Raw genomic sequence first — 56,129 nt, 5'->3', positions numbered from 1 at the left:
CCAGCCCGGCGTTCTGGGTCGGGATCTCCTCGCGCCGCACTACAAGATCGCGCTCGATCCTGGATGTAGTGGCATCCTCCCGACGCCGAGACCACTACATCCTGGATCGAGCACGATCTTGCGGCAGGCAGCGCGGGCAGCGGCGCGGGGCAGCGCGGGTAGCGCGGGCAGCGGCGCGGCGCGGCGCGGCGCGAAGAAACATCGCGCGCACAACTTGCGCCGGAGTCCCACACACGGGACTCTGTCCGTGGGTTGCCGCCCGCTCACCGAACGTGCCCTTCCGGAGGCGACATGCACACGCTCCGTACCGCGTCCCGCCGGCTGTTCGCCGGCGCTGGCGCGTTCCTGCTCGGCACCGCCCTCGCCGCCACCGCGGCGGCCCCGGCCAGCGCGGACACCGTCGGCTACGTCCGCCTCGCCCACCTCTCCCCCGACACCCCGGCCGTCGACGTCTACCTGGCCGCCCCCGGCGCCGCGAAGCCGAGGGTGTTCCCGGGCGTCGGCTACGGCGTGGTCTCCGACTATCTCCAGCTGCCCCCGGGGCGGTACGCGGTGGCGATGCGCGAGGCCGGCACGCCCGCCAGCGAGCCGCCGGTGCTCACCACCGAGGTGGCGGTGACCAGTGGCGGCGCGTACACGGTGGCCGGTGTCGGGCGGCACGCCGACCTGGGGCTGCGGGTGCTCACCGACGATCTGAGCGCTCCCACCCAGGGCCGGGCCAAGGTGCGCGTCGTGCAGGCCTCGGTGCGCACACCCGTTCTCGACGTCGCCGCCGCCGACGGGCCGACGATCGCCGACGGCGTGCAGTTCGCCACCACCACCGACTACCAGCAGGTCGAGCCGGGCACCTGGAAGCTGCGACTCACCGGCGCGGGCGGCCCGAGCACCGACGCCGAGGTGCGGCTCACCGGGGGCGCGGTCTACTCGCTGCTGGTGCTCGACGACAAGCAGGGCGGCCTCACCGCCGAGCTGCGCCGTGACGCCGAGGGCGGCACCGTCGCACCGGCCGGCGGCGTGGACACCGGCGCGGGCGGCACGTCCGACGCCGGGTTCGGCGCGTACCCCCTGGTGGCCGGCGGGTTGGCCGCCGCGGCGGGCGCGGCGAGCCTGCTCCTGTGGCGCCGGCGGCGGCGCACCACCTGGTGAGCGTCGGGCCCGCCGCCGCCATCCGGCGGCATCGCGACCGCCGGGCGCCGCTGGCCGCGCTGGTCGCGGCCGGCGCGGCGGTCTGCCTGGCCGCCGGCACCGGGGTCGGGCTGGCCACCACCGGCCCGCCGCCGGCCGCGAGCTGGCACCCTGGCTGCGCCGACGGCTGCCCGTCCGTGGCCGCGCCGCCGCGGTCGGCAGGTCCACCCACGCGGGTACGCGTGCCGCGCATCCGCGTCGACTCGGAGCTCACGGTGCTCGGCCTGGACCGCGCCGGCGTACTCGTTCCGCCGGCCGAGTTCGACACGGCCGGCTGGTACGGCGGCGGCCCCGCACCCGGCGACACCGGCCCGGCCGTGCTCGCCGGGCACCTGGACTCGCGCAGCGGCCCGGCGGTCTTCGCCCGGCTCGACGAGCTGCGTCCGGGTGACCTGGTCCAGGTGTGGCGCGGCGGGCGGTGGCTGTCGTTCCGGGTGACCGGATCGCTGCGTACCCGCAAGGACCGGTTCCCGACGGCCGTGGTCTACGGCCCGACGCCCGGGGCGGAGCTGCGTCTGGTCACCTGCGGGGGCGACTTCGACCGGCGGCGCGGGCACTACCGGGACAACGTGGTGGTGTTCGCGGTCGCCGACGGCTGATCGGGGCGTCAGACCGGGCGGCGGCCGGCGAAGCCGCACTCGGCGCGGTGGTACCAGCGCACGTCGGAGTCGCCCTCCAGCCAGCACCAGAGCACCGCACGGCCGGCCCGCTCGCCGGGGAAGTCGAGCAGCACCGGCGCGATGCCCTTGACCTGGATCTCGTGCTGGTGCAGCTCCTCGACGACGGCGTGCAGCCGGGCCTCCAGCCCCTTCACCTCGGCCAGTCCGCCGAGCGCGCTGACGCCGTGGTCGGCCAGGTCGACGCGCAGCTCGGCGAGGTCGGCGCGGAGCCGGATCAGCTCGTCGACACGCGGCTGCAGGGTGGCCACCAGGTGCCGGGCCTGAGCGAGTGTGAACACGCCGCCAGTATGCGCCACGTGCCGTGCCGCGCATGCCCCGCGAGTGGCGCGGCGGAGGTCACGGGAAGGCCGGGCGACTCGGCGCTGCCGGCGGCGAGGAAGTCCGGGGTGGTGCCGGTCGGCGGGTGCGGGCCGCTCGGTGGAGTCAGTCGGCCTGGGCGGCCAGTTCGCGGGCGCGGTCCCGGGCGGCCTCCAGCGCGGCGAGCAGCGCCGCGCGTACGCCGTGCTTCTCCAGCTCGCGGATCGCGGAGATCGTGGTGCCGGCCGGTGAGGTGACCGCCTCGCGCAGCTTGACCGGGTGCTCGCCGGAGTCGCGCAGCATCACGGCGGAGCCGATAGCGGTCTGCACGATCAGCTCGTGCGCCACCTGCCGGGGCAGCCCGAGCAGGATCCCGGCGTCGATCATGGCCTCGACCAGGAGGTAGAAGTAGGCCGGGCCGGAGCCGGAGAGCGCCGTGACCGCGTCCTGCTGTGACTCGGGCACCCGGATCGTCTGACCGAGGGGCTTGAACATCTCCTCGGCCAGGGCGAGGTGTTCCCCGGTGGCGTACGCGCCCGCCGAGATGGCGGTCATCGCCTGGTCGACAAGCGCCGGGGTGTTGGTCATGACCCGGACGACCGGGGTGCCCTCGGGCAGCCGGCGGTTGAAGAAGCTGGTGGGCAGCCCGGCGCAGAGCGAGATGACGAGCTTGTCGGCGGGCACCTTGGGCCCGATCTCGTCGAGCAGCGCGGCGGCGTCCTGTGGCTTGACCGAGACCGCGAGCACGGCCGCCTCGTCGACGGCGGCCAGGTTGTCGACCACCCGTACGCCGTAGCGGGCGGTCAGCTCCTCGGCGCGGGCCGGGCGGCGGGCGGTGGCGAGCAGCCGTTCCACCGGCCATCCGGAGCGCAGCAGCCCGGAGAGCATCAGCTCGCCGATCTTGCCGGCGCCGATCACCGCGACCGTGTGCACCTCGGCTGACATCTCGGCCGTACCCCTCTCGCGTCGGAGCACGGCGCGGCGGACCAACCGGCCCGCCGCGTCGTGCCGTTGACCAACTGCGGACCGGTGGTCCGCCGCGCCGTCCTACCGTCGATCAGCTGCCGAAGAAGACCTCGGCCTCGGCGTACCGCTCCAGCGGCACGGTCTTGAGCTCGCGGGTGGCCTCGGCGAGGGGCACCCGGACGATGTCGGTGCTCTGCATCGCGACCATCTTGCCCCAGTCGCCGTCGTTGACCGCGTCGATGGCCTGCAGGCCCAGGCGGGTGGCGAGCACCCGGTCGAAGGCGGTCGGGGTGCCACCGCGCTGGATGTGGCCCAGCACCACGGTGCGGGCCTCCTTGCCGGTCTTGGCCTCCAGCTGCTCGGCGAGCCACTGGCCGATGCCGCCGAGGCGGACGTGGCCGAACGAGTCCAGCTCCTGGTTGGCGAGCACCATCTGGCCGTCCAGCGGCTGGGCGCCCTCGGCGACCACGACGATCGGGGCGTACTGGTGCTGGAAGCGCTTCTCGACGTAGCCGGCCACCTGGTCGACGTCGAACTGACGCTCGGGCAGCAGGATCACGTTGGCGCCGCCGGCCAGGCCGGCGTGCAGGGCGATCCAGCCGGCGTGCCGGCCCATCACCTCGACGACCAGGGTGCGGTGGTGGCTCTCCGCGGTGGTGTGCAGCCGGTCGATGGCCTCCATCGCGATGTTGACCGCGGTGTCGAAGCCGAAGGTGTAGTCGGTGGCGCCGAGGTCGTTGTCGATCGTCTTCGGCACGCCGACCACGTGCACGCCCAGCTCGTAGAGCTTGGTGGCCACGCCGAGGGTGTCCTCGCCGCCGATCGCGATCAGCGCGTCCACGCCCTGCTCGGCGAGGTTGTCCTTGATCCGCTCGACGCCGTTCTCGATCTTGAACGGGTTGGTCCGGGACGAGCCGAGGATGGTGCCGCCACGGGGCAGGATGCCGCGGACGTCCGCGATGCCCAGGGGACGGGACAGACCCTCCAGCGGGCCCTTCCAACCGTCCCGGAAGCCCACGAACTCGTGACCGTAGGTGGCGACGCCCTTGCGGACCACCGCCCGGATGACCGCGTTGAGACCTGGGCAGTCGCCGCCGCCGGTGAGCACGCCGATACGCATGATCCGCTCATCCTCCTGGAGCATCAGGTAAAGCCCGATATGCCCCAGGTATGTGTCAGGTCAGACCATCGGCGCCATTGCCGGCCCGGGGCGGGCCGTCACTGCGAACTGTAGTCGGCCTACCTGCGCGACGACAGCGCGCCCCGGGGGCGGCGGGTCAGTACGTCACCTCGCGGTTCTCGCCGGCCTCCGGCGGCTGGCCGGTGACGGCGGCCTTCGCGAACCCGAGCAGATTGACCACGGTGCTGCTCGGCGAGTCCCAGTACTCGGCGGAGCTGGCGTGCACCTTGATCAGGGTCAGGCCGGGCGTGTCCAGCCCGTCCGGGAACCAGACCTTGAGCACCGGGTTCCACAGCCGCTGGGCGCGCTCGGCGTCGAAACCCTCGTTGGCGGTGCCCGAGACCGACACCCAGGCGTTGTGCTTCTGGTCCGAGAAGGCGACGTTGACCTCCGGGTTGACCCGGATCTGACGCACCTTGGCGGAGTCGGCGTAGGCGAAGAACCACAGGTCGCCGTCGAACTCGGCCTCCTGCAGCCCCATCGGCCTGCTCACCTGGCGCCCGTCCAGTGCGATAGTGGTGAGCATGCAGATCCGTGCGGCGCGGACCAGCTCGGTGACCCGCGTCCGGGCCTCGGCGATGCTGGTCGGATCGTTGCTCATGGCAGTCTCCCTCGGCTCGACTGGTCGAACCGTTGCCCGGGACAGAACCGGTCAAACCTACAAAGGTACGACGACCGCTCAGCGTGCCGTCATCGCCCGCCAGCGGGCCAGGTTGTGCCGGGCGTCGACCAGGGCGTCGTGCCGGGCCGCGTCCGCGTCCGGCAGGGTCGGCCGGCCCCGGTCGTCCCAGAGCTGGCGCAGGTCCTTGGTGAACCGGGGGATCTCCCGGGGCAGCGCCGGCATCGCCCCCCAGAGCTGGGCGAGGACCACATGGTCGTACGCCGCGTACCAGGCCCACAGCTCCAGCTGCTCCCCCGGCCGGTCCCGGACCGGCTCCATGAGGAAGTCGTACAGGTCGTCACGGATGCGCTCCCGGGAACGCCAGGCCCGGTCCGCCGGAGACGGCAGCCGGTCCAGCACGTTGCGTCGGACCCAGGGCACGGCACGGGAGTCGTCGAACTCGGTGGAGACCGCGTAGAACTCGCGGCCGTACTCGTCGACGACACCTATCGACACGAGGTCGACGATCCGGCCGTCCTCGATGAACTCGCAGTCGTAGAAGTAGCGGTAGACCATTCCGGCCATCCTCGCCCACCGCCGGCCGGCAGCGGCCGGCGGGGGCCGGTGCAGGGAGTACGCCGCAGCTCGCGACGGTCACGGAAGTGCTTCGAGGGGTGTACAGCAAGCGACTGGACCGTCATGATCTGATGTGTACCGCTACCGGATGCCGAATCGGTGTCAGTTCACCTTGTCAGGGCCATCAGGTTCACCCGGTGAGCGATTGTGTGGTCCATGACCGGGGAGGGGTTGGGCCGTGGAGATGCGCCTGCCGGAGCCGGGTGACGCGCTCACGGGTGTCGAGATGTTCGCCGGGCTGGAGCCCGAGGTGCGCCAGCGCGTCATCGCGGCCGCTGTTCCGCGCACCTACCGCAAGGGTCAGTTGCTCTTCGTGGAGAACGACCCGGGCGAGTCGCTGATCGTGCTGCGCCGCGGCGCGGTGGCCGTCTTCCGCACGGCGCCGACCGGCGAGCGGGCGGTGCTGTCGGTGATCCGTCCTCCGGACGTGCTCGGCGAGGTCTCCCTGCTCGACGCCTCCACCCGGTCCGCGTCGGCCGAGGCCATCGAGGACTGCGCGGCGCTCGCCCTGTCCCGGGGCGCGTTCATGGAACTCGTGCACTCCAACCCGCGCATCCTGGACGCGGTGATGCGCTCGCTGGGCGGCCTGATCCGTCGGCTCACCGAGCAGAACGCCGACCACGTCTTCCTCGACCTGCCCGGCCGGGTCGCCAAGACACTGGTCCGGCTGGCCGGCGAGAGCCAGGCCCCGATGATCACGATCGAGCTCAACCAGAGCCAGCTCGCCGAGATGGCCGGCGGTTCCCGCCAGAGCGTCAACCAGGCGATCGGCTCCTTCGCCAGCCGGGGCTGGCTGCGGACCGAGGGCCGCCGGATCGTCGTCACCGACGTGGCCGCGCTGCGCCGCCGCGCCGGCATGAACGACCGCTGAGCGCGCCGCGAACGACCGCTGAGCCGCACCGCAGCGTCGGCGTAACCGACCGCTGAGCCGCACCGACGGGCAGCGCACCACGACACGACACGGCCGGGTCACCCGTGGGCGGCCCGGCCGTGTCGTCGCGTCACCGACGCGCGGTTCAGACGCCGGGGCTGCCCGGGCCGGCCCACTTGTTCGGGCCCTTGCTGTCGCCGCCCGGGCCGTTCGACTGCTCGCTGACGATGCCCTCGGCCTGGAGCGTGGCGAGCGTGGCGGCGTCGACGTCGACCGACTCGCCCGCGGAGTGGCTGACCCCGTTGCCGTCGGTCCAGTCGCTCTCCAGCTTGACGTACACCATTGACCTGTCCCCCTCTGGTCGCTGATCGAAGATGTGGCGGACTGAATGTAGTCCGCCGGACCCACGGTGGACTGTCCACAAACCAACAGGCCGGTACCTGACAGCCGCGTGGGCGGTGATACTCCCTGTGACGGGACGACGGGGGGCGTCGGCCCGGATCGCCATGGAGGGTGTGTCATCGCCGCGCAGTGTGGGCGCTGTGGACGCACGGCCGCCGACGGCGACCGCTTCTGCGGTGGCTGCGGTGCCGAGCTCGGTGCCGTGTGCCCGCACTGCCTGCGCCCCCTCGCCTCGGACGTCACGTTCTGCACCTCGTGCGGTTCGCCCCGGCCGGGCGCGGACCGGCCGGCCGCCGTCGCCCCGCAGGAGGACCGCCGCCGGGTGAGCGTGCTCTTCGTCGACCTCATCGACTTCACCCCGTACGTCGAGCGGGCCGACCCGGAGCAGGTCCGCGGCATGCAGACCGGCTTCTTCTCCGCGGCCCGCCGGGTCGTCGGCCAGTACGGCGGGGTGGTGGAGAAGTACATCGGCGACGCGGTGATGGCGCTGTTCGGCGCCCCGATCGCCACCGAGACCGACGCGCTGCGCTGCGTCCGGGCCGGGCTGGAGCTGCAACGGGTGCTCACCCGGTTCGCGCCGACGGGTAGCACCGAGATGCGGTTCCGGGTGGGGGTGGCCACCGGGGAGGCCCTCGTCGACGTGGCCGCCGCCCGGGACGGCGGGCAGGCGATCGTGGCCGGCGACGTGGTGAACACCGCCTCCCGGATGCAGTCGGTCGCGCCACCGGGCGGGGTGCTGGTGTGCGGCACCACGCACGCGCTGACCAGGGACACGATCCGCTACGAGGAGCAGCCCCCGGTCACCCTGCGCGGCCGGTCGTCGCCGACCGAGGTGTGGCTCGCATTGTCCCCACTGCGCCGCCTGCCGACCGATCGAGAGCCGGACACCACGCCGCTGGTCGACCGCGAGCACGAGCTGGGCATGCTGGTCAACGCCCTGCACCGGTCGCTGCGCGACCGGCTGCCGCAGGTGGTGACGATCTTCGGCCGGGCCGGCATCGGTAAGAGCCGGCTGCTGCGCGAGCTGTACCGGCACACGGGCCGGCTGGTCGACGAGCCGCTGACATGGCGGACGGGGCGCTGCCCGCCGTTCGGCGAGAACGTCACGTTCGCCGCGCTGGCCGACATCGTCAAGACCGAGGCCGGCATCCTGGACACCGACCCGGCCGCCAGCGCGGCGCAGCGGCTGGCCGCCGCCGTGGGCGAGCTGATCGGCCCGGGCGAGCGCGACCGGGTGGTGGACGCCCTGCGCCCGCTGGTCGGGCTGCCCGGCACGCCGCTGCCGGCGGAGGAGGCCGAGTCCGCGTGGCGGCGGTTCCTGCTGGCGTTGGCCGCCCGCCGCCCCACCGTGCTGGTCTTCGAGGACCTGCACTGGGCCGACGACGCGATGCTGCGCTTCGTGGAACTGCTCGGGGCGGCGGCCCGCGAGGCGCCGCTGCTGCTGCTCTGCACCGCCCGCCCGGAACTGGTCGACCGGGACCCGAGCTGGGCCGGGACCATCACCGGCTCGGTGACCATCACCCTGCCTCCGCTGCGCGACACCGGCATCGCCGCCCTGTACGCGCACCTGTTCGGCCAGGCGGCGTTCTCCGCCGACATGCTGACCCCGCTCATCGAGGTGGCCGGCGGCAACCCGCTCTACGCCCACGAGTACGTCCGGATGCTCATCGAACAGGGCGCGCTGCGGCAGTCCGGGCGGGGCTGGTCGCTGGACAAGCAGCTCGAACTGACCATGCCGGAGAGCGTGCACGCGGTGATCGCCAACCGGGTGGACCTGCTGGACGCCAAGGACCGCGCGGTGCTGCTGGCGGCCTCGGTGGTGGGGGTGCAGTTCTGGCCGGGTGCGGTGGCCGCCGCGCTGGGGCAGCCGGTCGAGTCGGTGGAGCGCGCGCTGCGCCGGCTGGAGCAGCGCGACTTCGTGCACGAGCAGGCCGCGTCGACGATGGCGGGGCAGGCGGAGTTCCGGTTCCGGCACGTGCTGGTGCGCGACGTCTGCTACCAGCGGCTGCCGCGCACCGAGCGGGTGGCGCGGCACGAGCGGGCCGCGGACTGGCTCGACGCGCTGTCGCACAGCCGCGACACCGACCTGGCGGAGGTGCTCGCCCACCACCGCTGGGCGGCCCACGAGATCGCCCGCTCGCTCGGCATGCAGGTCCGCCGGTACGCGGGGCCGGCGCGGCAGGCGCTGCACCGGGCGGCCCGGCGGGCGTACGCCCTGCACGGGCTGGACGCGGCGGCGAGCCACGCGGGCCGGGCGTTGGGCCTGGCCGACGACAGCGACCCGGTGGGCCGGCTCCAGCTGGAGCTGCTCAGTACGGAGATCTCGTTCTACCGCGACGGCAACGCGTTCCTGTCCGGCGGCGGACCGGAGCAGGTGCACGCGCTGGCGGACCGGCTGTCGGCGCACGGCGACGACGCGTGTGCCGCACGGGCGTGGACGCTGCTCGGTCAGGCGGCCTGGTTGCGCGCGGACCGGGGTGACGCGCTGGCCTGCCTGGACCGCGCGGTCCAGCTGTTCGAGCCGTTGCCGGACAGCCCGCAGAAGGCCGACGCGTACGCCGAGCTGGGCCGCCTGCACATGCTCAACTACGAGCGCGACCCGGCCGTGTCGGCGGCGGACACCGCGGCGGAGATCGCGGAGCGGCTGGGCCTGACCGAGGCGCGCACCAACGCGCGGATCACCGCGGCCACCGCCCGCTACCAGGCCGGTGACCGGGTCGGCCTGGACGAGCTGCACGCGATCGTCGAGTTCGCCCGCGCCGGTCAGCTGCTCGCGCTGCCCCGGGCCACCCAGAACCTGGCCTGGGCGATCCGCGAGGAGGGTGACTGGCTGCGCTCGAACGCCCTGCTCTCGGCCGCGCCGGCGCGTACGGCCAGCGGCCAGACGCTGACCACGAGCTATTCGGCCGAGGCGATGCGGGCGTGGTTCGAGGGTGACTTCGGCCGGTTGCTCGCCGCCGCGGAGGCGTTCGTGGACACGCCGACGGGCAGCTGGGACATGCAGGTGCGGGGTTTGCGCTGCTGTCTGCTGGTGCTCCGCGACGACGAGGACCCGGCCGACCTGGCCGACGCGCTGTCCACCGCGCGGCGCAGCGGCTTTCACCGCCTGCGGTGGACGATGCTGAGCATGGCGGCGCTGTGCCGGGCGTTGCAGGGCCGCGACGCCGAGGCGGCGGAGCTGATCGACGAGCTGGACCGGTCCTGGTCGGCGGTGCCGGCGCTGGCCAGCGGGGAGTGGATCGCCGCCGCCGCGTACGCCGCCGCTCTGGCCGGCCGGGACACCTCCGTGCGGGTCCGGGCGATGCTGGACCGGGTCGGACATCGCACGCCGTGGTCGGAGGCGGCGCTGCGGACGGTGACGGCGGCGGTGGCGGCGGCCGACGGCGACCACCGGCGGGCGGCCGAGCTGCACCTGGCCGCCGCCGAGACGTACGGGCGGATTCCGGACGTCAGCGACCGGGTGCTGGCGCTGGCGCTCGCGGCGGCGGAGCTGACCCGCGCCGGCGACCCGGCGGGCGCCCGGGTGCCGCGCGCCGAGGTCCGCACCTTCGCGCTGCGCAACGACGCCCCGGGCCTGCTGGCGCTGGCCGGCCGGCCGATCAGCCCGACGGGGCCGGCGGTGGCCTGCTGAGACGACTCAGGCGGGCACCGGCTTGAGCTTCTGCGCGTAGATGTCGACGTACTCGCGGCCGGAGAGCTCCATCAGCTCGTACATGATCTCGTCGGTGACCGCGCGCTCGACGAACCGGTCGCCGGCCAGCCCCGCGTAGCGGGAGAAGTCCAGCGGGGCGCCGAAGCGGATCCGCACCCGGTCGATCCGGGGAATGAGCGTGCCGGGCGGCTGGATCTGGTCGGCGTTGAGCATCGCCACGGGCACCACCACCGCGCCGCTCTCCAGCGCGAGCCGCGCGACCCCGGTCTTTCCCCGGTAGAGCCGCCCGTCCGGGGAGCGGGTGCCCTCGGGGTAGATGCCGGCCACTCCCCCGGCGCGCAGCACCCGCAGCTGGGTGTCCAGGGCGGCGCGGGCGGCCTGGCCGCCGGAGCGGTCCACCGGGATGGTGCCGGTGCCGACGAAGAACATCTTCGTCAGCCAGCCCTTGATCCCCTTGCCGGTGAAGTACTCGGCCTTGGCCACGAAGGTGACCTTCCGCGAAATGATCAACGGGGTGAAGATCGAGTCGGAGAAGGAGAGGTGGTTGCTGGCCAGGATCACCGGCCCGGTCGCCGGCACGTGGTGCAGGCCCTCCACCTGCGGGCGGAAGATCAGCTTGAGCAGCGGACCGAGGAGAACGTACTTCAACAGCCAGTAGAGCACCGGCGTCCTTTCCCGTGGTGTGCCCGCGACAGCACCATGCCGGGAGCGCCGCCGTCGCCGACGAGCCTACGAAGCCCGCGCTCGCACCACAACGGACGTCGACGTCTCTCATTTTTTCGATCGTCGGCACGGTGTGGGCGGGTCGAAACACCCGGTCGCCGACGATCACCGAGATCGCACGTGTCGCGCAAGAACGGACAAAGAGCCACCGCCGCGACCTGCGGCAGTGCCCCTGACTTTCCAAGACGCGACACAACGCACTCCCGGAACCGGCCTCCGACGTGTCACGATTCAGAGCACGGCGTGCGGACGGACGCCGAGGGGGCAGGGGCGGCCGCGCCGAGGGCGCGTTGAGGAGGATTGCCGGGTGTCAGCGGGTGGTGCCCGCCGGGGACGGCGGGACAACGGGCTCGACGCGAGCGAGTACGCCGTCGTCGGCGACGTCGATCCGCGCGTCGGCGAGCACCTGCTCGACGTCCTGGCGGCCGGTGGGATCGCCGCTTACCTGCAACCCTCCGCCGACCTCAACCCCGTCACCCGCACCACGACGGTTCCGGCCCGCCCGGTCGACCGGCTCTACGTCGACCGCTCGCACCTGACCACGGCCCGCGACTACCTCACCCAGCTCGCCGACGAGAGCACCCCGGAGCAGCCGCCGGCCCGCGACGAACCGGACATCGACGCCGAGTGGGCCCGGATCGTGGCCGGCTTCCACACCACCTCGACCGCCGACGAGCGCCCCTGGCCGGCAGCGGAGGACGTGGACGAGCGCGACGACCGGGAAACCCGGGACGAGTCGACGGCCGGTCCGCTCGCCCGCTCCGGCGTCGACGAGGCCGGGCCGACAGCCACCGACGTCCGCCGGCTGCCGTCGGCCACCGACTTCTCCGGGATCTCGGTCGGCCGGGGCACCCGCGGTGACGAGCCCTCGCTGCTGGACGGTCTGGACACCTTCGGCGCCGATCTGCCCGACGACGACGAGGACGAGGGTTACCACCCGCCGCCACCCCCGCCACTGCCCCGGATCTCCAAGTACGCGGTGGTCGGCGCGCTCGCGGTGGTCGTCGGGTTCGTGCTCTTCCTCTTCCCGTCGCTGCTCCCGGTGGACCGCTCGGCGGTCACCCTGTTCGGGTTCACCGGCATCCTGGCCGGCTTCGTCACGCTGATCTGGCGGCTGCGCCCCGGCGACGAGGACGACGACGACCCGGACAACGGCGCCGTCGTCTGACCTGCGCGCCGTCTACCGCATGGCGGGACGACGACGCCCCCCGCCCGGGGCGTAACAATGGTGTAACTTACTGTCAGTAGGAATACCGCTGTACGTCACTTCCCCCGCTGACTGACCGGTTTTCCCTTCCTCGTGGCGGTCAGTCCTCTGCTGATCGGAATGCCCGAGATGCGACAGAGTTCCCTCGTGGTGGTGGCCAACCGCCTCCCCATCGACGACAGCCAGGCGCCCGACGGCGCCTGCGAGTGGCGCCGCAGTCCCGGTGGGCTGGTCAGCGCGCTGCACCCCCTGCTCCGGCACACCCCGGCGACCTGGGTCGGCTGGGCCGGGGGCACCGGGGCCGCGCCCGCCCTGCCGGACGTGGACGGCGTCCACATGCACACCGTCGCCCTCAGCCACGAAGATCTGCGCGACCACTACGAGGGCTTCTCCAACGCCACCCTCTGGCCGCTCTACCACGACGCCGTCGAGCAACCCGAGCACCACCGCCGCTGGTGGGAGGCGTACCAGCGGGTCAACCAGCGCTTCGCCGAGGCGACCGCCGAGGTGGCCGAGCCGGGCGGCGTGGTCTGGGTGCAGGATTACCACCTCCAGCTGGTTCCCGGGCAGCTGCGCGCGCTGCGCCCCGACCTGCGCATCGGCTTCTTCCTGCACGTGCCGTTCCCGCCGCCGGAGCTGTTCATGCAGTTGCCCCGTCGGGCCGAACTGCTGCGCGGCATGCTCGGCGCCGACCTGGTCGGCTTCCAGCGCGCCCAGGCGGCGCACAACTTCGCCCAACTGGTCACCCGGGTGCTGGAGCTGCCCGCCACCGACCGCCGGATCGGCATCGACGACCGGGTCGTGCGCATCGGCGCCTTCCCCGTCTCCATCGACACGGCCGAGATGGCCGCCCTCGCCGCCCGCCCCGACGTCGCCGCGCGGGCCCGCCGCCTCCGCCAGGACCTCGGCGATCCCCGCCAGGTCATCCTCAGCGTCGACCGGATGGACTACACCAAGGGCATCGAGCAGCGCCTCAAGGCGTACAGCGAGCTGCTCGCCAGCGGCGACGTCAAGGTCCGCGACACGGTGCTGGTGCAGGTCGCCATGCCGAGCCGGGAACGCGTCGGGCAGTACCAGATCCTGCGCGAACGCATCGAGCGCGAGGTGGGCCGGATCAACGGCGAGTTCGGCCGCGTCGGTGAGCCCGCCATCCACTACCTCACCCAGCCCTTCGACCGGGCCGAGCTGGCCGCGCTCTACCGGGTCGCCGACGTGATGGCGGTGACCCCGCTGCGCGACGGGATGAACCTGGTCGCCAAGGAGTACGTCGCCGCCCGGGTGGACGACACGGGCGCGCTGCTGCTCAGCGAGTTCGCCGGCACGGCCGCCGAACTGTCGCAGGCGTACCTGGTGAACCCGCACGACCTGGAAGGGCTCAAGCAGGCGCTGCGCACGGCGCTGCGGGCCAGTCCCGCCGACGTCACCGAACGGATGCGGGCCATGCGCGCCCACCTGCACCAGCACGACATCCGGGCCTGGGCGCGCTCCTACCTGAGCGCGCTGGACGAGCGCGGCGCCCTGGTCGGCCGCCTCACCAGCGGCGACGGCGCCCCCCTCGTGCCGCGCCCGGCGACCCGGGCCACCTCCGCCGCGCAGCACACCGGCGGCTGACCGGCGCGACCACTCAGCGGGCGGCGGGCTCCTTCTCCAGCCAGTCCAGGATCGCGTCGATCGGCTCGGCCCAGCGCGCGTCGAGCATCAGGTCGTGCCCCATGCCGGGAAAGAGCAACGGCGCCGAACCGTACCGGCGGGCGATCCGCGTCAACGTCGACGCCGGCACCACCCGGTCGTCCGGGCTGCCCAGCACCAGGACCGGCGGCGAACCCACCGCCGGCTCGGCCTCCGGCTCGCCCAGCAGCGCCCACTGCGCCCGCCGGCCCGCCCGACCCAGCCGCGCCACGTACCGCCGGGCCTCCTCGTCGGCCAACTCGCGGCTGAACAACTGCGTGCGGCTGAGCCGCAACGGCCCGCCGAACACCGCCGGCAACGTCCCGGCCGGGTTGCGGCGCACCGCCGCGGAGAGCACCCCCCAGCCGCCGAAGACCGGCGCCACCAGCACCGCACCGCGCGCCGGGTAACGCGCCAACGCGTGCGCCACCACGAGCGCCCCGGCGCCGTGCCCCACCAGCACCGCCTGGCGCGGCAGGCTCGCGGCCACCTGGACCACATCGTGGGCGTACGCGCGCAGCGTCGCCTCCGGCGCCGGCTCGCTGGCGCCGTGCCCCCGCAGGCTCAGCGCGTACGCCGGAAAGCCCCGCGACGCGGCGTGACCCAGCCAGTGCTCGGCGAACGCCCACGCGCCGTGCCCGAAGCCGGGAACGAAGAGCAGCGGAGGCCGCCCCTGCTCCACCTCGGGAACGGCGCTGAGCACCTCGCGTCGCGCCGGCCGGACCGGCCGGGACCACTCTCGACCCCGCATGATCCGCAGCTCGGTCACTGATCCTGCCTTCCGTTCGCGACTGCGGGGCTCGCAAGCTCACTCCTCGCGCTCACTTGGCCTCCAGGTCGTGCAGGGCGCGCTGGACGGCGCGCAGGTAGTCGGCGTGCCCGACCTCGAACCAGTGCCGGCTGCTGTCCTTGACCTGCCCCGAGTAACGCTCCCCGGCCCGGTCGCGCACCCGCTGCGCGAACGCCGCGGCCCGCTCGGGCCGGTCCCGGCGGGCCTGCAACAGCCGGGCGAAGAGCACCGTCTGCCAGTGCGCCAGGGTGAACATCCCGGAGTCCGGTTGCACGAGGCCGGCGACCGCCAGCGTCGGGTGCCCCGGCGTGAAGGCGTTGAGCCAGAGCGTGGGCCGGCCCGTGCCGGCGCTGTCGCCGAACACCGACGCGTCGAGGAACTCGAACCGGGGCAGGTAGCCGGTGGCGAAGATGACCAGGTCCGGGTCGATCTCGCGGCCGTCGGCCAGCTCCACGGCGTACGAGCGGAAACGGGCCAGGTCCGGCACCGGGGCGATCCCGCCGTGGCCCACGTAGTAGACGAGCTGGCTGTTGGCGATCGGGTGCGTCTCGTACACCCGGTGGTCGGGCTTGGGCAGGCCGAAGCGCGTCAGGTCGCCGACGGTCAGGCGCAGCGTCCAGTGGTAGAGCCACTGGCGGACCCGCAGCGGCACGCGCAGCGCCAGCAGGGCGTCGTTGACCTGGTCGGCGGGCCGCCCGAGGACGTACTTCGGGGCGTACCAGTAGCCGCGCCGGGTGGAGTGCCAGCACCGCGACGCCTGCTGGGCGGCCTCGACGGCGATGTCGCAGCCGGTGTTGCCGGCGCCGACCACCAGCACCCGCTTGCCGCGCAGCTGCGCCGGGTCCTTGTAGGACGACGCGTGCATGATCTCGCCGCGGAACTCTTCGAGGCCCTCGTAGCGGGGCAGTTTCGGCGACCAGTTGTGCCCGTTGGCGATGACCACGGCGGCGTACCGGGAGGTGCGCTCCGGGCCGTACCCGCCGGTGGAGCGGGTGGTCACGTCCCAGCGGTCCCCCTCGGCGGGCTCCACCCGGACCACCTCGGTGCCGAACCAGACGTGCGAGCGCAGGTCGAAGTGGTCGGCGTACCGCTCGAAGTACGCCAGGAGCTGGCTGTGGTGCGGGTAGTCCGGCCACGAGTCCGGCATCGGGAAGTCGGGGAACTGGGTGAACGGCTTCGACGACAGCAGGTGGGTGCTCGCGTACACCGGGCTGCGGTCGTGTCGCCAGTTCCAGGCGCCGCCGACGCCGGTCTCCCGTTCGTAGCAGTCCACCCCGAACCCGTGCTCGCGCAGGTTCTTGATGGCCGTCAGGCCGCTGGCCCCGGCCCCGATGACGCAGACCGTGTCGCCCCGGTCGGAGAGCGGACGGCCGTCGGGGCTCTGCGCGGACTGGGTCGCATCCGGGTCGGGCCGGCCGTGGTCGGTGGAGGTGGACACCGGGACATCTCCTTTTGTGCGGCACGGGTGCCGGTCGCCGCGAAATCCTCTCCACATCGGAGCCGGATGTCCAGCCCCGGAGCGGACCGATCGACGGATACCGGACGGGGGGGTCAGCCGGCGGTGGGTAGCAGCAGGTCGACGAGGACCGGGAAGTGGTCGCTGGCCCGGCGGGTCTGCGGGGTGTCCACCACGTCGTAGTCGACAACGCTGATCCGGGGATCGACGAAGAGCGCGTCGATGCGGCGGCGCGGGTCGGCGCACGAGTAGGTGAGCCGCTCCGCGCGGTCGGCGGCGATCGCCGCGTCGGTCAGGCCACGCGCCACGGTGGCCCACGCCGGCCCGTCCGGGCCCTCGTTCAGGTCGGCTCCGGCCACCACCGGGCTGCTCGCCGCGTCCAGCCCTCGCCGGAACTCGGCGGCCTGCGCGGGCCGCTCGGTCGGGTCGGTGGACAGGTGCGACCCGGCGAGGGTGAACCGGGCGTCGCCGACCCGGCAGTCGGCGTACGCGGCGCCGCGCAGGTGTCGGCCCGGGGTCAGCGGGAAGCGCTGGCAACGGGTGTCGCGCACCTGCACCCGCAGGCTGGTCAGCAGCAGGTTGCCCAGGGCGGGCAGGCCCCCGGCGGCCACCACCAGGCCGAACGACTCGGCCAGGGTGGCGGACTTCTGCCGCCACCGGAACCGGCGCGGCCCCTCCTGCACGATCACGACGTCCGGCCTCGCGGCCCGGACCACCGCCGCGAGCGCGGCCGTGTCGTCGCGCTGGCTGTGGATGTTGTACGACACCACGCGCAGCGGTACGCCGGCAGCCTCACCCATCGCCGGCCCCCTCAGATCCGGCGGGCCAGGTCGGCCGCGCCGATCACCCCGGCGCTGTTGCCCAGCTGGGCGGGGAGCACCTCGGCCACCGGCAGGCGGCCCCGCTGGGCGAGCGCGTCGAGGTACGAGCGGCGCGTCGGGCCGAGCAGCAGGTCACCGGCGTCGATCACGCCGCCGCCGACGACAAGGGTCTGCGGGTCGAGGATCTGTGCCATGTCGGCGAGGCTGGTGCCCAGCCACCGGCCGATCTGCGCGAACGCCTCGGCGGAGACCGGGTCGCCGCCCTGCGCGGCGGCGGTCACCATGTGGCCGGTGATCGCCTCGGCCTCGCCGCCGGCCAGGTCCAGCAGGGCCGCGGCCCGCTGGGGTTCCTGTCGCGCGCCCGCGCGGGCGAAGCGGACCAGGGCGCTGCCGCTGGCGTACTGCTCGATGCAGCCCAGCCGCCCGCAGCCGCACTGGTGCCCGTCCGGCACGGCCAGCATGTGGCCCAGCTCCGCGGCGACGCCGTGCGCGCCGCGCATCAGCTCGCCGCCGAGCACGATGCCGCCGCCGACGCCGGTGCCGATCGTGAACATGATCATGGAGTCGTCGGCGTCCCGGGCCGCGCCGTAGCGGAACTCGGCCCAGGCGGCCACGTTGGCGTCGTTCTCCACGATCACCGGCAGGCCGACGGCGGTGCTGACGTACTCGCGCAGCGGCTCGTCCCGCCAGGCGAGGTTCGGGGCGAAGAGCACTGTCGAGCGGGTGGCGTCGATCCAGCCGGCCGCGCCGATACCGACGGCCTCGATCGTCCGCCCGGCAGCCAGCTCGCCGACCAGCTCGATGATGACGTCGCGGGTCTTGCCGACGTCATCGGCGGGAGTGTCCCGTCGGCTCTGCACGAGAACCGTGCCGGTGTCGTCCACGACACCGCCGGCCACCTTCGTGCCACCGACGTCGACTCCGATGGTCAGCGTCACCGCTGCCGCTCCCCTCTGCTGTGCTGTCCGGTCCGCGCGCCGATGACGCGCCGGTCCGGATCGCGATGTCCCGCGCTCAGGCGCCGCCGCCCGGCGCGTCCGCGCCGGTGTCGTCGGACGCCCGCGACGCGGGCACCGCGGGTCGGCTGGTCGGCGCCGGTGCGGCCACCGACCCGGCGTCGTCGACGGGTGCTGCGGCGGCCGGGGCGAGTGGGTCCGCCGTCCGGGTGGCGACCGACCAGACATCCCGCTCCGGCGCCGGCTGAGAATCATGCCCGCTGCGGGTGGCATCGCGCCACACGTGCTCGTCGTCGGTGTCGGCGGACCGGTCGGCCGGGGCGGAGGGCGGGGCCTCGTCGCCGCTGCTCGCGGCGGGCGTCTGCCGCGACGGGGCGGACGGCTGCGGTGCGGTCGTCGGGGACGGCTCCGGCGGTGCGAACGCCCGGAGCAGGCTGGCCACGCCGGCCGCGAGGTCTCCGGCGCCGGTGGCAAGGCGTTCGGCGAATTCCGGACTCGGATCACGTAACGCGGCGATGCCGCGACAGACCGGGCAGACGCAGCATTCGGCCGAACCGGTGGCGAAACCCCCACCGCCCTGGGTGCCGCCGCCCGGAGCGGCACTGTGACCGAGGACACCGGCCAGCATCCCGCCCAGCGGGCCGAACGCGCCGCCCGCCGACCCGGCGGAGGCCAGTCGCGCCCCCGCGAGCACCGTGGCGACCAGACGCTCCGCCTCTTCCCGGGCCGAACCCGGATCCGTTCCGCCCACCCTCGGCTCCTCTACCCTGCCGCCGGACGCGTCACTGCGCCGCACCGAGTGCTTCTACCCGGCGCTTGAGCTGCTTCAACGCGGTGTCCATGATCATTTTCTCGGCCTTGCGCCGAAACATGCCGAGCATCCCCACCGACAGCTCGACCTCGAGCGTGTACGTCACGGTGGTGCTCCCGTCCGGGTTCGCCACCAGGTCGTACGAGCCGCGCTGGCTCTTCTGCATCTTCGAGGGGGCCAGCAGGTGCCATTCGATGTGGGACAGGTCCTCGGCGTACTCGTAGGCGAGCACGTACTCGTCGGCCATCACGCCGGCGTCGATCGCGAAGCGCACCTGGCTGGCGTAGCCGTCCTCGTACTCCTCGATCACCTCGGCGTGGCGCACCGCCTCGGTCCACTCCGGGTAGCTCGGGAAGTCGCAGATGACCGCCGCCACCAGGTCCGGTGACGCGCCGATGATGATCGACTGGGTGGAGGAGTCCGCCATGGGGGGAGGCTACCCGGCGGGTACCGCCCGTACGCCGCGCCGCCCCCGCCGGGTAGGTTTCGACAGAGCCGAAGACCGTGGATGGGCAGCGGCCCGGCCAGTGCGAGCACGAAGGAGTGCAGGTGCGCGAGTTCTCCGTTCCGCCGATCGTCACCGTTGGCGACGCGGCCAACCTCACCGATCCGGTCTGGGACAACGCCGAGGCCGCGCCGGACACCGTCCAGTTCGCCCGCGCCACGCGCTCGGCCGACGGCAGCGGCACGACCTGGGCCGAGGTGACCTGCCTGGCGTTCCGCGACGAGGTGGCGGCGGTGGCCCGGGGCCTGATCGCCGCCGGTGTCGCCCCGGGCGCCCGGGTCGCGCTGATGAGCCGCACCCGTTACGAGTGGACGCTGCTCGATTACGCCATCTGGACGGTCGGCGCGGTCACCGTGCCGATCTACGAGACCTCCAGCGCCGAGCAGGCCGCCTGGATCCTGGCCGACTCCGGCGCGGTCGCCGCAGTGGTGGAGACCGACGCGCACGCCGACCTGGTCGCCAGCGTCCGCGACCGCCTGCCCGAGCTGGTCCACCTCTGGCAGATCGACCGCGGCGGGGTCGACGAGCTGGTCACCGCCGGTGCCGCAGTCGAGCTGGCCGAGGTCGAGCGGCGCCGCAAGGCCGTCCGCGCCAACGACCTGGCCACGATCATCTACACCAGCGGCACCACCGGCCGCCCCAAGGGTTGCGTGCTCACCCACCGCAACATGTACGCCGACATCGCCAACGCGGTGCCGGTGCTGCCGAACCTGTTCAACGCCGGCGCGGCCACCCTGCTCTTCCTGCCGCTGGCGCACGCGTTCGCCCGGCTCATCCAGATCGGCGTGGTGCAGGCCCGGGCCACCCTGGCGCACTGCGCCGACACCAAGAACCTGGTCGGCGAGTTGCAGGAGTTCCGCCCCACCTTCGTGCTGTCGGTGCCACGGGTGTTCGAGAAGGTCTACAACGCGGCCAAGCAGAAGGCCGAGGCCGACGGCAAGGGCGGCGTCTTCGCCCGCGCCGAGCAGGTCGCCATCGCGTACAGCGAGGCTCTGGAGACCCCGCGCGGACCGGGCCTGGCGCTGCGCGCCCAGCACGCGGTCTTCGACCGGCTCGTCTACCGCAAGCTGCGCGCCGCGCTCGGCGGGCGGTGCCGCGACGCCATCTCCGGCGGCGCACCGCTGGGGGCCCGGCTCGGTCACTTCTTCCGCGGCGTCGGCGTGACGATCCTGGAGGGGTACGGGCTGACCGAGACCTCGCCCGCCGCCGCAGCGAACCTGCCCACCGGCACCCGGATCGGCACCGTCGGCCGACCGCTGCCCGGCGTGACCATCCGGATCGAGGACGACGGCGAGATCCTGATCTCCGGCGACCTGATCTTCCAGGGCTACTGGCACAACGAGGCGGCGACCGCCGAAGCGCTCAGCGCCGACGGCTGGTTCCGCACCGGCGACCTGGGCCAACTCGACGCCGACGGCTACCTGAGCATCACCGGCCGCAAGAAGGAGCTGATCGTGACCGCGGGCGGCAAGAACGTCGCCCCCGCCGTGCTGGAGGACCAGGTCCGCGCCCACCCGTTGATCAGCCAGTGCGTCGTGGTCGGCGATGCGAAGCCGTTCATCGCCGCGCTGGTCACCCTCGACGAGGAGGCGTTGCCGACGTTCCTCGCGAGCGCCGGCCTGCCCCCGGACACTCCGGTCGAGAAGCTGCGCGAGCACGAGGGCCTGCGCGCCGAGGTCCAGTCCGCGATCGACACCGCGAACCAGTCCGTGTCGAAGGCCGAGGCGATCAAGGTCTTCCGGATCCTGCCCCGCGACTTCACCGAGGCGACGGGTGAGCTGACCCCGTCGCTCAAGGTCAAACGACAGGTCGTCCACAAGACGTACGCGGCGGAGATCGCCGACATCTACCGAGGCTGACTACCATCCGTCACGTGCCCGCATCCGCATCCGCCACACCGCATCCGCATCCCCTCGCCGCGGCCGCCCGCCTGGTGATGCTGGCGCTGGTCGCGATCCTGACCCTGTTCGCCACCCGCGACGTCACCCAGCTGTGGTGGATCGCGCTGCTGGCGGTCGCCGGGGCGCCCTCCCTGCTCGCCCCGCAGCACCGGCTGATCGGGCCGCTGAGCCGGGTGGCCGAGGTGGTGGTGCTGGGGCTGGCCGCGAGCCAGGTCGCCGCTGTCGCGTCGATCGGGGGGACCGTCGACGGGCTCGGCGCCTCCGCGGTGCTGCCCTACCTGGCGGTGCCGGTGACCGTCACCGCCCTGCGCCGCCGCTTCCGCGAGGGCGCGGCGCTGCTCGCGGTGACCGCCGGCACGCTGCTGGTCAGCGGCGCGTTGACCCAGGTCGACGGCGGGCGTCAGCTCGGCCAGGTGGGCTATCTCGCGGTCTGCGCGCAGTGGCTGATCCTCGCCGCGCTGGGGCTCTACGCCGCCGGCACCCTGCACCGGGTGATGGCCGTGCGCGCCGACGGCAAGCCCCAGCCGTACGCCGAGGCGACCCGCCTGCTGACCCAGCTGCGGACTGTGGCCCGGCAACTGCCGGGGGCGACCCTGGACCCGGGCGGCATCTCCGAGCACCTGCTGGAGGAGCTGCGCACGGTGGCCCGGGCGGACCGGGGCGCGGTGCTGTCGGCCAGCGGTGGGGGCCGGCTCGTGGTGCTCGCGCAGGCCGGGGTGGACCGGGTGGACTGGGAGACGACCCTGGACGCGGACTCGGCGATCGCCGACGCCTGGGCCAGTCAGCAGGCCACGACGGCCGCCCGCTCACAGTCGCGCTCCCACCGGGGCGGGGACGTGTCGGCGCTGATCGTCCCGCTGGTCGCCGGGGTGCGCACGGTGGGGCTGGTGGTGCTGGAGGCGGACGTCGCGCAGGCGTACCCGCCGCCGGTGGTGTCCCGGGTGACCGCACTGACCCGGCCGGCCGCGCTGCGGCTGGAGGCGGCGCTGCTGTTCGACGAGGTCCGCTCGCTGGCCACCAACGAGGAGCGCCAACGGCTGGCCCGCGAGATCCACGACGGGGTGGCGCAGGAGCTGGTGATGGTCGGCTACGGCATCGACAACGCCCTGGCCACCGTCTTCGACGACGCGGACGAGACCGCCGAGGCGCTGCGTACGCTGCGCGGCGAGGTGACCCGGGTGATCACCGAGCTGCGGCTGAGCCTCTTCGAGCTGCGCAGCGAGGTGGACCGCCAGGGCGGCCTGGCCGCGGCGATCGCCGAGTACGCCCGGACCGTTGGCGCCTCGGGTGGGCTGCGGGTGCACCTGTCGCTGGACGAGTCCACCGCGCGCCTGCCGGCGGCCACCGAGGCCGAGTTGCTGCGCATCGCCCAGGAGGCGGTGACCAACGCCCGCAAGCACGCCGGGGCCTCGAATCTCTGGGTCACGTGTGAGGTGGACCCCCCGTACGCTCAAATTGAAGTGTCGGATGACGGTCAGGGGATGGCTGACCAGCGCCCCGACGGACGGTACGGTCTTGCGATCATGGCCGAGAGGGCGGAACGTATCCGGGGCCGGTTGGAGATCAGGCCGCGGCAACCCAGCGGCACGACCGTGGCGGTGGTTCTCGGTTCCTCGTCCCGGCGCGACAACGTGCGCGACAGCGCAGCACCAGAAGGGGAGTAACCCGAGGATGACCACAAGTCCGACACCGGCCACCCGCACCAAGGTTCTCCTTGTCGACGATCACGACCTGATTCGCAAGGGCCTGCGGCACGCCTTCGAGCGCGACCGCCAGTTCGAGGTCGTCGGCGAGGCCGCGACCGCGGCTGAGGGGGTACGCCAGGCCGGCGCCCTGCAGCCGGACGTGGTGATCATGGATCTGCGGCTGCCCGACGGCAGCGGCCTGGAGGCCACCCGCGCGCTGCGCAAGTCCAGCTCGTCGATGGGCATCGTGGTGCTGACCATGTACGCGGGCGACGACCAGCTCTTCGGTGCCCTGGAGGCCGGCGCGAGCGCCTTCGTGCCGAAGACCGCCCCGGCCGACGAGGTGGTGGCCGCCGCGCGGCACGCCGCGTCCTCGCCCAGCGCGTTCACCGCCGCCGACCTGGCCGAGGCGATGAAGCGTCGGCTCGCCCCGTCCGGCCCGCAGCTGTCGCCCCGCGAGGGGCAGGTGCTGCGGCTGCTCGCTGACGGGATGAGCGTGGCGGGCATCGCGAAGCAGCTGTTCGTGAGCGAGTCCACCGCCAAGACGCACATCTCGAAGCTCTACGAGAAGCTCGGCGCCGCCAACCGGGCACAGGCGCTGATGACCGCGCTGCGGCTCGGCCTGCTGGAAGCACCGGACGCCCCGAAGTTCTGACCGGCGCCCGCTCGTCGAGCGGGACACCGCGATCGCAGGTCCGTGCCGGCTCTCTGCCGGCGCGGACCTTCGCGTATCGACCGACGTCGGCGGGAATCTGGCGGCACGCTATGGTCTGGCGGGTACGTCGGGGGCAGAATACCCGCGCGGGCGACGACGCCCGCGTCGCGGACTCAAGGGGTTGAGCGCATGCAGCGGCCGGACTGGGCACCCGACACCATCGACATCGAGCGCCCGAGCGTCGCGCGGATGTACGACTACTACCTCGGCGGATCGCACAACTTCGCCGCCGACCGGGCCGCCGCGCAGGCGATGGTGGCCGCCGTCCCGGAGGCGCCGCTGATGGCGCAGGCCAACCGGGCGTTCCTGCGCCGAGCGGTCCACCATCTCGCCGAGGCCGGCGTCCGGCAGTTCCTCGACATCGGCTCGGGCATTCCCACCGTCGGCAACGTGCACGAGATCGCCCAGCGCATCGACCCGGAGTCGCGGGTGGTCTACGTGGACGTCGATCCGGTCGCGGTGGCGCACAGCCGGGAGATCCTGGCCGGCAACGACCGCGCGGTGGTCGTCCAGGAGGACCTGCGACACCCGGACCGGATCCTGGCGCACCCCGACGTCCGCAAGCTGCTCGACCTGAGCCAGCCGGTGGCCGTGATGGTCGTGGCCGTCCTGCACTTCGTCTCCGACGACGACCGGCCGGCGGAGCTGCTGGCGACGCTACGCGACGCGTTGGTGCCCGGCAGCTACCTGGTGCTGTCGCAGGCCAGCGACGACGGGCGCAGCGAGGACGAGCGCGCCGAGGCCGAGCGGGTCTACCGGCGTACCGACAGTCCGCTCTGGATTCGTAACCGGGCCGAGCTGACCGCGCTCTTCGACGGGTTCGAGCTGGTTGACCCGGGCGTCGTCTGGGTGCCGCAGTGGCGACCGGACACCCCGGAGAGCGCGGAGGACGCCGAGCGCGCGGTCTTCATGGGCGGCGTCGGACGACTCGGTGACTGAGTCGCCCGGGGAGGTTACCCGTCCGGGCACCTTCGCCCGCGCGTGGGCCAAGGCGGTCTCCGGGACGAGCTACCTGCCGATGACCCAGGCCCAGCTCGAAGCCCTCCTGCACCGGCTCACCGGGCAGCTGGCCGGCGCGCTGCTCGCCGAGCCGTTCGACCTGCGCGCCGGGCACCGGGTCGGCGCCGAGTTGGTCGCCGCGCACATCGCGTCCGCGGAGGGGCTGGGGCGTACGGTCGAGGTCATCCAGCTCCGGCTCGTGCGGGACCTGGGACTGGTGGCCGAGGACGTCGAGGACCGGATGGCGCGACTGCTGGCCGCCGTGGCGACCGGTTACGCCCGGGCGCTGCGCGACCGGACGCTCGACGAGCAGGAGTCGATCCGTCGGGCCGCCATGATGGCCCGGACGCAGGCCGAACGGGCGCTGCGGGCCAGCGAGGCCCGGTTCCGCCACCAGGCCACCCACGACCCGCTCACCGGCCTGCCCAACCGGACGCTGTTCACCGAACGACTCACCGCCGCGCTCAACGAGCCGGGCCGGGGCGCCCAGCGCATGGGGGTGTGCTTCCTCGACCTGGACCGCTTCAAGGTCGTCAACGACAGCCTGGGGCACCAGGTGGGCGACCGGCTGCTGACCACTGTGGCCGAGCGGCTGCGCGAGGCCCTCGGTGAGCACCTGGTGGCCCGCCTCGGCGGCGACGAGTTCGTCATCCTGGTGGAGGGGGCCAGCGGCACCGACGCCGTGGTGGAGGTGGCCGAGAGCGCCCTGGCCGCGGTCCGCACACCGGCGGTTGTCGACGGGCACGAACTCCAGGTCACGGCGAGCATCGGCATCGTCGAGCGGCAGGTGGCCGGGGCCACGCCCAGCGACCTGATGCGGGCCGCCGACAGCACGCTGCACTGGGCGAAGTCGGCCGGCGGGGCGCGCTGGGCGCTCTACGACGCCGAGCGCAACCGCCGCGAGCTGGCCCGCTACGCCCTCTCGGCGGCCATCCCGGCCGCGCTGGAGCGGGGCGAGTTCTACCTCGACTACCAACCCCTGACCTCGCTGCGCGACGGCCGGTTGCTCGGCGTGGAGGCGCTGGTCCGCTGGCGCCATCCGGAGCTGGGTGTCCTGCGGCCGGACAGCTTCATCGCGCTCGCCGAGGAGACCGGCCTGATCGTGCAGCTGGGCGGGTGGGTGCTGGCCGAGGCGTGCCGCGAGGCGGAGGCGTGGTCGTCCGACGGCGTCGAGGCGCCGTTCGTGAGCGTCAACCTGGCCGTACGGCAGGTGCACCGGCCCGGCCTGGTGCAGGAGGTCCGCACGCTGCTGCGCCAGACCGGTCTGCCGCCCGAGCGACTTCAGCTGGAGATCACCGAGAGCACGATGATGAGCAGCGCCAAGGAGCCGGTGCGCGCGTTGCGGGTGCTGGCCGATCTCGGCGTCCGCATCGCCATCGACGACTTCGGCACCGGCTACAGCAACCTGGCGTACCTGCGGGACCTGCCGGTCACCGAACTGAAGGTGGCCGGGGAGTTCGTGGCCGGTCTGCGCTCGCCGGCGGTGGGGCGTACCGACGAGCGGATCCTCGCCTCGCTGGTGTCGCTGGCGCACGCGCTGGACCTGACGGTGACCGCCGAGGGGGTGGAGACCGCCGGGCAGGCCGAGCGGCTGCGGGCGATCGGCTGCGACGCCGCCCAGGGCTGGCATTTCGGCCGGCCGGCCCCCGCCGACCGCATCCTGGCCCGCATCCGCTGAAACCCCCACACTGGCAGTAGACAGCGTCTACGCCCGCCTGGTAGACACTGTCTATGAACGAGGGGGAGGCGGGCCTGCGCGCCCGACTGGTGGCCACCGGGGTGGACCTCGTGCTGCGCGAGGGCCAGTCGGCGGTGTCACTGCGGGAAATCGCCCGTCGGGCGGGCGTCTCGCACGGCGCCCCGCGCCGCTACTTCCCCACCCACGTCGACCTGCTCTCCGCCATCGCCCGGGAGGGCTTCGCCGACCTCACCGCCCGCGTCGAGGAGACGCTGCGCGCGGCCGGCCCGGATCCGCGTACCCGCCTGGTCGCGCTGGCCCGGACGTACCTGGACTTCGCCGCGGCACACCACGGCATGTTCGAGCTGATGTTCCGCCACGACCTGCTGGCCAGCGGTCGTCTGCGGCTGCGCGAGACGAGCCTGCCGCTGTTCACCCTCCTGGTCGACCTGGTCGCCCAGGCACGCCAGCCGGCCGCCGCGCCCGCCCCGGTGCTGGCCGGCGCGCTCTGGGCCAACCTGCACGGCATCGCCCAGCTCTGGGCCTGGGGCAGCCTGCCGCTGGCCACCGGCGTCACCGACGACGACACCCTGCTGCGGGCCGCGCTCGACGCGCACCTCGGCCCCGCGCCGCACTGAACCGGGAGAAGACGTGCCCCTGCTGTACGACATCGGCAAACTGACCGTCGGCACCACCCTGCGGCTGGGCTGGCGGCCCCGCGTCCAAGGGCTGGAGCATGTGCCCCGCCAGGGAGGCGCCATCCTCGCCGGCAACCACCTGTCCGTCGCCGACGAGGTGTTCCTCGGCTGCCTGACGCCGCGCCATGTCACCTTCTGGGCCAAGGCCGAGTACTTCACCGGCCGAGGCCCGAGCGGTTGGCTCAGTCGGCAGATCGTCGCCGGCATGGGCGCCATCCGGGTCGAGCGCGCCGGCGGCCGGGCCGCCCTCACGGCCCTCGACGCGGCAGTGCCGGTGCTGCGCGCCGGTGGTCTCGTCGCCATCTACCCCGAGGGCACCAGGTCCCCGGACGGGCGGCTCTACCGGGGTCGGGTCGGCATGACCCGGCTCGCCCGCGACGCCGAGGTGCCGATCATCCCGGTCGGCGTGCTCGGCACCGCCGAGGTCCTGCCGGTCGACGCGCGGCTGCCCCGCCGACACCCGGTCACCCTGCGGTTCGGTCCGCCGATCCCGGTCGCCGGGCGCATCACCGGACCCCGCGACATCCGCACGATCACCGACGAGGTGATGGCCGCGATCCAACGGCTCACCGACCAGGAGTACGTGCCCCGCTACGCCCCGCCCCGGCCGACCCGCACCTGAACACCAGCGGCGGTCAGCCGGCGAGCAGAGCCGCCATCCGCTGTGCCTGCGCCTCCCAGCGCCACTCCCGCTCCACCCACGCCCGGCCGGCCGCGCCCAGTTGGCGGGCCAGATCCCGGTCTTCGAGCAGCCGGGCCACCCGGTCGGCGAGCTGGGCGACGTCGCGGCCGCGGACCACGTAGCCCGTCTCGGACTCACGGACCGCGTCCGGGGCGCCGCCGGAGTCCCCCGCCACCACCGGCAGACCCGTCGCGGACGCCTCCAGGTAGACGATGCCCAGCCCCTCGACGTCCAGGCCGCGGTTGCGGGTGCGGCAGGGCATCGCGTAGACGTCGCCGGCCGCGTAGTGCGCCGGCAGCTCGGCCGACGGCACCGAACCGGTGAACACCACGTCCCGCTCGACGCCCGTCTGCCGGGCCAGCTTCTCCAGGGTCGCCCGGTACGGACCGCCGCCGACGATCAGCAGCGCCGCGTCGGGCACCCGGCGGCGGATCTCCGGCAGCGCCCGGATCAGCATGTCCTGACCCTTGCGCGGCACCAGCCGGGACACGCACACCACCACCGGCCGGTCGGTCAGCCCCAACCGGGCCCGGACCGGCTCGCCGTCCACCGTCGGGTGGTAGGTGTCCACGTCCACCCCGGGCGCCAACCGGCGCAGGTCGGTCACCCCGTCCAGCACGCGGGCCAGCCGGACCCGGGTGTACTCGCCGAGGTAGGTGGTCACGTCGACACCCCGACCGATGCGCCGCAGCGCCGGCCGGGCAGCCGGGAGCGCCGCCCAACCGACCTCGTGGCCGTGGGTCTGCGCCACCACCCGGCGTACGCCCGCGCGGCGGCGCAGGCCGGCGGCGAGCAACCCCAGCGGGGCCGCCGCGCCGAACCACACCGTGTCGCAGTCGTACGTGCGGGCGAGGCGGGCCGCCCGGCGGGCGATCAGCGGGGTGGGCAGGAGCACCCGGGTGCGTTCGCGGATCACCTCGAACGGCTGGTCGGCGTCGAACTTCGCGGCGCCGCGCCAGCTCGACGCGTACACGACAACCGACCCGGCCGGCTGACGCACGGCGAGGTTGTGCACGAAGGACTGGATGCCACCCGGACGGGGCGGGAAGTCGTTGGTGATCAGCAGCGTGCGGCTCACAGGCCGGCCTCCCGGGCGTACGCGCGGGCGGCGGCCATCCGCTCCACGGTGGACGGATGCGAGGCCGAGTAGAGGTATTCCCAACGCGGCGGATCGGGGTCGCCGAGGTTGACCGAGCCGAGGCGGCGCTGCATCGACTCGAAGGCCACCGGGTCGCCGGTGAGCGCGAGCGCGTGCGCGTCGGCGCGCGCCTCCACCCGCCGGGACATCAGCGCCTGCACCGGTGTGGCGACCAGGCCGGCCACCGTGACCAGGGCGATCAGCAGCGGAAACGCGCGTGGATCGGCCACCGAGTCGACACCTGCCAACCGCAGCAGCAGCCCCCACGAGCCGAGCAGGTACAGCGCGACCACTGCGGCGGCCGCGCCCAGCGCCCCGGTCAGCGTGCCCACCGTCACGTCGGAGTCCTTCGCGTGCCCCAACTCGTGCGCCACCACGGCGGTCACCTCGGCCGGCGTGCCCTCGCTCAGCAGCGTGTCGTAGACGACCACCCGGCGGGTCGGCCCGAGGCCGGAGACGTACGCGTTGACCGCCCTGGTGCGCCGCGAGGCGTCGGCGACCAGCACGTCGCGCACCGGCACCCCGTCGCGGGCGGCCATGCTCATCAGCTCGGTGCGCAGCGGACCCTGCTCCATGGGGGTGAACTTGTTGAACACCGGCTCCACCAGCACGGGCAGCACGAACGAGAGCAGCACCACCAGCAGGGCCGCGCCCGCCGCGCCGAACGCCCACCACCAGCGCGGCGCGAACCTGATGACCGCGTAGAAGCCGAACAGCGCCACCGCGCCGATCACGGCGCTGACCGCGTACGACTTGAGCAGGTCGACGGTCCAGCCGCTCCACCCGTTGGTGCTCAGCCCGTAGCGGGTCAGCACGCTCTGCCGCCAGGCGGAGAACGGGAGGGTGAGCAGGTCGGCGACCAGCACCACGGCGAGACCGCCGAGCACCGCCTGCGCGATCCAGTGCCCGCCGAACGGCCGGCCCACCAGCTCGACCAGGCGGCTGCCCAGCGGGGTGAGACCGAGCGCGACGGCGATCAGCAGCCCGACGGCCAGCGCGGCGTAGCTGCCGGGGCGCAGCGCGGAATGGAATTCGCGCGCCTTGGCCACCTGCTCCGCCGGGAGGTCACGCAGCGCGGCGAGCTGGTCGGCGCGGGGCGCCGGTGGCCGGTGCCAGGGTATGAACAGCGCGGCGGTCACCAGCAGGGCCACCGTCAACCCGGCCAGCGTCAGCAGCGCCCAGCCGCGCGGGGTCACCGGGGCATCCCCTGCCGTGCGGCGCCGGCGCGCGTGGCACCGACGGGCCCGCCGCGCTCGCGTCGTACCCCGCTCATCCCGCCGCTCCTCCCGCCGTGACCGCCCATCCTATGGCCCGCGAAAAGCCCGCTTCGCCCGCGGTGTCGCGCTCCGTCGGGGGCCGGCGCGGGTGGTCGTGCGGGAACTCAGTCGTGCGGGAAGTCAGGCCACCCGGCGGACCCGGCGCCCGGGGGCACCCGGCCGTGGGGCGGCGTCGGGCCGCGCGGGCGCGGCCAGCACCTCGACGTCGAAGCCGGCCCGGGCGAGCACCTCGATCGCCTCGACCTCGGCGGCGACCAGCCCGGCCGCCGGGGACGTCTCGTCGAACAGGGCGGTCAGCGGGCAGCCGGAACAGCCGTCGGCCCGTTTCGCGCACCCGTCGCAGTCGATGAGCATCACGCCTCCTGATCGCTCGCGATGCGCGGTCGACGCCCTGTCGTCGTCGCCCGAGCACCGTCGGTCACATCGACGCTATCCACCGGGTACGACAGAACCGCCCGCACCGCCCCGTTGAGGGCTAGATCGACTCCAGATCAGCGAAATCGGGGTATCCCGACCGGCCGGACACCCCGACATCGCCGACCCCGTGTCGATCCGGCGCGCACGCTTGTCGATCGCGTCGGTTCCAATCGCCGGTCAACTGCCGGTCAAGCGCCTGTCCCCCGCCAGAGGCCGCTGCGATCGTTGCGGTACGGCCGATCCACCGCCCGACGAGGTCCACCGGCGCACCTGCCGGGCCGAGTGGAACCGGCCGTCCCCACGTTGACCCACCGGAGGACTTCATGCGTGGACCATCCTCGATCACACGATCCCGACTCTCGGCCGGCGCGCTCCTCGCGGCCATCGCGACGGCCGCGGGCGGGCTCGTCGCCACGCCCGCGCAGGCCACCTCGGCGCTCGGCTGCAACTATCCCCGCGTCTGCTTCTGGGTGACCGGGAACCCGTACGACGGCGCCCCGCCGACCGCGTCGTTCCAGGACAACTACTACCAGACCCTCGGGTCCCGCAGCCGGGGCGCGGACTGGGTCTACAACAGCCGCAACGACGACGGCGCGAAGATCTTCTACTCCAACGGCGACTGGGTCTGCGTCTCCCCGGGCGAGCTGGCCTACCTCGAGCCGTACGGCTACGCGGTAGCCCTCGACATCATGGACTCCCCGTACTGCTCCTACTGACCCGATCGCCGGAGGTTGACGACATGTCTCCACGACGTCTCCTGGCCGCCTGCGCCGTCACGGTTACCGCGGCGGTCGGCCTGGTCGCCACACCCGCGTTCGCCGGCGGCTACTTCCAGACGCAGACGGACCTGAACCTGCGCTACTGCCAGTGGCTCAACAACTCACAGTGCTCGGTGATCCTCACGATCCCGAAAGGCCAGTCGGTCTACCTGAACTGCTGGGCGCCCGGCTCGTCGGTCAACGGCGACACCGTCTGGTACAACGCGTTCTACGGCAACGCGAGCGGCATGCTCGCCGGTGACTACGTGAACACGGGGCACGACCCGAACCCCGCCGTCTCCCGCTGCGTCTGACCCGCGATCCGGCCGCTGGCGCCGACGCACCAGCGGCCGGATCCGGACGTCACGGGTAGTACACCCGAGGGCTGGTGAAGATGCCGTGCAACGTTCCGCTGCAGGTGTAGACCTCGACCACCGCCACGGCGGAGCCCTTGAAGTTGTTCATCACGTTGACGTTGCGGCTGATCGGCCCGAACCGGCCGGTCCGGCTCAGGTCGTAGTAGATCCAGGAGCTGTTGCCGTTGTTCGTGGTCCGCAGCTGCAGGTACGCCGTGCACCGGGACTGGTCAGGTATGGCGTTCATGTAGAAGTCGCCCACCACGGTCTGGTTGGAGCCCTGGTACGAGATGCACGAGCTGATCGGGTAGGCGCCGGTGCAGCCGCCACCCGAGGCCGCCTGGGCCGGTCCCGGAGCGACGAGGAGCGCCGCCAGTGTGACAACCGTGCCGAGGATGGTGCCCAGCAGTCTTTTTCTCATGTCGTACGCCTGCCTTTGTCCGGTGCCCGGCGGTGCCGGGCGGATGCGGACACCGTCGCCGACCGAACCTGCAGGAACCTCGCCGTATTCTTGCCCGCCCCGACTCCTCGGCCCGCTCGCGCGGTCAGGACCGGGCGAGGCGCCGCAGCAGCGAGTCGGCGCCCAGCGGGTACGCGCCGTGCCGGCGTACGCCGTCGGCGACCTCGCGGTCGGACGAGATGACGACGACCGGGCGGCCCGCCGGCTCGGCGCGGACCAGGCGGCGGATCAGCTCGTCGGCGGTCTCGCCCTTGCGGGAGAAGAGCACCCGCACGCCGCGGGGCGCGGGCGGCAGCCCGTGCATCCGTTCGGCGCCGTCGAACACGACGGTGACCTCGTCGCCGGTCTGCGCGGCGATCCCGCCCAGACCGGTGATGAGGCGCTTGCGCTGCTGCTCCAGCGACATCTCGCCGAAGCCACGCTTGGTGACGTTGTAGCCGTCCACCACGAGGTGCGCCCGGGGCAGGGCGAGCAACTGGTCCAGCCGGGCCGGGTCGTCGGTGTCGCGGGCACGGGCGGCCGGGCCGGCCGGGGCGGCGCCCGGGTGCTCGGCGAACGCGTCGGCGACGAAGTCGGCGGGGAGCTTGTCCACCGGGTCGAGCGCCAGCTCCCGGCGCAGCCCGACGGCGGCCTGACCGATGGTCTCCAGCAGCAGCCAGAGGCGGGCGTCGTCGACCGAACGCGCCTCCTTGGCGCTGGCCCGGGCCACCCCGGCGGCGGCCTCCGCCTCGGCGAGCCGGGCGCGGGCGCGGCGCAGTTCGGCGTCCACGTCGGCGCTGGCGCGCGCGGCCCGGCCGCGTTCGGTGGCCAGGAGTTCGCTGGCCTTGCGCTCACGGGTCTGCGTCTCGCGCAGGGTACGGGCCAGCTGCCGGGACTCCTCGCGGAGCTGGCCCAGCTCCTCGCGGACCCGCGCCAGCTCGTCGCGGAGCTTGTCGGCCTCGACCCGGGCCACCGCCCGGTCGTGCTCCGCGCGGGTGGCCCGCTGCTCGGCCTCGCGGACCAGCTCGGCGACGACGGCGCTGTCCGCCTCGGCGCGGACCGCCGCGCCGCTGGAGTCGATCAGCTCGCGCCAGCCACGGGGCCGGGCCAGGTACGCCAGCGCGGCCACCTCGACCGGATCGGCGGCGGCCGGCGCGGTGCCCTCGACCACTGCCGCGCCGAGGTCACCGGCGTCGGCCAGCACCCGCGCGGTGACCCGCTGCCGGAACAGGGGGTCGGCGGTGAGCTGGGCGGCGATGGCCGGGGCGCCGAGTCGGGCCCGGCGGTTGGGGGCGAACTTGGCCACCCGGCGCAGCGGCACCGGCACCTCGTCGGCGGGCAGGGTGGGCAGCACTGCGGCGGTCAGCGCCACGATCCGCTGCCGGACCGGCTCGGGCAGTGTCGGCTCGGGCTCGACGGCCGGGTCGCCACCCGAATCGGCAGGAGTGTCACCGCTGTCCGGGTCGCCCACGGCACCGTCGCCCGCGACCGGATCCTCCTGCGGGAGGTGGTCATCGTACGGCTCGGTGAGGGGCATGTGGCAAGTCTCCCACCGCGACCGGGCCCACCGCCCGTTGGTGAGCCGATCTCTCATCCTAGCCCCATGGTGACTGCTGGGACCGCTGCGACGGGAGTGTCGGACCGGGGCGCTAGCGTGCCGCCGATGGCACAGGCGGAGTACGTCCAGGAGTCACTTGCCGGTCTCGACCCGGCGGTGGGCGGGGTGGACCCGGCCCTGCCGCTGTACGCGACGACCTTCGTGGTGGTCGACCTGGAGACCACCGGCGGCGCACCCGACGGCGGCGGCATCACCGAGATCGGCGCGGTCAAGGTGCGCGGTGGCGAGCACCTGGGTGAGCTGGCCACCCTGGTCAACCCGGGGCAGCCGATCCCGCCGTTCATCACCGTGCTGACCGGGATCACCCAGGCCATGCTGGTGCCGGCGCCGCCGATCGAGCAGGTGCTGCCCAGCTTCCTGGAGTTCATCGCCGACGCGGTGCTGGTCGCCCACAACGCCCCGTACGACGTGGGGTTCCTCAAGGCCGCCTGCGCGAAGCACGGGCACCGCTGGCCCAATCCGCGTGTGCTGGACACGGCGGCGCTGGCCCGCCGGGTGCTGACCCGCGACGAGGTGCCCAACCGCAAGCTGGGCACCCTGGCCGCCTACTTCCGCACCGCCACCCAGCCCACCCACCGGGCGCTCGACGACGCGAAGGCCACCGTCGACGTGCTGCACGGGCTGATCGGCCGGCTCGGCGGTCACCGGGTGGACACCGTCGGCGACGCCATCGAGTTCGCCCGCGCGGTCACCCCGACGCAGCGTCGCAAGCGACACCTGGCCGAGGGGCTGCCCAGGGTGCCCGGCGTCTACATCTTCCGGGCCGCCGACGACCGGCCGCTCTACGTCGGCACCTCGGGCGACATCGCCACCCGGGTGCGCAGCTACTTCACGGCCGGCGAGAAGCGTGCCCGGATCTCCGAGATGCTGGCCGCTGCCGAGCGGGTCGAGGCGGTGGAGTGTGCCCACTCGCTGGAGGCGGAGGTCCGCGAGCTGCGGTTGATCGCCGCGCACGCTCCCCCGTACAACAGGCGGTCGAAATACCCGGAGCGGATGGTGTGGCTCAAGCTGACCGACGGTCCGTACCCCCGGTTGTCGATCGTGCGCGACATCTCCCCCACGGACACCGCCTACCTCGGGCCCTTCACCTCCCGGCGGGCCGCCGAGCTGGCCGCCGCCGGTTTCCACGACGCGGTGCCGCTGCGCCAGTGCACGCACCGGCTCTCGCTGCGCACCGTCACGCCGGCCTGCGCGCTGGCCGAGCTGGGTCGCTGCCCGGCACCCTGCGAGCACAAGATCACCCCCAAGGAGTACGACGACAGAGCAGCCGGTCCGTTCCGCACCGCGACAGCCAGCGACCCGCAGCCCGTGGTGGACGCGCTGCTGGCGCGGATCGACGTGCTCGCGGCCGACCAGCGTTACGAGGAGGCCGCCGTGGTGCGGTCCCGGCTGGCCGCGGTGCTGCGCGCCACCGTGCGGATGCAGCGGCTGGCGGCGCTGACCGGGATCGTGGAGCTGGCCGCCGCCCGACCGGCCGCCCGTGGCGGCTGGGAGCTGGCCCTGGTCCGGCACGGTCGCCTGGCCGGGGCCGGGGTGTCCCCGCCCGGCGTCCACCCGCGACCCACGCTGAACGTCATCCGGGCCACCGCCGAGACGGTGTCGGGCGGGCACGGCCCGGTGCCGTCGGCCACGGCCGAGGAGTCCGAGCGCATCCTGTCCTGGTTGGAGCGGCCGGAGACCCGGCTGGTCGAGATGTCGTCCGGTTGGTCCTCGCCGGCGGGCGGGGCGGGCCGCTTCCGTGACCTGCTGGCGAAGGCCGAGAGCGGCGCGTCGCACCAACTCTCGACCGAACGCTCATGACCAACTGACCGATCGGACTACGTCGACTCCCTTAGGCTGTTAGAGAAGTGCAGTCCTGCCCGTTTCGTGGGCCTGCTCCCGATCGCCCGGTCCGGCGGTCGCGGAGCCGGGGTGAGGAGGTGTCCCTCGTGGACGTCGACGCCGGACACGGCGCCGCCCTGGGGGGCGCCCTGCCGACCCGGTCGGGTGAGCTGCCCCTGACCCGCCGACTGCGGTCGTTGCTGACCTGGCCGACCACCGACTCCGACCCGGTCACCCACCTGGTCCGCACCCATCGGGGCATCCACGCGGGCACCGATCCCGCCGTGCTGCGCCGCGCGTACACGATCGCGGAGAACATGCACCGCGGTCAGTTCCGTAAGAGCGGGGAACCGTACATCACCCACCCGCTCGCGGTGGCGCAGATCTGCGCCGAGCTGGGCATGGACACCACGACCCTGGTGGCGGCGCTGCTGCACGACACGGTCGAGGACACCCGCTACACGCTCCAGGCGCTGTCGGAGGACTTCGGCGGCGAGGTGGCCCACCTGGTCGACGGGGTGACGAAGTTCGACAAGGCGTTCTACGGCAAGGCCGCCGAGGCCGAGACGATCCGCAAGATGATCGTCGCGGCCGCCAAGGACGTCCGGGTGCTGATCATCAAGCTGGCCGACCGGCTGCACAACATGCGCACGCTCGGTGTGCGCTCCGCGGCGTCCCGGGAGCGGATCGCCCGCAAGACCCAGGAGGTGCTGGTCCCGCTCTGCGACCGGCTGGGCATCCAGACCCTCAAGCGCGAGCTGGACGACGTGGTGCTGCTGCACCTGGAGCCCGAGGAGCACGCCCGGCTGGCCCGGCACGTGCACGACCGGCCCGGGTGGGACTCGTACCTCGACGCGGTGGTGACCCGGGCCCGGGTGGCGCTGCGCCGCAGCCGGGTCGACGCCGAGGTGAGCCCGCGCCCGCGGCACCTCTACTCGATCTGGAAGGACACCATCGCCGGCGGCCACACCGCCCCGTACGACCTGCCCCGCATCTCGGTGGTGGTCGACGGCCCGGCCACCGACTGTTACGCCGCACTGGGCGCGATCCACGGCACGTGGCGGCCGATCCCGGGCCGTTTCAAGGACTTCATCGCCTCACCCAAGAACAACCTCTACCGCTCGCTGCACACCAGCGTCTGCGGCCCACAGGACCGCACGGTGGAGGTGCTGATCCGCACCGAGGAGATGCACCGCTCGGCCGAGTACGGCATCGCCGCCGACTTCCGCTTCCCGCGCTCGGGCAGCGGCGGCGCGGCGGCGCGCGCCGAGCAGTTGGACTGGCTGCGCCGCGTGCTCGACTGGGAGCCGGACGCGGCCGACCCGGCCCAGTTCTACGAGTCGCTGCGCTGCGACCTCGCCGAGGGCCAGATCCAGGTCTTCGCCGACGGGCGTCAGGTGGTGCTGCCGGCCGGCGCCACACCTGTCGACCTGGCGTACGAGCTGGGCAGCCAGCGGGGCGACCACTGCCTCGCCGCCCGGATCAACGGCCGGCTCGCGCCGCTGAGCTCGGAGCTGGACGAGGGCGACGTGGTGGAGATCTTCACCGAGAGCGACGGCGACAACGGCTTCGAGGCTGGCGTGGCGCCACGCGGCCCGCGCAAGGAGTGGCTGGGCTTCGTCAAGTCGCCGAACGCGCAGATGCAGATCAACAGGTGGTTCGCCGAGCACACCGAGCCGGGCATCACGATCAGCGACAAGGTCCGCCTCGGTCGGGCCACCATCGGGCTCGCCCTGCGCCAGCACAACCGCGGCCTCGCCAGCGACCTGCCGCTGCTGCGGCTCTCCGAGGAGCTGGGCTATCCCGACCTGGAGACCCTGCTGGTCGCGGTCTTCGACCGGGTGATCGAACCGGACACCGTGGTACGCCAGCTCATCGACCTGGTCGACCATCGACAGTGACCGGCCCGGCCCCAGCGCGTCCGAAGGACATTCGTGACCACTAGCCTGGGGTCATGATCCCCCGTTCCCGCGCCACCGGTCGGGCCATCTTCTACCAGGCCTTCTACCGGCTGCCTCTGCCGGTGCGCCGTCGCCTGGTCAAGCTGGCCGTGCCCAAGTACATCGTCGGGGCGGTCACCCTGGTCCGCGATTCCGAGGCGACGGGCGCCGGCCGGCTGCTGATGCTGCGTCAACCCCCGGGCAAGGGCTGGTCACTGCCCGCCGGCCTGCTCAACCGGGCCGAGCCTCCGGTCGTGGGGGCGGCCCGGGAGCTGTTCGAGGAGTCCGGCATCCGGCTTGCACCGTCCCGGCTGCGCCCGGCGGTGCCGAACGCGATCGTGCACGCCAAGGGCTGGGTGGACATGGTCTTCGAGACGGAGGTGCCGGCGTCCAGCACCGAACTGACCGTCGACGGCGCGGAGGTCTTCGAGGCCGCCTGGCATCCGCTGGACGACCTGCCCAAGCTGACCTGGCCGACGGCCCGGCTGCTCGCCTACTACGACATCGGGCCCCTGGCCGGGCAGTTCCCGCCTCCGGTGCCCGACACCGCGCCGTGAGCGCAACGGGCGGGCCGGCGGACGTCTGCGCGGTCGTGCTCGCCGCGGGTGAGGGCACCCGGCTGCGCCCGCTCACCGCGCGGGTGCCCAAGGCGCTCTGCCCGGTCGGCAACATGCCACTGCTGGACCGGGCGCTGGCCCGCCTGGCCGGCCTCGGCCTGAGCGGTCCCGCACGCGTCGCGGTGAACGCCTGCTACCTCGCCGACCAGGTGGTCGCGCACGTCGGCGATCGCGCCCACCTGTCGGTGGAGCCCGATGACCCGCTCGGCACCGCCGGTGGGGTGGCCAACCTGCGGGACTGGATCGCCGGTCGGCCGGTGCTGGTCGGCAACGCCGACGCGTACCTGGCCGACCCCGCCACTCCCCCGGGCCCGGACGTGGCCGCGCTGCTGGACGGCTGGGACGGGGACTCCGTACGCCTGCTCGGGCAGCCCGCCCCCGACCCGACCGCACCGGGCACCTTCGCCGGGCACTGCTTCACCGGCTTCTCGCTGCTGCCGTGGCGACTGGTCCGCGACCTGCCGGTGGTCTTCTCCGACCTGGTACGCGCGGTGTGGCGTCCGGCGGAGGCGGCCGGCGCGCTGGAGGTCGTGCCCTACCCGGGCACGTTCTACGACACCGGCACCCCCGCCGACTACCTGGCGGCCAACCTGCACGCCGCGGGCGGCGACGTGCTGGTCGACCCGGCCGCCACGGTGACCGGCCGCTGCGTGGAGTCGGTGGTCGGCGCGAACGCACGGGTCGAGGGCGACGTGCGCCGCACAGTGGTCTGGCCGGACGCCCTCGTGCGCAGCGGCGAGCGGCTGCACGACGTGATCCGGTTCGGCGACGGCGGCACGGTGCACGCCGCCGCCCACGGCTGACCCGCACACCCGCGCCGGCGGGCTGCTGGCTACCGCGCGGGGCGCGGGAGGACGGGCGTCGGGTACACCCGACCCCGGTCCCGTCGGGAACATCTAGCATGGGCGACGACGCCGACGAACGGAGAATTGCCCCGTGATCACCGCGATCGTGCTGATCGACTGCGCCACCGACGCGATCCCCGAGGTGGCGGAGACCCTGGCCAATGTCACCGGCGTCAGCGAGGTCTACTCGGTGGCCGGGCACGTCGACCTCATCGCCATCGTCCGGGTCCGCGAGTTCGACCAGATCGCACAGGTCATCGCGGGCAGCATCTCCAAGGTGCCGGGTGTGCTGAACACGGAGTCGCACATCGCGTTCCGGGCGTACTCCCAGCTCGACCTCGAGGAGACGTTCGCGATCGGCCTCGCCGACGCCGACTGACCCCGCCCGGCCGCGCGGACGGCCGGCCCCGGACGTGGCGCGGCCGGTCCACCCGCGTGGGTGGACCGGCCGTCTGCTGCCGCTACGTCAGCTCTCGCTGGGAGCGGGCCGCTCGGTGGTGCCGAGGCCCGGTTCCGGGGACTCGGTGATGCCACCCGGAGCGGGCGACTCGGTGGTGGTGCCACCCGGAGCCGGTGCCGAGGTACCCGGGCTGGGCGTACCGCTGGCGCTGGTCTGCGGGACCGGAATGCCCAACTGGTTGGCGAGCTGAACCAGCTCGTCGTAGTGCGCCTGCAGCGTCGGCAGGGCGGTCTGCGCCAACTGGACCACCGACTGCTCGGAGCCCTGCGAGATCTCCGTCTGGGTGGCCTGGATGGCCTGGACGTGACCGGCCAGCTCACTGGTCACCCAGAGCCTGTCGAACTCCGCGCCGCTGGCATTGTTCAGCTTGTCGATGACCGCCTGCTGGTCGGCCGTGGGCTCGTTCGGCAGTTGGACGTTGAGCTGGGACGCGGTCTGCTGCACCGTCTGGTCCAGCTGGGTGTGGTCGGTCTTGAACATCGCGCCCAGGTCCTTGACCCCCTGGTTCTGGCCCTTCTGCTGAGCCAGGTCACCGGCGGTGATCTCGAACAGGTTCACCTGGTGCACCGCCTGCAGATACTGGGTGTCCTGCGTCGACGGCTGTGCCGCGGCCTGCGCGGCCGCAGCCGGCGCGACGCCTACCAGCACCAGCGCGGCCAACAGGCCGAGGCGTTTGAGACCCAACATGCTTCCCCCCCTTGAGACGTTGGACCGCACGGATACCCGGCTCACGGGGGTTATTCCTGCGATCGCCCGACGCGCGGGGTCGACCGGTCCCGCCGTGGCCGTCCGACTCCTGCTCGGATGGGCGACGGGACACCGACAACGACGTGGCGCCCGCCGGAAGGCCGGCGGGCGCCACGAGGGGTTGCTGTCGGGAGGTCAGTGGCGGCTCTCGCCGCTGCCGATCTCCGCGCGTTCTCCGCGGGGCTCGACCGGCGGGTGACCCGGCGAGACCGGCGCCTCGACCGGCTTCTCGATCGGGTAGAAGAAGCCCCGGACCGCCGGGCCGAGGGCCCCGAGCCGGTTCATCTTCTTCGGCACCACCCAGCCGACGTAGTCCAGCTCGCCGTGGCCGTCCGCGTGCCCGTTCGCCGCGCTCAGCGGCTGGTGGACCTCGACGAACCGGCCGTCCGGCAGGCGCCGGATGATGCCGGTCTCCACGCCGTGCGCGAGCACCTCCCGGTCGTGCTGCTGCAGACCCAGGCAGAGCCGGTAGGTGATGTAGTACGCCAGCGGCGGGGCGATCAGCAGGCCGACCCGGCCCGCCCACGTCATCGCGTTCAGGCTGATCTGGAACTTGTCGGCGATCACGTCGTTGGCGCCCGAGAGCGTCAACACGATGTAGAAGGCGACGGCCATGGCGCCGACGGCCGTACGGGCCGGAACGTCACGGGGCCGCTGGAGCAGGTTGTGGCTCTTGCGGTCCTTGAGGTGCCGGGCCTCCAGGAACGGGTACATCGTCGACAGGCCGACCAGGATGCCGGGAAGCACGACCGTCGGCCAGAACAGCGGCGGAATGACGTACCCGTCGCCGATCGGGATGTTGATCTCCCAGGCCGGCATGAGTCGGGTCGAGCCGTCGAGGAACATGACGTACCAGTCGGGCTGGCTGGCGGCCGAGACCACCCACGCCTCGTACGGGCCGAACAGCCAGATCGGGTTGATCTGGAACAGACCGCCCAGCAGCGCGATGACGCCGAAGACGACCATGAAGAAGCCGCCCTGCTTCAGCGCGTAGCGGGGGAACATCCGCTCGCCGACCACGTTGCCGTTGGTCCGGCCGGGGCCGGGCCACTGGGTGTGCTTCTGCTTGAAGACCAGGCCCAGGTGGGCGCTGATCAGCGCGAGCAGCAGACCCGGGATCAGCAGGACGTGGGCGATGAAGAACCGGCTGATGATGATCGTGCCGGGGAACTCGCCACCGAAGATCGACGACGTGAGCCAGGAGCCGATCACCGGGATGGACAGCATGATCGCCGAGGCGATCCGCAGACCGGTGCCGGACAGGCCGTCGTCCGGCAGCGAGTAGCCGGTGAAGCCGGCCAGGAAGCCGACCCAGAACAGCAGCGAGCCGATGATCCAGTTGGTCTCACGCGGCTTGCGGAACGCGCCGGTGAAGAACACCCGCAGCATGTGCACGACGATCGCGGCCATGAACAGCAGCGCCGCCCAGTGGTGCATCTGCCGCATCACCAGGCCACCGCGGACGTCGAACGACAGGTCCAGGCTGGAGGCGTACGCGGCGGACATCGGGGTGCCCTGCAACGGCGCGTAGCTGCCGTCGTAGACCACCTCGGTCATCGCCGGCTCGTAGAAGAAGGTGAGGAACACACCGGTCAGGAGCAGCACGATGAACGAGAACAGCGCGATCTCGCCCAGCAGGAACGACCAGTGGTCCGGGAAGACCTTGTTCAGCAGCCGACGGAGCGGGGTGGCCACCTGGAAGCGGTCGTCCACCCCCACCGCGGCCTTGCCCGGCGTGGCTGCCAGGTCAAACTTTCGACGCTTCATGGCCGCTCCCAGAAATCAGGCCCGACGGTCTCGGTGTAGTCGGACTTCGCCACGAAGAAGCCCTCGGAGTCCACCTCGATCGGCAGCTGCGGCAGCCGCCGGCTGGCGGGGCCGAAGACGGGCCGGGCGTTGTCGGTAATCAGGAACTGGGACTGGTGGCACGGGCAGAGCAGCCGGTTGGTCTGCTGCTCGAAGAGGCTCGCGGGGCAGCCGGCGTGCGTGCAGATCTTGGAGAACGCCGCGTAGTTGCCCCACATGTAGTCGCCGTGGCCGACCCGCTCGTTGGCCCGGCGCGACTCCTGCGCGTCCGAGTCGCGCAGGTGGATCAGCAGCGTCGGCGAGTCGGCGTGCCTGTTGCTCACGCCGTGCTCGATGCCCGGGAAGACCGTCAACTGGCCGCCGGTGCTGATGTCCGCCGGACGCACCGGGCGGCCGTCCTCGCGGACGAGCCGGATCCGCTGGCCGCCCTCGGGGGTGGCGAAGCCGGTGGTGAACATCTGGTTGTTCTTGTGCGGCTGCGAGATCAGGCCGCCGACCAGCGGCGCCGCCGCGACCGCGGCGACCGGCGCGAGACCGGCCAGCAGCGAGATGCCGAGCAGGGGACGACGCTTCACACCCAGCTCGTCGGCCATGTAGAGCATCGTCTGGCCGGTGATGGTGCGACCGTCGGCGTCCACCGCGCCCTCGTGCCGGTCCTGGATCGAGACCTCCTTGGGCAGCAACTTCTTGCCCCAGGTCAGGATGCCGAAGCCGACGGCGAGCAGCGCGATGCCGAGGGTGGCGCCCAGCAGCGGCGTGTAGAACTTGTCGCCGCCGCGACCCGGCGCGTACTGCCAGGGCCACCAGATGTAGATGGCCAGGAACGCGGTCGCCGCCAGGCCGGTGATCAGGAAGAAGCCGGCCACCACCCGGGTCAGCCGACGCTCGGCCTTGGTGCCGGGCAGCACCTGCGGCTCGTAGTGCACGATCTCGATGTCGTCCCGACGCGCGCCCTCACGGACGATGTCGAACCGGGTCAGCCTGGGGTCGTTCACGTCGAGCGGCTCCCGGCCCTGCGGGGCCTGGTGCTCGGTGTGCGTGCTCATGCCGTCACCTCGCTACGGGTGGCGCCGAGCGGCACCACGGCACTGAATCTGACGATCCGCTCGGTCACGACTTGCCCGCAATCCACAGGCTAGCGAACACGAGCGCCACAATGCCAACCAGGAAGATCGCCAGGCCCTCGGTGGACGGCCCGTACCGACCGAGGTTGAACCCGCCCGGGTCCTGGTCGGTCTTCAGCGTCTCCTGGATGTAGGCGATGATGTCGGCCTTCTGCTCCGGCGTGATCTGGTTGTCGCCGAACACCGGCATGTTCTGCGGGCCGCTCAGCATCGCCGCGTAGATCTGCCGGTCGGTGGCCGGGTGCAGGCTCGGGGCGAACTTGCCCGACGAGAGCGCGCCACCGCCGCCGCCGAAGGCGTGGCACTGCGAGCAGTTGATCCGGAACAGCTCACCGCCGGCCGCGACGTTGCCGCCGTCGCGGAGGTCGTCGCCCTCGGGGACGACCGGGCCGCCACCCAGCTCCTGGATGTACTGGCCGAGCTGACGGGTCTGCTCGTCGGTGAAGACCGGCGGCTTGCGGTGCGCCTGGGCCTCCTGGCGGGCCAGCGGCATCCGGCCCGAGCTGACCTGGAACTCGACCGAGGCCGCGCCGACGCCGATCAGGCTCGGCCCGCGGCCCTCGACGCCCTGGGCGTTGCGTCCGTGGCAGGTCACACAGCTCACGTCGAACAGCGCCTTGCCCTCGGCTGCGGCGCCGGTCAGCGGCGGATTGTCCTGCGCCTGCGCACCGGGGGCGAAGACGGTGTAGGCGCCGCCGGCGAGCATCAGCGCGGCGAACAGCCGGACCGCGGCGCCCAGCCGGCGGCGGCCCCTGCTGCGCGCGGCGGGCCGCCCGCGCAAGCGCGCGAGCAGACCGCGTCGGCGGTCGTTGTCAGAAGTCATGAGCTGTGTCCTTAACCGGTTGGACCTTGTCTCAGGGGACGGAGCAGCGGCGCGGTTCGTGACGCGCCAAGATCACTGAAGCCAGTAGATCATGGCGTACAGGCCGATCCACACGACGTCGACGAAGTGCCAGTAGTACGACACGACGATCGCCGAGGTCGCCTGCGCCGGGGTGAACCGGCCCATGGTCGTGCGGACCATGAAGATGATGAAGGCGATCAGACCGCCGGTCACGTGCAGGCCGTGGAAGCCGGTCGTCAGGTAGAACATCGAGCCGTAACCGTCGACGTTGAGCTTGACGCCGTCCTCCACCAGGTGGCGGTACTCGTTCACCTGGCCGAGCACGAAGATCAGGCCCATCACGAAGGTGACGGTGAACCAGCGGCGCAGCGCGTGCACGTCACCCTTCTCCGCCGCGAAGACGCCGAGCTGGCAGGTCACCGAGGACAGCACGAGGATCACCGTGAAGGTGGTCGCGTACGGGATGTTCAGCGACTCGGTGTGCTTCTCCCACTGCTCCGGCGCTGCCGCACGGATCGAGAAGTACATCGCGAAGAGCGCCGCGAAGAACATGAGTTCGCTGGAGAGCCACACGATCGTCCCGACGCTGACCATGTTGGGTCGCGTCAGAGAGTGGATCCGGCTCTTGTCAATGGCTGGGGCCGCAGTCACGCCGTCATTATTGCCCCTGACCGGGGCCGGCGATCAGCGGGGTGGCAAACCTGCGCCTTCCGTGGCCCGGGCGTCAGGGTCCGGTTCGCCTGGCCTAGCCTGAAAAGCGTGCTGCACGTCGATCTGATCCTCGCCGCCACCTCGGCCGTCCCGGCCGATGTGCTCGCGGCCACTCCGGCCGGCCCGTCGGTGCTCGCCGCCGGGGCCGGGGCGACCCCGCCGCCGTTCACCGTCGGCGCGGTGCTCACCGAGACCCGGCTGGACAGCTGGCTGGCCCTGGGCCTGGTGCTCGCCGCCGGCCTCTACCTCTACGGGGTGCACCGGCTGCGCCTCCGCGGGGACCGCTGGCCGATCGCCCGTACGGCGTTCTTCCTCGGCCCCGGCCTCGGCGGTATCGCGCTGGTCACGGTCAGCGGGCTGCACGCCTACGACACCGCGCTGCTGTCGGTGCACATGGTCCAGCACATGGTGCTCTCCATGGTGTCGCCGATCTTCCTGGCGCTGGGCGCACCGATGACGCTCGCCCTGCGGACCCTGCCCGTCGGGCCGCGCAAGCGCCTCCTGGCGATCGTGCACAGCCGCGTCGCCCGGGTCTACAGCTTCCCGCTGGTGGCGTTTGCCATCTTCGTGGTCAACCCGTTCGCGCTGTACTTCAGCGACCTGTACCGCTTCACCCTGGAACACGCCTGGGCGCACGAGCTGGTGCACGCGCACTTCATCATGACCGGCTGCGTGTTCTTCTGGCCGCTGCTCGGCCTCGACCCGCTCCCGGGCCGCTGGCCGTACCCGGCACGGGCCCTGCTGATGCTGCTCTCCGTGCCCTTCCACACCGTGCTCGGGCTCACCATCATGCAGAGCACCACGCTCTTCGGCGGCGACTGGTATCCGTCGCTCAACCTGAGCTGGGCCGACCCCAAGGCCGACCAGGTGGTCGCCGGGGGCATCCTCTGGGCCGGCGGTGAGTTCGTCAGTGTGACCATGCTCGCGGTGCTGGTCGTGCAGTGGGTGAAGCAGTCCGAACGGGAGGCCCGCCGGGTGGACCGCGAGCTGGACCGCCAGGAGGCCCGCGAGCGCGCCGCCGACGCCGCGACGACCTGAGCTGCGCAGACGGTACGCCAGCGGCCGAGCGTCGGGCGGGATGTCGACTACGTCACGTCGACCGGTACGATCGGCGGGCAGCTACGAGGTGGGAGCCTGTCAGCCATGAGCGATCGTCTGTGCACCGTCCTGCTCTACAGCGACGACCCGCAGGTCCGTGACCGGATGCGGCTCGCTGTCGGCACCCGGCCCGCCCCCGGGCTGCAGATCGAGTTCGTCGACGCGTCGACGTACGCCGAGACCATCCGGCTGGTCGACGACTACGAGATCGACCTGCTGGTGCTCGACGGTGAGGCGAGCCCCGGCGGCGGCATCGGCATCGCCCGCCAGATCAAGGACGATCGGGACGACGCCCCTCCCACCTGCCTGGTGATCGCCCGCGCCGCGGACCGATGGCTCGCCGCGTACGCCGAGGTCGACGCGACGCTGGTGCACCCGCTCGACCCGGTGACCACCGGCAGCACGGTGGCCGAGCTGCTGCGGACGCACGCACCCGCCTGACGTCCCCCGCTCTCCGGCACCGACACGGCGCCGGACCAGCCGGCGCCGATTCCAGCCCACCCGCACTTCGTACGCTCGGGAGGCCCGCAATGGGCGATCGGACCTGGCCGCACCTGCTCAACTCGCTGCTGCGCGGCGAGGAGCTGTCCACCGCCGACACCGCCTGGGCCATGGGCGAGATCATGGCCGGCTCGGCGGGCGCCGCGCAGGTCGCCGGCTTCGCCGTGGCGCTGCGGGCCAAGGGCGAGACCTCGGCCGAACTGGCCGGCCTGGTGGAGACCATGCTGAGCCGGGCCGTCCCGGTCGACCTGCCCGACGACCTGCGCTCGACCGCTCTGGACGTGGTGGGCACCGGCGGTGACCTCGCCCACACGGTCAACATCTCCACCATGGCCGCCCTGGTCGTGGCGGGCGCCGGTGTCCGGGTGGTCAAGCACGGCAACCGGGCGGCGTCCTCCTCCTGCGGCACCGCCGACCTGCTGGAGTTCCTCGGCGTCCCGCTCGACCTCGACCCGGACGCCATCGTGCGCTGCGTCACCGAGGCCGGGATCGGGTTCTGCTTCGCCGCCCGGTTCCACCCGGGAATGCGGCACACCGGGCCGGTCCGCCGGGAGCTGGGCGTCCCCACCGTGTTCAACTTCCTCGGCCCGCTCACCAACCCGGCCCGCCCCCGCGCCGGCGCCGTCGGCTGCTTCGACGCACGGATGGCGTCGGTGATGGCCGGCGTGTTCGCCGCCCGGGGTGACTCGGTGCTGGTGATGCGCGGCGAGGACGGGCTGGACGAGTTCACCACCGCCGCGCCGACCAGGGTGTGGGCGGCACAGGGCGGCACCGTACGCGAGGCTGTGCTGGACGCGACCGACCTGGGGGTACCCCGGTCCACCCTCGGTGACCTTCGCGGCGGTGACGCCGCGTACAACGCCGGCGTGGCCCGTCGCCTGCTGGCCGGTGAGACCGGCCCGGTCCGCGACGCGGTGCTGGTCAACGCGGCGGCGGCGCTCGCGACCCAGGGTCCGCTGGACGGCGACCTGACCGAGGCGCTGCGCGCCGGCCTGGACCGCGCCGCCGAGTCGATCGACTCGGGCGCGGCGGCGGCCACCCTGGACCGCTGGATCGAGACCGCCACCACCGCCGAGGCGGCCACCACCGCCTGATCCGCCGCCCGGGACGCGCGCGTCCCGGGCGATCGAACCGGGGTTCCTGGAATCCGCCGTGTCCGGCCGAACGCGGGTGGCCACGTCCGGGTGGTGTCGGTGCCCGGCGGACGGTACGCGGACGGCCGGCGCGGAGATTTGTCGGACCCGCGTGGGAAACTACAGGCGAGTAGTTCTCCGCTTCCGATGTGCGTCGCTGTCGCATTTCGGCTGCGGCTCGCCTGGAGTGAGAGGAGACGCCCGTGTCGCACCGCGATCTCTACTGCGACGTCTGCGAGGGCGTGGCACCGTTCGAGGCGCCGCCCTGCGCTGACGGCCACGGCAGCGACTGTCCCGAGCTGATCTGCACCGGTTGCGGCGCGGCCGTGGTGATCGCCACGTTCGCCGCCCCCGTCACCCGGCTGGCCGACCGCCGCCGTCGCCAGCCCACCCGGCGCTACGCCGCCTGACCCGCGCCACCCCGACCGGCGCCGCCCCGACCGGCCCCGCAACGCCGGTGGGCCGCCACCCCCACAGCGCCGACGCGGTCGCATCCGGATGCGCCACGACGAAGGCCCGCTCCCCCGAGGAGGGTGCGGGCCTTCGTGGCGGTACGGGGTCGGTCGCGCCGGGCGACCGGGTGGATCAGTGCTCGGCCGTGCGCCGGGTGCCGGTGTAGTACTCGAACAGCAGGCCACAGGCGGCGAAGACGACCGCCACCAGGCCGGCGCCGATCAGCCAGAACTGCCAGAACACCATGCCCAGCGCGGCGATCGCGGCGGCCAGCGCCAGACCGAACGGCCAGTAGCTGCCCGGGCTGAAGAAGCCGACCTCACCGGCGCCATCGGCGATCTCGGCGTCCGGCCGGTCCTCCGGGCGCAGATCGATACGGCGGGAGACGAACCAGAAGAAGCCACCGCACATCGAGCAGAGCAGGAACGACAGCAGCAGGGCGACGGTGCCCACCCACTCGATGTTGCCGGACTCACCGTGGGTCCAGGCGCCGTAGAGGATGGTCGCGCCGAAGAGGAACCCGGCGATGATCAGGAAGATACGCCACTCGGTCTTCATGCGGCTGCCTCAGCTTCCCGTGCCGGCCGGAGCGTCGTCCGGGTTGAAGTTGCTCTGCGTCCGTCGGGTGTCGAACGGCTGCGTGGTCTCCGCGTACGGCTGCTCGCCGATCGCGGCCAGCGCGTCCTGAGTCGACTTGCCACTCTGCTTCGCCGCGAGGAACTGGTCGTACTTCTCCGGCGAGACCACCCGCAGTTCGAAGTTCATGAACGCGTGGTAGCTGCCGCACAGCTCGGCGCAGCGGCCGACGTACGCGCCCTCGGCATCCAGGCTGGAGACCTCGAAGACGTTGCGGATCTTGCCCGGCATGACGTCCCGCTTGAACAGCAGCTCCGGCACCCAGAAGGAGTGGATGACGTCGCGGCTGGTCTCCTCGAACCGGATGGACCGGTTGGTCGGCAGCACGAGCACCGGGATGACCTCACTGGTGCCGAGCGTCGACGCGGTGGTCTTGGCCTCCGTGCCCTGACCGTCGCGGTAGTTGAACTGCCAGTTCCACTTGAAGGCGACGACCTCGACCGTGACGTCCGGGTTCTTCGACAACTTGTCGACGTCGGTCTGCACGATCGCCGTGTAGTAGAAGAGCACGGAGACGATCAGGATCGGCGCGATGGTGTAGAGGAACTCCATCGGCAGGTTGTAGCGCGTCTGCACCGGCAGCGCGTTGCCGCGCTTGCGGTAGCGCACGACACACCAGAAGATCAGGCCCCACACGAAGACGCCGACCGCGAGCGCGGCGACGCAGGAGGCGATCCACAGGTCGTACATCCGGTGCGACTCGGCCGAGATGCCGCCCTGCGGCCAACCGAAGCCGTCGAACGTCTGGCCCACGTCACAGCCCGTGAGCAGAACCAGCAGTGCCACGCCCCCGAGACCGAGCCCGGCCAACCGACCAGCACCGCGTCCCCGGCGTCCACCGACCCCTGGGGCAGCACCGTGCCGTACGGCCGACGGCCGTACCTCCGAACTCCTTGCGACCACCTGGTCCTGCCTCCCTAGCGCGCCGCGGTGCGTCTTTCCTGCGCACCGGCGGCAAAGGCGTCACCGACGGTCGCAGATTACTCGACCATGACGGACTCGGCCGTGGTGGGGTCACTGTCCGCCCCCATCGGGGGGATCCTGGGCATAACGTCGCGATAGCGTACTGATCCGTGAGTGCCTCTTCGGTCTACCTGGACGCGGCGACCGCCGCGCCCCTGCATCCGGTCGCCCGGCAGGCGCTGCTGGCCGCCCTGGAGGACGGCTGGGCCGACCCGGGAAAGCTCTACAGCCAGGCACGCCGTGCGCGGCAACTGCTCGACGCCGCCCGCGAGGCGGCCGCGCAGACGCTCGGCGTCCGCGCCGACGAGCTGTCCTTCACCAGCAGCGGTACGACCGCAGCCCACGGCGCGGTGCTCGGTGGCCTGGCGGGACGGCACCGGGCCGGGGCGACCCTGGTGCACTCTGCGATCGAGCACTCCGCAGTCCTGCACGCCGCCGAGCGGCACGTCGCGGCCGGCGGCGTCGCCCACGCGGTGCCCGTCGACCGGGTGGGTCGGCTGGATCTGGCCGAGTGGTCGACGGCCGTCCGGGCGCCCGGCGTCGCGCTGGCCGCGCTGATCACCGCCAGTCACGAGGTGGGCACCGTGCAGCCGGTCGCCGAGGCGGCGGCCGTCTGCGCCGACGTCGGGGTGCCGCTCTACGTCGACGCGGCCCAGTCGGTCGGGCGGGTGCCCCTGCCGGCCGGCTGGGCCATGCTCAGCGCCAGCGCCCACAAGTGGGGCGGACCACCCGGGGTGGGGCTGCTGGCGGTCCGCAAGGGCACCCGCTGGGAGTCGCCCTGGCCGGCCGACGAGCGCGAGGGTGGGCGTACCCCCGGGGTGGTGAACCTGCCCGCGGTGGTGGCGGCGGCGGCGAGCCTGCGCGCGGCGGCGGCCGACGCGGCGGCCGAGGAAGCCCGGCTGGCGCCGCTGGTGGACCGGATCCGGGCGCGGGTGGCGGCCGAGGTGCCCGACGTCGAGGTGGTCGGCGACCCGGTCCTGCGCCTGCCGCACCTGGTGACGTTCTCCTGCCTGTACGTCGACGGCGAGACGCTGCTGCACGCGCTGGACCGGCGGGGGTTCGCGGTGTCGTCCGGCTCGTCCTGCACGTCGTCCACCCTGCGGCCGTCGCACGTGCTGGAGGCGATGGGAGTGCTCTCGCACGGCAACGTCCGGGTCAGCCTGCACCGGGACACGACCGAATCCGACGTCGAGCGGTTCCTCGCCGAACTGCCCGGGATCGTCGCCGGGCTGCGCGCCGACGCCGGGGTGGTGGGGCTGTGACGATGCCGGACGAGGTGCTCGACTGCCGGGGCCAGCGCTGCCCGCTGCCGGTGATCGCGGCGGCCCGCCGGATGCCGCAGGTGCCGGTCGGCACGGTGGTCCGGGTGCTCGCCGACGACCCGGCCGCGGCGGTGGACATCCCCGCCTGGTGCCGGATGCGCGGCCAGGAGTTCCTCGGCGCGGTGACCGGCCCGGACGGCCCCGCCTACGACATCCGCCGCACCCACTAACCCCACCCGGCCCCGCGATCTTGCAGTTTCTGCCGCGACAAAACCGCGCATAAGCCGCGAAACAGCGACAGAAAGTGCAAGATCGCTGGGGCTGGGCTGGGGCCGGGGCGGGGCGGGGCGGGGCGGGCAAGGTTGAGCTGGGTGGGGCGGGGGTTACGGGAGGAGGTGGGGGCGGATCTCTTCGGCGGCGGCGTCGCCGTAGGACTCGGCGAGGCGCTTGACGAACAGGTCGCGGCGGACGTCGTACTCCTGGGTGCCCACCGTCTCCAGGACCAGCGTGGCCAGCAGGGAGCCGACCTGGGCGGCCCGCTCAAGGCCGAGGCCCCAGGAGAGCGCGGTGAAGAAGCCGGCCCGGAAGCCGTCGCCCACCCCGGTCGGGTCGACCGCCCGGATCTCCCGGGCGATGGGCACGTGGATCGGGTCGATGCCGCGGCCGGCGATCTCCACGCCGTCCTTGCCCAGCGTGGTGACCCGCACCTTGACCAGGTCCAGCAACTGGTCGTCGGTCAGCTGCGCCTTGCTCTGCAGCAGCGACTTCTCGTAGTCGTTGGTCATCAGGTACTCGGCGCCCTCGATCAGCGCCACCACGTCCTCGCCGGGCATCCGGGCGAGCTGCTGAGAGGGGTCGGCGGCGAAGGCGTACCCACGGCTGCGGCACTCGGCCGAGTGCCGCAGCATCGCCTCCGGGTCGTTGGCGCTGACCAGCACCAGGTCCAGCCCGCCGAGCCGGTCGGCGACGGGGGCCAGCTCGATGTTGCGGGCCTCGCTCATCGCACCCGCGTAGAACGACGCGATCTGGCACATGTCGGTGTCGGTGGTACAGACGAACCGCGCCGTGTGCGCCACCTCACTGATGTGCACGGAGTCACAGTCCACGCCGTGCCGCTCCAGCCAGGAGCGGTAGTCGGCGAAGTCCGCGCCCACCGCCCCGAGCAGCACCGGGCGCAGCCCGAGCTGCCCCATGCCGAAGGAGATGTTCGCCGCGACCCCGCCACGGCGGAGCACCAGGTCGTCCACCAGGAAGGAGAGGGAAACCTTGTGCAGCTGATCGGCGATGAGCTGGTCGGCGAACCGACCCGGGAAGCTCATCAGGTGATCGGTGGCGATCGAGCCGGTCACGGCGATCTTCATGTCAACCCTCAGGGTCGGGAGCAGGGCGCGGTCAGCCTACCGGCCCGGCAACCCGGACGTGTCCGGTCGGTCGGGCAACGGCAACCGCCCGTCCACCCGTGCACCCGGGCCACCCGGGACCGCTCCCACCATCAGCCCGACATGACGACGGGGCCGTCCCGCAGGACGGCCCCGTCGTCGGTGGTGCGTGGTGCGCGACTCAGTTGAACGAGTCGCCGCAGGCGCAGGAGTTGCCCGCGTTGGGGTTGTCGATGGTGAAGCCCTGGGCGTCGATCCGGTCGGCGAAGTCGATCGTCGCGCCGGACAGGTAGGGGGCGCTCATCCGGTCGACGACGACCTCGACGCCACCGAAGTCGCTGACGACGTCACCGTCGAGCGAACGCTCGTCGAAGAAGAGCTGGTACCGCAGGCCGGAGCAGCCACCCGGCTGCACCGCGACGCGGAGCCGCAGGTCGTCGCGGCCCTCCTGCTCGATCAGGGCCTTGACCTTCTGCGCCGCGACGTCGGTGAGGACGACGGAAGTAGGGGCCTGGGCCTCGGTCGACTCGGTCTGCGCTGGCGTGGTCACGTGGAAGTCTCCCTGCGCGGTTTTGGGTCCGGACGCACTGGCCAACGCCGCGCGCCGTCCAGTGATTCCCGGTTGTGGTCCGGTTCCGATCGTACGCCGCCCCGGCCGGACGTACCCGCGTGGCGGGACCAGCGCCCCAGGTCGGCCCGGACGCGACGGCCTGGAGCGGGTCGGTGGAGCGCTCAGCGGCTCCACTGCCGGGCCAGTCGGGCGCCCAGCTCGCGCAGCCCGTCGGCGGGACGGCTCAACGCGGCGTCGAGCCCGCCGGCCTGCTCCCCACCGAAGTGCTCGACCAGGCTGTACGCGTCGGTCACCCCCGCCGAGGCGGCCTCCCGTCGGCCGGTGCTGACCTGCCCGGCCACCACCACGCAGGGCACCCCACGATCCCGGGCGGCGCCGGCCACCCCGGCGACGACCTTGCCGCGCAGCGACTGGTGGTCGAAGGACCCCTCCCCGGTGATCACCAGGTCGGCGGTGTCGAGCGCGGCGTCCAGCCGGGTGGCCCGGGTGACCAGGCCGATGCCCGACTCGCAGGCGCCGCCGAGCGCGAGGATGGCCGCGCCGAGGCCGCCGGCGGCCCCACCGCCGGGCAGCGCGCCGAGCCCCGCCGGGCAGCCGGGAAGGTCACGCTCCAGCACCGCCGCGAAACGCTCCAGGGCCGCGTCGAGCAGCAGCACGTCGGCGCGGTCGGCGCCCTTCTGCGGGCCGAACACGTTGCTCGCGCCGTGCAGGCCGAGCAGCGGGTTGTCCACGTCGGTGGCGGCGACGAGCCGGGCGCCGCGCAGCCGGGGAGCGCCGTCGAGGGCGTCGACCAGGGCCAGGGCCGCCCCGCCGTACGGCAGCGCCGCGCCCGTGGCGTCGAGGGGCGTCGCGCCCAGCGCGGCGAGCATGCCGGCGCCGGCGTCGTTGGTGGCGGAGCCGCCCAGCCCGATCACCACCGTCCGGGCCCCGCTCTCCACGGCGGCGGTCACCAGCAGACCCAGCCCGTACGACGTGGTGGTCTTCGGGTCGCGCTCGGCCGCGGAGAGCAGGTGCAGGCCGCAGGCCTGCGCGCTCTCCAGGTAGGCCGTCGTGCCGTCGAGGGTGAGCAGGATCTCACCGGCCGCGGGCCGGCCCAGCGGGTCGACTGTCGGCACCGTCACCCGCCGGCCGCCGAGCGCCTCGGCGAGCACCTCCACGAAGCCGGGCCCGCCGTCGGCGAGTGGCCGGATCAGCAGCTCGTCACCATCGGCGACGCTGCGCCAACCGTCCGCCACCGCGGCGGCGACCTCCGGTGCGGGCAGGGTGCCGGCGAACTTGTCCGGGCAGAGCAGCACGCGCATGTCGAGCAGTGTGGCAGCCCACACCGAGCGGAGCTGCGGCGCGCTCGCGCTGTGGGACCATGGGCTACGTGACTTCGACCTGGGTGGAACCCTCCAACACGGCGACGGCTCTGCTGCTGCTCGGCCGGGGCAGCGACCCCGACACCGAGCGCGGCGTCGAGTGTCCGGGCGACCTGCCGGCGCCGAGCGACCCGGATCTGGTGGCCCGTGCCACGGCGGCGAAGGCGAAGCTGGGCAGCAAGGTGTTCGTGCTGGGGCACCACTACCAGCGCGACGAGGTGATCCAGTTCGCGGACGTGACAGGCGACTCGTTCAAGCTGGCCCGGGAGGCCGCGGCCCGGCCGGACGCCGAGTACATCGTCTTCTGCGGCGTGCACTTCATGGCCGAGAGCGCCGACATCCTCACCACGGACGCGCAGCGGGTGATCCTTCCCGACCTGGCCGCTGGCTGTTCGATGGCGGACATGGCCGTGCTGGGTCAGGTCGAGGCCGCCTGGGACACGCTCACCGAGCTGGGCATCGCCGCCGAGACCGTCCCGGTGACGTACATGAACTCCTCGGCCGACATCAAGGGTTTCGTCGGCCGCAACGGCGGCGTGGTCTGCACCTCGTCCAACGCCAAGCGCGCCCTGGACTGGGCGTTCGAGCAGGGCTCGAAGGTGCTCTTCCTGCCGGACCAGCACCTGGGCCGCAACACGGCGGTGCTGGAGATGGGCCTGTCGCTGGACGACTGCGTGCTCTACGACCCGCACAAGCCCGGTGGCGGGCTCACGCCGGAGCAGCTGCGTGACGCCAAGATGATCCTGTGGCGGGGGCACTGCTCGGTGCACGGCCGGTTCACCCTGGAGAGCGTCAACGACGTGCGGGCGCGGGTGCCCGGGGTCAACGTGCTGGTCCACCCGGAGTGCCGGCACGAGGTGGTCACGGCCGCCGATCACGTCGGCTCGACCGAGTACATCATCAAGACCATCGAGGCGGCGCCGGCCGGCTCGGCGTGGGCGCTGGGCACCGAACTGAACCTGGTCCGCCGGTTGGCGCTGGCCCACCCGGACAAGCAGATCATGTTCCTGGACAAGGCTGTCTGCTACTGCTCGACCATGAACCGGATCGATCTGCCGCACCTGGTCTGGGCCCTGGAGGAGCTGGTCGCGGGTCGGGTCGTCAACCAGATCACTGTCGACGCCGACACCGCGCACCACGCCCGGGTGGCGCTGGACCAGATGCTCGCCCTGCCCGGTGCGTGATCACGATCTGTGACGTCCTTGGTACGCAAAAGTGCCGGATCACCGATTAATGCCACACACGCCGGTCTGACCGAGTCCTTTTTCGTCACCGAGGGCTATGCTGCCGAGGCGAGGACGCAAGCGGGCCGTTTCGATATGGCCGCATCCGGGGTAGCGACAGAGTTCAGGCTCCCCACCATCAACACAGCAGCACCGACGCGCTGGAGGTTGCGTTGACCGACGACGTCCTGATCGTGCATGGAGGCACTCCGCTCGAAGGGCGGATCCGCGTGCGCGGCGCGAAGAACCTGGTTTCGAAGGCGATGGTCGCCGCACTGCTGGGCGACAGCCCGAGCCGGCTGTTCGACGTGCCGAAGATCCGCGACGTCGAGGTGGTCCGGGGTCTGCTCGGTCTGCACGGCGTCAAGGTGACCGACGGCGCCGAGGACGGCGAGCTCGTCTTCGACCCGGCGAACGTTGAGAGCGCCAGCACCGACCAGATCAACGTGCACGCCGGTTCGAGCCGGATCCCGATCCTGTTCTGCGGGCCGCTGCTGCACCGGCTCGGGCACGCGTTCATCCCGGATCTGGGCGGCTGCCACATCGGCCCGCGCCCGATCGACTTCCACCTGCAGGCGCTGCGGGAGTTCGGCGCGACTGTCGACAAGCGGCCCGAGGGTCTGCACCTGTCCGCGCCGAACGGCCTGCACGGCACCAAGTTCGCCCTGCCGTACCCGAGCGTCGGCGCCACCGAGCAGGTGCTGCTGACCGCGGTGATGGCCGAGGGTGTCACCGAGCTGCGCAACGCCGCGGTGGAGCCGGAGATCATCGACCTGATCTGCATCCTGCAGAAGATGGGCGCGATCATCAAGGTCCACACCGACCGGGTGATCGAGATCCAGGGCGTGCCGAAGCTGCACGGGTAC

The 56,129-nt window shown here is 72.8% G+C and carries 55 protein-coding genes and 1 pseudogene (1 of these 56 cut by a window edge); 28 read left to right on the top strand and 28 right to left on the bottom strand.

The genetic code is table 11. From position 1 onward, the window contains the following. Positions 1 to 291 precede the first annotated feature (291 nt). Both AB0B97_RS24660 and AB0B97_RS24655 read left to right on the top strand, forming a co-directional pair. Complete coding sequence (locus AB0B97_RS24660; protein WP_357496748.1) at positions 292 to 1,146, top strand: DUF4397 domain-containing protein; 855 nt, start codon at positions 292 to 294, stop codon at positions 1,144 to 1,146. After that, the gene (locus tag AB0B97_RS24655) at positions 1,116 to 1,784 is read left to right on the top strand and encodes a class F sortase (RefSeq protein WP_357496746.1); all 669 of its coding nucleotides are present in this window, start codon (positions 1,116 to 1,118) and stop codon (positions 1,782 to 1,784) included. Before AB0B97_RS24660 ends, AB0B97_RS24655 begins: the two co-directional genes overlap by 31 nt. Before the next feature lie 8 nt (positions 1,785 to 1,792). Here the strand turns inward: AB0B97_RS24655 and AB0B97_RS24650 are convergent, their stop codons facing one another. The 5 genes and pseudogenes from AB0B97_RS24650 to AB0B97_RS24630 all read right to left on the bottom strand — a co-directional run. Continuing rightward, positions 1,793 to 2,143, bottom strand: coding sequence for a DUF2203 domain-containing protein (locus AB0B97_RS24650; protein WP_234586913.1), 351 nt, complete (start codon positions 2,141 to 2,143; stop codon positions 1,793 to 1,795). A 145-nt stretch (positions 2,144 to 2,288) separates the two neighbouring features. Further along, the gene (gene proC, locus AB0B97_RS24645; protein WP_357496744.1) at positions 2,289 to 3,107 is read right to left on the bottom strand and encodes a pyrroline-5-carboxylate reductase; all 819 of its coding nucleotides are present in this window, start codon (positions 3,105 to 3,107) and stop codon (positions 2,289 to 2,291) included. A 112-nt stretch (positions 3,108 to 3,219) separates the two neighbouring features. Beyond that, on the bottom strand, positions 3,220 to 4,248 hold the full coding sequence (locus AB0B97_RS24640) for a 6-phosphofructokinase (protein ID WP_234587020.1): 1,029 nt from the start codon (positions 4,246 to 4,248) through the stop codon (positions 3,220 to 3,222). Between the two features lie 157 nt (positions 4,249 to 4,405). Next, positions 4,406 to 4,909, bottom strand: coding sequence for a pyridoxamine 5'-phosphate oxidase family protein (locus AB0B97_RS24635; protein ID WP_357496742.1), 504 nt, complete (start codon positions 4,907 to 4,909; stop codon positions 4,406 to 4,408). A 70-nt stretch (positions 4,910 to 4,979) separates the two neighbouring features. Further along, positions 4,980 to 5,485 (bottom strand): annotated as a pseudogene (locus tag AB0B97_RS24630) (polyadenylate-specific 3'-exoribonuclease AS); the annotation flags it as partial. 238 nt (positions 5,486 to 5,723) lie between these two features. Between AB0B97_RS24630 and AB0B97_RS24625 the strand changes: the two are divergent. Beyond that, a complete protein-coding gene (locus tag AB0B97_RS24625; protein WP_007463121.1) occupies positions 5,724 to 6,416 on the top strand; it encodes a Crp/Fnr family transcriptional regulator in 693 nt (230 codons plus the stop codon). Positions 6,417 to 6,561: 145 nt separating this feature from the next. Here the strand turns inward: AB0B97_RS24625 and AB0B97_RS24620 are convergent, their stop codons facing one another. Further along, positions 6,562 to 6,759: a hypothetical protein gene (locus AB0B97_RS24620; RefSeq protein ID WP_357496740.1), complete on the bottom strand. Its 198-nt coding sequence runs from the start codon at positions 6,757 to 6,759 to the stop codon at positions 6,562 to 6,564. A gap of 66 nt (positions 6,760 to 6,825) precedes the next feature. On the opposite strand from AB0B97_RS24620, the gene AB0B97_RS24615 reads away from it, so the two are divergent. Beyond that, on the top strand, positions 6,826 to 10,449 hold the full coding sequence (locus tag AB0B97_RS24615) for an adenylate/guanylate cyclase domain-containing protein (protein ID WP_357496738.1): 3,624 nt from the start codon (positions 6,826 to 6,828) through the stop codon (positions 10,447 to 10,449). 6 nt (positions 10,450 to 10,455) lie between these two features. Here the strand turns inward: AB0B97_RS24615 and AB0B97_RS24610 are convergent, their stop codons facing one another. After that, complete coding sequence (locus AB0B97_RS24610; RefSeq protein WP_357496736.1) at positions 10,456 to 11,133, bottom strand: lysophospholipid acyltransferase family protein; 678 nt, start codon at positions 11,131 to 11,133, stop codon at positions 10,456 to 10,458. 367 nt (positions 11,134 to 11,500) lie between these two features. On the opposite strand from AB0B97_RS24610, the gene AB0B97_RS24605 reads away from it, so the two are divergent. Both AB0B97_RS24605 and AB0B97_RS24600 read left to right on the top strand, forming a co-directional pair. After that, complete coding sequence (locus AB0B97_RS24605; RefSeq protein WP_234586926.1) at positions 11,501 to 12,361, top strand: DUF308 domain-containing protein; 861 nt, start codon at positions 11,501 to 11,503, stop codon at positions 12,359 to 12,361. A gap of 168 nt (positions 12,362 to 12,529) precedes the next feature. After that, positions 12,530 to 14,011 (top strand): trehalose-6-phosphate synthase, encoded by a 1,482-nt coding sequence (locus tag AB0B97_RS24600; protein WP_234587022.1) that lies wholly within the window; start codon positions 12,530 to 12,532, stop codon positions 14,009 to 14,011. A 13-nt stretch (positions 14,012 to 14,024) separates the two neighbouring features. On the opposite strand, the gene AB0B97_RS24595 is transcribed toward AB0B97_RS24600, so the two are convergent. The 6 genes from AB0B97_RS24595 to AB0B97_RS24570 all read right to left on the bottom strand — a co-directional run bounded on the left by AB0B97_RS24595 (position 14,025) and on the right by AB0B97_RS24570 (position 19,329). Continuing rightward, positions 14,025 to 14,819 (bottom strand): alpha/beta fold hydrolase, encoded by a 795-nt coding sequence (locus AB0B97_RS24595; RefSeq protein ID WP_357496812.1) that lies wholly within the window; start codon positions 14,817 to 14,819, stop codon positions 14,025 to 14,027. Positions 14,820 to 14,889: 70 nt separating this feature from the next. Next, positions 14,890 to 16,296, bottom strand: a complete 1,407-nt coding sequence (locus tag AB0B97_RS24590) for an NAD(P)-binding domain-containing protein (RefSeq protein ID WP_234586930.1) — start codon at positions 16,294 to 16,296, stop codon at positions 14,890 to 14,892. Between the two features lie 113 nt (positions 16,297 to 16,409). Beyond that, positions 16,410 to 17,114: an endonuclease/exonuclease/phosphatase family protein gene (locus AB0B97_RS24585; RefSeq protein ID WP_234586932.1), complete on the bottom strand. Its 705-nt coding sequence runs from the start codon at positions 17,112 to 17,114 to the stop codon at positions 16,410 to 16,412. 11 nt (positions 17,115 to 17,125) lie between these two features. Further along, positions 17,126 to 18,073 carry an ROK family glucokinase gene (locus AB0B97_RS24580; RefSeq protein ID WP_234586935.1) on the bottom strand — a complete coding sequence of 316 codons (948 nt, stop codon included), beginning with the start codon at positions 18,071 to 18,073 and terminating at the stop codon, positions 17,126 to 17,128. 76 nt (positions 18,074 to 18,149) lie between these two features. Continuing rightward, positions 18,150 to 18,842 (bottom strand): hypothetical protein, encoded by a 693-nt coding sequence (locus AB0B97_RS24575; protein WP_357496732.1) that lies wholly within the window; start codon positions 18,840 to 18,842, stop codon positions 18,150 to 18,152. Positions 18,843 to 18,873: 31 nt separating this feature from the next. Beyond that, positions 18,874 to 19,329 (bottom strand): SRPBCC family protein, encoded by a 456-nt coding sequence (locus AB0B97_RS24570; RefSeq protein WP_357496730.1) that lies wholly within the window; start codon positions 19,327 to 19,329, stop codon positions 18,874 to 18,876. Positions 19,330 to 19,451: 122 nt separating this feature from the next. On the opposite strand from AB0B97_RS24570, the gene AB0B97_RS24565 reads away from it, so the two are divergent. The 7 genes from AB0B97_RS24565 to AB0B97_RS24535 all read left to right on the top strand — a co-directional run bounded on the left by AB0B97_RS24565 (position 19,452) and on the right by AB0B97_RS24535 (position 27,705). Then, positions 19,452 to 21,266 (top strand): long-chain fatty acid--CoA ligase, encoded by a 1,815-nt coding sequence (locus tag AB0B97_RS24565; protein WP_357496728.1) that lies wholly within the window; start codon positions 19,452 to 19,454, stop codon positions 21,264 to 21,266. Between the two features lie 14 nt (positions 21,267 to 21,280). Next, positions 21,281 to 22,972, top strand: coding sequence for a GAF domain-containing sensor histidine kinase (locus AB0B97_RS24560; protein WP_357496726.1), 1,692 nt, complete (start codon positions 21,281 to 21,283; stop codon positions 22,970 to 22,972). Between the two features lie 7 nt (positions 22,973 to 22,979). Further along, entirely contained in the window at positions 22,980 to 23,648 is a 669-nt protein-coding gene (locus AB0B97_RS24555) for a response regulator transcription factor (RefSeq protein ID WP_200209675.1), read from the top strand. A 189-nt stretch (positions 23,649 to 23,837) separates the two neighbouring features. Further along, entirely contained in the window at positions 23,838 to 24,647 is an 810-nt protein-coding gene (locus AB0B97_RS24550; protein WP_357496724.1) for an SAM-dependent methyltransferase, read from the top strand. 79 nt (positions 24,648 to 24,726) lie between these two features. Continuing rightward, the gene (locus AB0B97_RS24545; RefSeq protein WP_234587024.1) at positions 24,727 to 26,385 is read left to right on the top strand and encodes an EAL domain-containing protein; all 1,659 of its coding nucleotides are present in this window, start codon (positions 24,727 to 24,729) and stop codon (positions 26,383 to 26,385) included. 53 nt (positions 26,386 to 26,438) lie between these two features. Beyond that, the gene (locus AB0B97_RS24540; protein ID WP_357496722.1) at positions 26,439 to 27,023 is read left to right on the top strand and encodes a TetR/AcrR family transcriptional regulator; all 585 of its coding nucleotides are present in this window, start codon (positions 26,439 to 26,441) and stop codon (positions 27,021 to 27,023) included. A 13-nt stretch (positions 27,024 to 27,036) separates the two neighbouring features. Then, a complete protein-coding gene (locus AB0B97_RS24535) occupies positions 27,037 to 27,705 on the top strand; it encodes a lysophospholipid acyltransferase family protein (protein ID WP_357496720.1) in 669 nt (222 codons plus the stop codon). Between the two features lie 13 nt (positions 27,706 to 27,718). Here the strand turns inward: AB0B97_RS24535 and AB0B97_RS24530 are convergent, their stop codons facing one another. The 3 genes from AB0B97_RS24530 to AB0B97_RS24520 all read right to left on the bottom strand — a co-directional run bounded on the left by AB0B97_RS24530 (position 27,719) and on the right by AB0B97_RS24520 (position 30,534). Further along, positions 27,719 to 28,843 carry a glycosyltransferase family 4 protein gene (locus AB0B97_RS24530; RefSeq protein WP_357496718.1) on the bottom strand — a complete coding sequence of 375 codons (1,125 nt, stop codon included), beginning with the start codon at positions 28,841 to 28,843 and terminating at the stop codon, positions 27,719 to 27,721. Then, on the bottom strand, positions 28,840 to 30,099 hold the full coding sequence (locus AB0B97_RS24525) for a M48 family metallopeptidase (protein WP_357496716.1): 1,260 nt from the start codon (positions 30,097 to 30,099) through the stop codon (positions 28,840 to 28,842). The genes AB0B97_RS24530 and AB0B97_RS24525 overlap by 4 nt, the downstream gene beginning before the upstream one ends. A gap of 201 nt (positions 30,100 to 30,300) precedes the next feature. After that, on the bottom strand, positions 30,301 to 30,534 hold the full coding sequence (locus tag AB0B97_RS24520) for a hypothetical protein (RefSeq protein WP_234586958.1): 234 nt from the start codon (positions 30,532 to 30,534) through the stop codon (positions 30,301 to 30,303). Between the two features lie 386 nt (positions 30,535 to 30,920). On the opposite strand from AB0B97_RS24520, the gene AB0B97_RS24515 reads away from it, so the two are divergent. Together AB0B97_RS24515 and AB0B97_RS24510 are read left to right on the top strand one after the other, a co-directional pair. Then, complete coding sequence (locus AB0B97_RS24515; RefSeq protein WP_234586961.1) at positions 30,921 to 31,313, top strand: hypothetical protein; 393 nt, start codon at positions 30,921 to 30,923, stop codon at positions 31,311 to 31,313. 23 nt (positions 31,314 to 31,336) lie between these two features. After that, a complete protein-coding gene (locus tag AB0B97_RS24510) occupies positions 31,337 to 31,669 on the top strand; it encodes a hypothetical protein (RefSeq protein ID WP_357496715.1) in 333 nt (110 codons plus the stop codon). Positions 31,670 to 31,718: 49 nt separating this feature from the next. Here the strand turns inward: AB0B97_RS24510 and AB0B97_RS24505 are convergent, their stop codons facing one another. Both AB0B97_RS24505 and AB0B97_RS24500 read right to left on the bottom strand, forming a co-directional pair. Beyond that, positions 31,719 to 32,132, bottom strand: a complete 414-nt coding sequence (locus AB0B97_RS24505) for a hypothetical protein (RefSeq protein ID WP_234586966.1) — start codon at positions 32,130 to 32,132, stop codon at positions 31,719 to 31,721. 124 nt (positions 32,133 to 32,256) lie between these two features. Further along, a complete protein-coding gene (locus AB0B97_RS24500; protein ID WP_357496714.1) occupies positions 32,257 to 33,687 on the bottom strand; it encodes an NYN domain-containing protein in 1,431 nt (476 codons plus the stop codon). Positions 33,688 to 33,813: 126 nt separating this feature from the next. Here AB0B97_RS24500 and AB0B97_RS24495 point away from each other — a divergent pair, with 126 nt between their 5' ends. The 5 genes from AB0B97_RS24495 to AB0B97_RS24475 all read left to right on the top strand — a co-directional run bounded on the left by AB0B97_RS24495 (position 33,814) and on the right by AB0B97_RS24475 (position 39,370). After that, positions 33,814 to 35,568, top strand: a complete 1,755-nt coding sequence (locus AB0B97_RS24495) for a DEDD exonuclease domain-containing protein (protein WP_357496713.1) — start codon at positions 33,814 to 33,816, stop codon at positions 35,566 to 35,568. A 128-nt stretch (positions 35,569 to 35,696) separates the two neighbouring features. Next, the gene (locus tag AB0B97_RS24490; protein ID WP_357496809.1) at positions 35,697 to 37,490 is read left to right on the top strand and encodes an HD domain-containing protein; all 1,794 of its coding nucleotides are present in this window, start codon (positions 35,697 to 35,699) and stop codon (positions 37,488 to 37,490) included. 53 nt (positions 37,491 to 37,543) lie between these two features. After that, positions 37,544 to 38,086: an NUDIX domain-containing protein gene (locus AB0B97_RS24485; protein WP_234586973.1), complete on the top strand. Its 543-nt coding sequence runs from the start codon at positions 37,544 to 37,546 to the stop codon at positions 38,084 to 38,086. After that, the gene (locus tag AB0B97_RS24480; protein WP_357496712.1) at positions 38,083 to 38,949 is read left to right on the top strand and encodes a sugar phosphate nucleotidyltransferase; all 867 of its coding nucleotides are present in this window, start codon (positions 38,083 to 38,085) and stop codon (positions 38,947 to 38,949) included. Before AB0B97_RS24485 ends, AB0B97_RS24480 begins: the two co-directional genes overlap by 4 nt. Positions 38,950 to 39,082: 133 nt before the next feature. Then, positions 39,083 to 39,370: an Lrp/AsnC ligand binding domain-containing protein gene (locus tag AB0B97_RS24475; protein WP_007463184.1), complete on the top strand. Its 288-nt coding sequence runs from the start codon at positions 39,083 to 39,085 to the stop codon at positions 39,368 to 39,370. Positions 39,371 to 39,457: 87 nt separating this feature from the next. Here the strand turns inward: AB0B97_RS24475 and AB0B97_RS24470 are convergent, their stop codons facing one another. The 5 genes from AB0B97_RS24470 to AB0B97_RS24450 form a co-directional block, all read right to left on the bottom strand. Beyond that, a complete protein-coding gene (locus AB0B97_RS24470; protein WP_234586977.1) occupies positions 39,458 to 40,138 on the bottom strand; it encodes a DUF4142 domain-containing protein in 681 nt (226 codons plus the stop codon). A gap of 195 nt (positions 40,139 to 40,333) precedes the next feature. Next, the gene (locus AB0B97_RS24465) at positions 40,334 to 41,965 is read right to left on the bottom strand and encodes a cytochrome b N-terminal domain-containing protein (protein ID WP_357496710.1); all 1,632 of its coding nucleotides are present in this window, start codon (positions 41,963 to 41,965) and stop codon (positions 40,334 to 40,336) included. Continuing rightward, on the bottom strand, positions 41,962 to 43,050 hold the full coding sequence (locus tag AB0B97_RS24460) for a Rieske 2Fe-2S domain-containing protein (RefSeq protein ID WP_234586981.1): 1,089 nt from the start codon (positions 43,048 to 43,050) through the stop codon (positions 41,962 to 41,964). Before AB0B97_RS24460 ends, AB0B97_RS24465 begins: the two co-directional genes overlap by 4 nt. A 64-nt stretch (positions 43,051 to 43,114) precedes the next feature. Further along, entirely contained in the window at positions 43,115 to 43,951 is an 837-nt protein-coding gene (locus tag AB0B97_RS24455) for a cytochrome c (RefSeq protein WP_357496707.1), read from the bottom strand. A gap of 72 nt (positions 43,952 to 44,023) precedes the next feature. Then, a complete protein-coding gene (locus AB0B97_RS24450) occupies positions 44,024 to 44,623 on the bottom strand; it encodes a heme-copper oxidase subunit III (protein WP_039906645.1) in 600 nt (199 codons plus the stop codon). Positions 44,624 to 44,731: 108 nt separating this feature from the next. On the opposite strand from AB0B97_RS24450, the gene AB0B97_RS24445 reads away from it, so the two are divergent. The 4 genes from AB0B97_RS24445 (at position 44,732) to AB0B97_RS24430 (ending at position 47,825) form a co-directional block, all read left to right on the top strand. Continuing rightward, positions 44,732 to 45,721, top strand: a complete 990-nt coding sequence (locus AB0B97_RS24445; RefSeq protein ID WP_357496705.1) for a cytochrome c oxidase assembly protein — start codon at positions 44,732 to 44,734, stop codon at positions 45,719 to 45,721. 105 nt (positions 45,722 to 45,826) lie between these two features. Then, the gene (locus tag AB0B97_RS24440) at positions 45,827 to 46,222 is read left to right on the top strand and encodes a hypothetical protein (protein WP_007463197.1); all 396 of its coding nucleotides are present in this window, start codon (positions 45,827 to 45,829) and stop codon (positions 46,220 to 46,222) included. A gap of 89 nt (positions 46,223 to 46,311) precedes the next feature. Beyond that, positions 46,312 to 47,376: an anthranilate phosphoribosyltransferase gene (gene trpD, locus AB0B97_RS24435; RefSeq protein WP_234586988.1), complete on the top strand. Its 1,065-nt coding sequence runs from the start codon at positions 46,312 to 46,314 to the stop codon at positions 47,374 to 47,376. 242 nt (positions 47,377 to 47,618) lie between these two features. Next, the gene (locus tag AB0B97_RS24430) at positions 47,619 to 47,825 is read left to right on the top strand and encodes a hypothetical protein (protein WP_357496702.1); all 207 of its coding nucleotides are present in this window, start codon (positions 47,619 to 47,621) and stop codon (positions 47,823 to 47,825) included. A gap of 175 nt (positions 47,826 to 48,000) precedes the next feature. On the opposite strand, the gene AB0B97_RS24425 is transcribed toward AB0B97_RS24430, so the two are convergent. Together AB0B97_RS24425 and coxB are read right to left on the bottom strand one after the other, a co-directional pair. Next, complete coding sequence (locus tag AB0B97_RS24425; protein ID WP_234586992.1) at positions 48,001 to 48,426, bottom strand: cytochrome c oxidase subunit 4; 426 nt, start codon at positions 48,424 to 48,426, stop codon at positions 48,001 to 48,003. A 9-nt stretch (positions 48,427 to 48,435) separates the two neighbouring features. Continuing rightward, the gene (gene coxB / locus AB0B97_RS24420) at positions 48,436 to 49,407 is read right to left on the bottom strand and encodes a cytochrome c oxidase subunit II (protein ID WP_234586994.1); all 972 of its coding nucleotides are present in this window, start codon (positions 49,405 to 49,407) and stop codon (positions 48,436 to 48,438) included. Positions 49,408 to 49,577: 170 nt separating this feature from the next. Between coxB and AB0B97_RS24415 the strand changes: the two genes are divergently transcribed. Both AB0B97_RS24415 and AB0B97_RS24410 read left to right on the top strand, forming a co-directional pair. After that, a complete protein-coding gene (locus tag AB0B97_RS24415; protein WP_357496700.1) occupies positions 49,578 to 50,729 on the top strand; it encodes an aminotransferase class V-fold PLP-dependent enzyme in 1,152 nt (383 codons plus the stop codon). Then, complete coding sequence (locus tag AB0B97_RS24410) at positions 50,726 to 50,959, top strand: sulfurtransferase TusA family protein (protein WP_234587002.1); 234 nt, start codon at positions 50,726 to 50,728, stop codon at positions 50,957 to 50,959. Before AB0B97_RS24415 ends, AB0B97_RS24410 begins: the two co-directional genes overlap by 4 nt. Before the next feature lie 153 nt (positions 50,960 to 51,112). Here the strand turns inward: AB0B97_RS24410 and AB0B97_RS24405 are convergent, their stop codons facing one another. From AB0B97_RS24405 to AB0B97_RS24395, 3 genes are all read right to left on the bottom strand, one after another. After that, positions 51,113 to 52,090, bottom strand: coding sequence for a carbohydrate kinase family protein (locus tag AB0B97_RS24405; RefSeq protein WP_234587004.1), 978 nt, complete (start codon positions 52,088 to 52,090; stop codon positions 51,113 to 51,115). Between the two features lie 199 nt (positions 52,091 to 52,289). Next, complete coding sequence (gene erpA, locus AB0B97_RS24400; protein WP_234587006.1) at positions 52,290 to 52,658, bottom strand: iron-sulfur cluster insertion protein ErpA; 369 nt, start codon at positions 52,656 to 52,658, stop codon at positions 52,290 to 52,292. Between the two features lie 182 nt (positions 52,659 to 52,840). Beyond that, the gene (locus AB0B97_RS24395; protein ID WP_357496697.1) at positions 52,841 to 53,980 is read right to left on the bottom strand and encodes a glycerate kinase; all 1,140 of its coding nucleotides are present in this window, start codon (positions 53,978 to 53,980) and stop codon (positions 52,841 to 52,843) included. A 68-nt stretch (positions 53,981 to 54,048) separates the two neighbouring features. Between AB0B97_RS24395 and nadA the strand changes: the two genes are divergently transcribed. Next, entirely contained in the window at positions 54,049 to 55,224 is a 1,176-nt protein-coding gene (gene nadA / locus AB0B97_RS24390; protein WP_234587011.1) for a quinolinate synthase NadA, read from the top strand. A 212-nt stretch (positions 55,225 to 55,436) separates the two neighbouring features. Then, positions 55,437 to 56,129 carry the 5' portion of a UDP-N-acetylglucosamine 1-carboxyvinyltransferase gene (murA, locus tag AB0B97_RS24385; protein WP_308195384.1) on the top strand. The gene runs 663 nt beyond the window's last position, so 693 of the gene's 1,356 nt are visible here — the first part of the coding sequence; its start codon is at positions 55,437 to 55,439; the stop codon falls past the right edge of the window.

The sequence above is a fragment of the Micromonospora sp. NPDC049004 genome (assembly GCF_040649315.1).
In the GTDB taxonomy this organism is placed as follows: domain Bacteria; phylum Actinomycetota; class Actinomycetes; order Mycobacteriales; family Micromonosporaceae; genus Micromonospora.
This window is presented reverse-complemented; position numbering and strand designations above follow the sequence as displayed.

Coding starts and splice junctions, on each gene's coding strand:
- AB0B97_RS24570 (WP_357496730.1), bottom strand. CDS start 19,329: ATGGCGGACTCCTCCACCCAGTCGATCATCATCGGCGCGTCACCGGAC.
- trpD (WP_234586988.1), top strand. CDS start 46,312: ATGGGCGATCGGACCTGGCCGCACCTGCTCAACTCGCTGCTGCGCGGC.
- AB0B97_RS24540 (WP_357496722.1), top strand. CDS start 26,439: ATGAACGAGGGGGAGGCGGGCCTGCGCGCCCGACTGGTGGCCACCGGG.
- AB0B97_RS24585 (WP_234586932.1), bottom strand. CDS start 17,114: ATGGGTGAGGCTGCCGGCGTACCGCTGCGCGTGGTGTCGTACAACATC.
- AB0B97_RS24465 (WP_357496710.1), bottom strand. CDS start 41,965: ATGAAGCGTCGAAAGTTTGACCTGGCAGCCACGCCGGGCAAGGCCGCG.
- AB0B97_RS24460 (WP_234586981.1), bottom strand. CDS start 43,050: ATGAGCACGCACACCGAGCACCAGGCCCCGCAGGGCCGGGAGCCGCTC.
- AB0B97_RS24440 (WP_007463197.1), top strand. CDS start 45,827: ATGAGCGATCGTCTGTGCACCGTCCTGCTCTACAGCGACGACCCGCAG.
- AB0B97_RS24485 (WP_234586973.1), top strand. CDS start 37,544: ATGATCCCCCGTTCCCGCGCCACCGGTCGGGCCATCTTCTACCAGGCC.
- AB0B97_RS24595 (WP_357496812.1), bottom strand. CDS start 14,819: ATGCGGGGTCGAGAGTGGTCCCGGCCGGTCCGGCCGGCGCGACGCGAG.
- AB0B97_RS24505 (WP_234586966.1), bottom strand. CDS start 32,132: ATGAGAAAAAGACTGCTGGGCACCATCCTCGGCACGGTTGTCACACTG.
- AB0B97_RS24425 (WP_234586992.1), bottom strand. CDS start 48,426: ATGAAGACCGAGTGGCGTATCTTCCTGATCATCGCCGGGTTCCTCTTC.
- AB0B97_RS24470 (WP_234586977.1), bottom strand. CDS start 40,138: ATGTTGGGTCTCAAACGCCTCGGCCTGTTGGCCGCGCTGGTGCTGGTA.
- AB0B97_RS24510 (WP_357496715.1), top strand. CDS start 31,337: ATGTCTCCACGACGTCTCCTGGCCGCCTGCGCCGTCACGGTTACCGCG.
- AB0B97_RS24405 (WP_234587004.1), bottom strand. CDS start 52,090: ATGAAGATCGCCGTGACCGGCTCGATCGCCACCGATCACCTGATGAGC.
- AB0B97_RS24550 (WP_357496724.1), top strand. CDS start 23,838: ATGCAGCGGCCGGACTGGGCACCCGACACCATCGACATCGAGCGCCCG.
- AB0B97_RS24455 (WP_357496707.1), bottom strand. CDS start 43,951: ATGACTTCTGACAACGACCGCCGACGCGGTCTGCTCGCGCGCTTGCGC.
- AB0B97_RS24620 (WP_357496740.1), bottom strand. CDS start 6,759: ATGGTGTACGTCAAGCTGGAGAGCGACTGGACCGACGGCAACGGGGTC.
- AB0B97_RS24600 (WP_234587022.1), top strand. CDS start 12,530: ATGCGACAGAGTTCCCTCGTGGTGGTGGCCAACCGCCTCCCCATCGAC.
- AB0B97_RS24395 (WP_357496697.1), bottom strand. CDS start 53,980: ATGCGCGTGCTGCTCTGCCCGGACAAGTTCGCCGGCACCCTGCCCGCA.
- AB0B97_RS24640 (WP_234587020.1), bottom strand. CDS start 4,248: ATGCGTATCGGCGTGCTCACCGGCGGCGGCGACTGCCCAGGTCTCAAC.
- proC (WP_357496744.1), bottom strand. CDS start 3,107: ATGTCAGCCGAGGTGCACACGGTCGCGGTGATCGGCGCCGGCAAGATC.
- AB0B97_RS24660 (WP_357496748.1), top strand. CDS start 292: ATGCACACGCTCCGTACCGCGTCCCGCCGGCTGTTCGCCGGCGCTGGC.
- AB0B97_RS24520 (WP_234586958.1), bottom strand. CDS start 30,534: ATGCTCATCGACTGCGACGGGTGCGCGAAACGGGCCGACGGCTGTTCC.
- AB0B97_RS24495 (WP_357496713.1), top strand. CDS start 33,814: ATGGCACAGGCGGAGTACGTCCAGGAGTCACTTGCCGGTCTCGACCCG.
- AB0B97_RS24635 (WP_357496742.1), bottom strand. CDS start 4,909: ATGAGCAACGATCCGACCAGCATCGCCGAGGCCCGGACGCGGGTCACC.
- AB0B97_RS24555 (WP_200209675.1), top strand. CDS start 22,980: ATGACCACAAGTCCGACACCGGCCACCCGCACCAAGGTTCTCCTTGTC.
- AB0B97_RS24515 (WP_234586961.1), top strand. CDS start 30,921: ATGCGTGGACCATCCTCGATCACACGATCCCGACTCTCGGCCGGCGCG.
- AB0B97_RS24545 (WP_234587024.1), top strand. CDS start 24,727: ATGACCCAGGCCCAGCTCGAAGCCCTCCTGCACCGGCTCACCGGGCAG.
- AB0B97_RS24500 (WP_357496714.1), bottom strand. CDS start 33,687: ATGCCCCTCACCGAGCCGTACGATGACCACCTCCCGCAGGAGGATCCG.